This window comes from Salinimonas profundi, from assembly GCF_014750655.1.
Lineage (GTDB): Bacteria > Pseudomonadota > Gammaproteobacteria > Enterobacterales > Alteromonadaceae > Alteromonas > Alteromonas profundi_A.
In genome coordinates this window covers 1-55,467 of sequence record NZ_JABBXD010000011.1, presented here as the reverse complement: position 1 = coordinate 55,467, position 55,467 = coordinate 1, and the positions used below count along the sequence as shown (strand labels likewise).

Sequence of the window (55,467 nt, the reverse complement as noted above, 5' to 3'; positions counted from 1 at the left end):
TTCCGTAAGTTCACCTTCAATGATCCCATTGCGCCAATAAAGTGCGTGCCCTTGTTCATATTCATTTGACTGGCACTCTATGTATTGTTTATGCGTAACAGAGATATCGGCATCCGTTTCCCATTTTGCTATGTTATTTAGGTTGGAGTCAGGGTCTTCACTAAACCCCATAATTGATATTTTTGCATTTTGTAACGCTGAACGAGCGATGTATGCATATAAGAATTGCGTTCTCGGCCCCTGCAGTACAGCATCGCTGTATTGCTTTAAAATAGGCTTTGCCTTTTGAATTGGCCATTCAATGATACCTCCTTGAACATAAGCTGGAGCCGGGTGCAGCCTAAATGTTATGTGGGTGATAACGCCAAATTGAGAGCCGCCACTGCCGCGTAGTGCCCAAAAAAGATCAGAGTGTTCCAAAGTGTTTATAACTCTTTGCTGACCATCTGCTGTGATCAGATTAAACGCCAAGACATTGTCGCAACTTAACCCATGTTTGCGTGACAAAAAACCGATCCCGCCGCCTAACGTTGCTCCTACAACACCGACATCCGGGCAGGTGCCTAATGGGATCACTTTCTTATATTTCGATAAGAACAGATCCAAATTATGATTTTTCACACCCGCGCCCACTCTTACTGACTGACCAACTGCGCAAAGTTCTATACTTTGAAAGGCAGACATATCAAGGACAATGCCACCGTCAATAACGGCCGCACCCGTTACCCCATGGCCGCCGCCTTTAACTGATATTTGTAAATTAAGGCGATTGGCATAGTCAATTGTATTAATGATATCGACGTCTGACTCAGGCACGACTATCGCATATGGAAAATGTGAAATGGCTCGATTAAAAACATGACGCCGCGCTGAATAGCCTGTACTTCCAACGTCCCAGACACTGCCGCTTAACTTGTTTCGCAACGACAGTAAGTCAGATTCAGTTGGCTTCGTTGAAATAGTTTTATTGGTATCAATTGGGTTGAGCGGCGCTTCGTCAATGCTTTGCAATAAATCCCAATTTGTTCTGCTAAATGTCTTTGGGTCTATACGATTTAACAATTGCCAAAGGTATTGTGCAACAAGGCGCGGCGGTAGTAGCTTGTTCTCTTCATGTAAGCCTCTTAAAAAGGCCGACATCGGCAGTACATCGCTTGGCACTTGCCGGATTTTTTTTTGCATCGCTGTATCAACATTTCCGGGAGCTGCGGTGGCAAAAACAGCTACATCTTCATTAACTTCTTGTCTAAAACAACTACACACCATATTTAAAGCCGTTTTACTCACACAGTATGCTGATGCGCCTTTCACTGCACTAACGGGTTGCTCGCTTGTCAAATACAGTACGCGGCTATGTTTAAACTTATCCAGGCACAGTTGTGTTATCAAAAAGGGGATATCGCAGTTGATTCTTTGTGCCGTGCGCCATTCTTTGTAGCCTATTGATTGAATAGGTTTAAGCGGTGTGACAATACCTGCACAATGCACTAAGTAATCAATCTGTTCGTATTGGCTAAGCGTTTCTTGAATTTCAATCGTTGCCGCTTCGTTATTAAAATCAACGTGTTCTATGATGAGGCGGGGTTCAAATTTTTCATTGAACGCTCCTAGTTCTGAGCTATCACGACACAGTGCAACAACAAGCATATTTGGATCCCTTGATAAGAATTCATTAGTCAATGCTAATCCAATCCCTGATCCTGCACCGGTAATTACCGCAATTTTGTGTTTCGTCATTTCTTATTATCCGCTCACCCAATTAAAAATTGCATCTGGTATTCAGCATATGCCGCTGCAAAGTAGCTATGAGGAGACCTGTTGACGCAGCTTGAGCATAGATAATTTTGAACCAAGGATAAATAAATCGATGATTTGATTACGGAAATGTAATGATTCTGTAATCCGATTGTCGTGAAGGATTGATCTAAATCAATTACATTTATCGTGTGATTTATAGGATGGATTTCATCAAAAGCAAAGGATAAATCGGGTGCAAAAAATTACGATAGCACTAATCTGCAATGCCACAAATGCCTATAACAGATGAAGAGCTTGAGGTTTTGGCCGAATTTTTATCGCCCAAATAGCACCTTGACCTGAGTCTAAGACATAGAATTAAGGTGACAAGTCGTCTATTTCAAACCTAAACCGCTCATGTGAGCACAATTAAAGGAAAAATTATGAAAACATTAACGTCATTATTACTGGCCAGCGCCCTTGTCGCTGCGCCAATTGCGACTTCTTACGCGCATCAACACACTGATAAATCTGACATGCCGATGATGGACAGTCAGATGATGAAGAAAATGCAAACACATATGGAAGAAATGCAAGCAGTTTTAGATGAAGTAAAAAGTGAATCTGATCCTGAAAAGCGCGAAGCCATGTTGCATGAGCATGCCCAAAAGATGCAAGACATGATGGGCATGATGGAAGGCAAAGATTCGATGGGAATGAAAGATGGAAAAGGAATGAAAGGCGGCATGGGCATGAAGCATAAACACAGTGATATGTCGACTGATGACAAAATGAAAATGATGGAACAGCGTATGGCCATGATGGAAGACATGATGGGGCAAATGATGGGACATACGGCTGAAAAAGCGAAGCCAATACACAAGCATAAAAAGAACTAATCAATGCGTTATGAGGCAGGAAAAGCGACTGCCTCTTTTCTTTTAATAATCGCGGGAGTTTTACATGAACAAATTAATCAAGCTTTTATCAATTGCAATCTTGTCTGTTGGGCTACTAGGGGGCTGTGCAAGCCAGATATACCATGACTACATCATGAGTGGGCAGGTTGTTACCGTCGATGATAAACAAGTAGTTGTGTGTGTCTCTGACACCGATGGTCTCAAAGAACATCAAGTCTTTAATGTTTATCGCACCGATTTTGATGCGACAGCAATTTCTGAAGGGGAAGACGGCTACTCGCGCGAATTTGTGGGCAAAATTCGATTAGGTAAGACGAAGGATGAGCATTTTGCAGAGGCTACTGTACTTGATGGCGAACTTGCACGTTATGACATGGTTGAGTTTGATCGTGGGTTTTAATCGATATTTTTGAATAGGAGCATGCCGTTGTGAAGATTAGAGAGTGTCACCAAACCTACCGTTTAGCGGCTATTGTGAGTCTGGTATTATCTAGTGTCTTATTCACAACCGCGTGTTCAGCGATAACACAACAAACTAGTTCGAAAGAAAAATCTCAAGAAACACAATCTTCAGACACTGCGCCCGAGTTAGCACCGGCTGACTTTGCAAAGATCCAATCAGCTTTGCGCTCATTAGACAACTCACTGGCAGCGCGATCAAAAAGCAATATCGGCGTTAAACAAAGCGATGCCAGCCCTCAACTCAACGAATCATCTACGCCCCCTAAAGCGACGAGCAAGATGAAGATGGGCATGGGAAAAGGGAAAAAGAAGATGACAATGAACGGAAAGTCTTGCATGGGGATGATGTGTAAGATGATGATGAAAAATAGTTCGATGATGGGTATGCCTCCTGAACAAAATACACCGGAGATATCCAAACCTTCATCAACGATAAGCTTGCCAGGTGCGAGTAGTGCACCTCATATTTACCACCTTGGTGAACAAGCCTTTTTCTTAAACCACACAACAACATTAGAACTAACAGATACGCAGTATCAAACGTTGTTATCGATTCAATCTGAGTGGGAGTCTTCCCAAAAAAGCCTTGCGCAGCAGCGTAGTGCATTAGAGGCATTATTGTGGGAATTGACAGCCCAAGGATTGCCTCAATACGACAATATTAAAGACACCATTAGTGAAATAGAGGCCATAAACAGCACCCTACGCCTACAGTTTATTGCTTCGGTGGGGAAAGCCGTCTCAGTATTAACACCCCCGCAGATTGCGAAAATAAATGCGCTATGGGCGGCTGAACAAAAGGATGCGTCATGACTAGGGGGAGTAAACGCGCATCAATCATTCACCGCTATTGTGTCATTCTAAACGTCGTTCTTTTTTTCGTGATTATAAATGCGCACGCACAGCAACAGACTGAGGATAGTGAGCATGCCAGTCATCATCCTGAGGCAGCGAATGGGCCGATTGTTGCGGCAAGCACAGATTCTCCGCCTTTAGCCAACCAAGTTAAAGGTCAGCCGGGCAATGCCAACGCAATGATGGGGCCAGGTATGGCAAAAGGCATGGATAAAATGATGGAGAAAATGGGAGCGCCTAAACCTAAAGATCTCTATCCAACTTTAATGCGGATGCAATCAACCACGCCGGAACAAAGAGATAGTATCTTAGGCAAAGCGTCGGCGCGTATGCAACAAGGAAGTGAACAACTGACTACCGGGTTTGAATCGCTCGCCCGTGCCGCAGCCGTTGATGACTATACCCAAATGCAAGTAGCTGTTGAGACCGTTAAAGAAGGGATCGCGCATTTTGATAGTGGTCTTGCGGCAAAACGGGCAATACAAGATGGGCAAGATCCCAGAAGAGTGGCATTAACCTGGTTTAAATCGCAAATGAATTTGCTACCCAGTTCACCAGTGAATGATTCCTCAACACTATTTGGCATGACGCCGTTTCATACTGCAGTGATGCTTGTTCTGCTGATCTTCACTGTCGTCATGGTGTATGTTTATGGATTTAAAATGCGCAGAGCTGCCGCATTGCTAGAAGAGCTTAGGTCCACTGAGACCGCAAGCGCTTCTGCGCCCACTAAGCAAACATCACCTAACGAGATACCTACTAACGCACCTGTAGGGACTGACGCTGTTTTAATACCCGCTACAGCGCATGTATTACCTTCTACGACTATGTCACCGCGTAAAGGTGTCTATAGTGGCAGTATGCAAGTCACCGGTATTTTTCATGAGACCCATGATGTTAAAACGTTTCGACTTGCCAGCGCCGATGGTCAAGTCATCCCATTTAGTTTTGAACCTGGACAATTTGTGACTTTTACGCTCACGATTGATGGTGTTGAAAAACCGGTGAAGCGGTCTTACACCATCGCATCATCACCCACTGAGCAGTATTACTTTGAAGTCACCATCAAACGCGAGGAATTCGGTGTTGTTTCTCGTCATATGCATGACGTCGTAAATGTGGGAGATACGCTTTCAATTAAAGCGCCTGGCGGCAAGTTTTACTTCAATGGTCAAGATGCAAGTAGTGTTGTATTGATTTCAGGGGGGGTTGGGATCACGCCCATGATGAGCGCGGTACGTTATTTAACCACGACGTGCTGGGACGGTGACATTTATTTTCTGTTTTGTACGCGAACGTCTAACGATTTTATTTTTGAACAGGAATTAAAATATCTACAAGCACGTCACCCAAGGTTGAAAGTACTCGTCAGTATGACACAGGCGGATGGCACATCTTGGATGGGACCTCAGGGGCGTTTTTCATCGGCATTGATAAATGAATTCGTGCCGGACATAGCATTAAAAACAGCACACATTTGTGGGCCGCCGGCAATGATGGATGCAACCAAGGATATTTTATCTGAATTGGGTATGCCTGAAGCGAATATTAAAACAGAAGCTTTCGGTGGTGCGAGTCCGAAGAAAACGGCCACTAAAACGGAGGTCGCCCCAAACACGCCTGTAAACAATACGCGCCAAGTGCGATTTAGTTTATCAAATGCACAGGCACAAGCCGGCACAGATGAAACCGTATTGGACGTTGCTGATGGACTTGATGTTGATATTGAGAATTCGTGCCGGGCAGGCTCTTGCGGCAGTTGCAAAGTGAAATTACTGCGCGGCGATGTTGATATGGAGGTTGATGATGGGTTGGAGGCAGAAGATAGGGTCAGTGGTTATATTTTAGCCTGTCAAGCCATCCCTAAAACTGATGTGGAGGTGGAAGCATAGTGAATAGTCAAGAACGAACCATTGTAGGCAGCTTGGTGGTCTTAATGATCTTACTTTGGCTAGGGTTTGTGTGGCACCGTGACCCAGCATTCCCTGGCAGCTTTGCTGGATTTGTCGTTGGTTTGACTGCGCTGGTATTGATGTTTATTCCGTTGCTTTACATGATCATTAAACGCAACAAAGCACTTAAGAAAGTCGTGACCAAGCAAATAGCCATGCCTACGCTACTGCGCATTCATATTTATGCTGGAGTATTGGGACCTATTCTTGCACTCATCCATAGCGCCCATCGTTTTGATAGTGCTACTGGAGTCTCCATCATCATCTTTATGATGGTCGTTGTGATCAGTGGATTTGTTGGTCGGTATGTACTAGGACTTATTTCCTCAAATGTGAAAGAGAAAAAGCGTCAAGTGACCGAACTCCAAGGTGCACTTTCAAGCGCCAAACAATCTCTAAAAGACGCGGTCTGCGACGTAAGATATTCGACTTTCGCCCAAACATCAGCGAGACATATTCCATACATTGCTTTAAGTGTACCTACTTCAGCGCAAAGTAAGCTGTTTCGACAAGAGAGTAAGGTTCTATCTATTATCGATGCCATTTCTGATGTTGAATACAGCATTCTGATTCACGACACTGCGAAAACTTGGTTTGCTCGTTGGTTGAAATTTCATATCGTGATTTCGATAACGCTCTATGGCGTATTGTTCTTTCACATTTTCAGTGAAGTTTACTTTGGACTACGCTGGTTATGATCAAGTGGATAATAGTCATTCTGGGCTTAGTCGCAGCGGGCTTTGGTGTTAGCCATTTTTTTCACACACCAGAGGATCTTTCAAAAATTCCATGGGAACAAATGGTAGAGCCTGGTTCACTGAGCAAAGCGCATGCGTTTTTGGCGGATGACTGCTTGAGTTGTCACACGCCAGTAGAAGGCGTTGAGCGCGACAAGTGTGTGGCCTGTCATGCAAATGATACGCATATCGTCGCGCGTCAACCTACTGCGTTTCACGCCGACATAACAGAATGTGCTAGTTGTCATACTGAGCATCAAGGTGAAGATGCTAAGATTTCACTGATGAACCATATTGCATTGGTCGATATTGGGTTCAATATGCTCCCCAACCCAAACGTGCCGTTTGACGAAGGCGCAGCCACGATGGCTTTTTTAGAAAATGTTCTAGCGAATAAGCAAACGGCTGATCCCCTATTTGTGCATCCCGACGTCAGTGATAAAGAAGCATTATTGAATTGTTCACAGTGCCACAGCAACGATGATCGCCACTTTACGTTGTTCGGAGAGGATTGCGTGCAATGCCACAGTACAGACAAGTGGTCACTGCCGACGTTTATTCACCCCTCGAGTCAATCTCGTGATTGCAATCAATGTCATGAAGCGCCGCCCAGTCACTACATGCAACATTTTAAAATGATTTCCGCCAAAGTCGCTGGCGAGCCAAAAGCCAAAGTGGAGGCGTGTTATGCCTGTCATCAATCGACTTCCTGGAACGATATTAAGCGTGCCGGCTGGTACAAGCATCATTAAGGGGGAGAAACTGTGATCACAAATTCCATTGCGCTGGCAACCTCACTGTTGGTAGCAATAGTATTGTTTCTGCCTCGCCTACGACAATCTGTCCAATGGCGAGCGACAGTAACACCGCTGGCTTCAATTATTGGCAGTGGCTTTTTGATCATTGCACCACTGCTGCATTCGGTAATGGGTAAATGGGCGCTACTGGGCATTATTTTATTGTCGACTCTGGCATATTTGTTGGGTTCAGTCATTCGCTTCAATATACGTCATGCAGAGCCTGAGCTTGCTCGCAATTCACACGGCAGTATCGCAACGCTTGAGAAAGCCAGTCAATGGGCCCTCGGTGCTGCATACGCAATTTCTGTGGCGTTTTACATTAGCTTGTTTGCCGCGTTTGTCTTTGACCGCTTTGCTATTGACGATACAACGCTCATCAAATTGTTTACCAGTGGGCTGCTTGTCATCATTATGTTGGTCGCTTGGCTTCGTGGTGCAAGAGGATTGGAAACCATCGAGTTATTCGCAGTCACAATTAAGTTGGCGATTATTATTGGTGTACTAACAGCACTAGCAACTTACGATATACAAGTAAAAAGTGCGTGGTTTAAACATGAGGCGATACAATCCCTCAGCCATTTTGAAACCCTTAGCATGCTTGCCGGTATGCTCATGGTGACACAAGGGTTCGAAACCACGCGTTTTATGGGCAATAGCTATAATGCAGAGCAGCGTATTAAAGCGGGACGATATGCCCAGTGGATTGCCATTTTCCTTTACGTTGTTTTTATTGGTTTAACCTGTCCCATTTTTCTCGATTTTCCGATAACCGAACTGAATGAAACAACCATTAGCTATACCCTGGGTCAAGCCATTTGGGTATTGCCGATATTATTACTTGTGGCCGCGACGGCAAGCCAGTTAAGTGCCGCATTAGCCGATACCATAGGTGGCGGTGGTTTGCTAAAAGAGCTCTTCCATTTATCTATATCTCCTCAGTTTTATTATGTTCTTGTCATCGCGATTGCCGGCATATTAGTTTGGTCATCCAACGTATTTGAAATCATTAATCTCGCGTCAAAGGGATTTGCACTTTATTACCTTATACAAACACTCATCGCATTCAAGCTAGTACTACTGCGCCCCAAAGAACAACGCTTCAAATCGCTTCAATTGCTTGGTATTTCCGCGATTGTTGTTTCCTTATCCTTTGTGATTGGCTGGTCGATACCAGCACCGCACAGTTAATAGAGGACAGAGGCTAATGCAATCCGCAAAAACATGTTCGCCAGCAGTTCGCGTCGCAAATTTTCACGCATCACTCATTGAAACTGCGTGGGAGTTAACCCAGCGTTGTCGCAAAAAGTATGATTTCAAACATATTGGTTTGGCCGGAGGCGTCTTCCAAAACCGCATTTTATGCGATGGCCTAGCTGAACGTTTTGCACAATCAGACATTCCTGTTGTTATTCCAAGCAGTTTACCTTTAAACGATGCAGCAATAAGTGTCGGGCAAATTCACGAATATTGCTCAAGGAGATCATCACGAAAGGCATAGAGCGTAATAATCGAGCATCATCAGAACCGTTGGACACCGATACTATTCGGTTAGCGCAAGGCAATGGTGGAATATTGACCAAAAAACTTATTAATGATGTGTTTAAAAATACTGCCAATAAAGAACTAGATCTGTTACACGACGCGGCTTCGGTAACCTTCGCCGGTCCCTTTCTGAGTATGACAACCGATAGCTTCGTTGTCTCACCTTACACATTTCCAGGTGGCAATGTGGGGGCATTAAGTATTTACGGTACCGTGAATGATCTGGCTGTCGTTGGCGCGACCCCTCGGTATATCAGTACTGCATTCATTATTGAAGAAGGCTTTTCGATGACGGCTCTCAAGGAGGTTGTCCATAAAATGCATCAAGCTGCTGTAGAAACCAATGTGTCCATAATAACGGGAGATACTAAAGTCGTTCCAAAGGGATTCGGTGGTGGCGTTTATATCAATACAACGGGTGTGGGTGACAGCCAAGAAACACCAATTTGGGATACGAGTCTTATAAGGCCGGGCGATCATGTACTTGTCAGTGGCTCTGTTGGCGATCACGGTGCTTGCGTATTACTGGCGCGTGAGGACTATGGGTTGCATGGCCAATTAAAGTCCGACTGTGCCAGCGTTTTCCCGTTAGTCAATGCAATCAGAGACTTAGAAGGCGTTCGTTTTGTCCGAGACCCAACGCGTGGAGGACTATCAGTGTTACTCCATGACGTGGCAACTGAAACGGGTTTCAATATCGAGCTAATTGAAAATAACATTCCGGTGCGTCCAGAGGTCGCAAGCGTGTGTGACATTCTAGGCTTTGATCCTTTCGTTTTGGCTTGTGAGGGACGCGTTATTGCAATTGTCAGTCCCGATATTAGCAGCGAAGTACTCACTCATTGGCGGGGTATAAAAAACGGTGAAAATGCCCAACATATTGGTGTTATATCAAAAAATACAGACTTAAAGGGCCGCGTGTCGATTATTACGCCAATGGGAGGGCGACGCTTCATGAGTGAACTTGAAGATGAGCCACTTCCACGGATCTGTTGAAGGTTTAGGTGTTGACCTGTGAGCGGCTCACAGGTTTATCGTATGAAGGTGAGAGTAAAACATAGGATTAAAGGCGTGTTGTAGCAGCACAACTATGTTGATAAAGAAGGGGGTTTAAAATGCGGGTAAAACAAATAGCAGATGCACTAGATATTAGCGTTGATACCGTACGCTATTATACGCGCATTGGACTTTTGGTCCCAAATAGATCCCACAATGGATACAAGTATTATCGGCCAGCGGATGTGACGCGACTACGATTCATTTTAAGTGCTCGGTCACTAGGTTTTTCGGTCAATGATATTAAAGAGATCCTAGTTACATCTCCACAAACCAATGCGCCGTGTCCAACGGTAAGGCGTCTTATTGAAAAGAGGTTGAAAGAGACTGAACAGCGGTATCAGGACATGCATGAACTTAGAGAGCGCATGCGCTTAGCCACTTCAGAGTGGCAAAACAAACCCGATCAACCTCCAACGGCCGATACGATATGCCATTTAATTGAAGGTTTCACAGCGCTTAAGTCATAACAAGGTTTAAATAGGGAGTGGTTTATGAATTCTAAAACAGACAGTGCGAAAGCACATGGGTGTTGTAGTGGCGGCGATAAAACATCAACCGCGAACGAAGCGGTTGACACTAAAACGCAGACCAGACAGGTGTCTTCCGATGCAGGCGAGATACAACTTAATATTCAAGGGGCGAGTTGTGCCAGTTGCGTCACTAAAATTGAAACAGCCTTAAAACAAGTCGCAGGCGTCACCAGCGCAGAAATGAACTTTGCACAGCGTACAGTGCTTATCAATAGTAATGCCTCGCCAAGCGAACTGGTTCGTGCGGTAGAAGAAGCTGGGTATAACGCAACGCTGGCAAATGCCGATTCTGATGAGGCTGCCATTGAAGAAAAAGAGCAAGCGGATTGGGCATATTATAAAAAGCTAATGCGACATATGGTCATTGCATTGTCGCTTGGAGTACCGCTCATGATCTATGGTTTGGTAACCGGGGAAATGAGCGTCAACACGACCACGGAGCGAATTGTATGGTTGATTATTGGGCTCATGACATTAGGTGTCATGGTGTTCTCTGGTCGTCATTTTTATGTGGGTGCATGGAATTCGTTTAAAAATCATTCGGCCAATATGGATACTTTGATAGCCTTGGGTACAGGAACCGCCTGGTTGTACTCGATGACAGTTGTGTTCTTTCCGGGGTATGTCCCTGAAATGGCACGACATGTTTATTTTGAGGCAACCGCCATGATCATCGGCCTAATTAATTTGGGCCTGGCCCTTGAGATCAAAGCACGCGGTAAAACCTCAGAGGCCATTAAAAGGCTGATAGGCTTGCAAGCCAAGACTGCACGTGTCATTCGAGATGGCGATGATATTGATATTCCTATTGAAGATGTTTTGCTCAATGATCTTATCCGAGTTCGACCCGGAGAACGCATTTCTGTAGATGGTGTAGTCGTCGAGGGCCAAACCAGTATTGATGAATCAATGCTAACGGGTGAGCCTATGCCAATTGAGAAGCGAAAAGACGATGAGGTTGTGGCCGGTACCATCAACAAATCAGGCTCTATCGTCTTTCGGGCAGAACGCGTGGGAAAAGACACCGCGCTAGCTCAGATCATCAACATGGTAAAACGTGCACAAAATTCAAAACCACCTATTGGTCGATTGGCAGATGTTATTTCTGCCTATTTCGTGCCGGTTGTTATGATCATTGCCGTAATGAGCGCACTAGCGTGGCTCAATTTTGGTCCGGCTCCCGAGGTTGCCTTCGCAATCGTGTCAGCAACCACGGTACTGATTATTGCATGTCCTTGCGCATTAGGTTTAGCCACGCCGATGTCGGTCATGGTCGGGGTTGGCAAGGCGGCTGAAGCAGGCGTACTTATCCGCAACGGTGAAGCGCTGCAATCTGCTTCGAAAATTACCACAATGGTATTAGATAAGACCGGCACCATAACAGAGGGGGCGCCTAAAGTTACCGACGTTGTTATTGCGTCAGCTCACAATCAAGATGACGTGCTTTCGTTAGCTGCAAGCCTGGAGTCGGGTTCCGAACACCCACTCGCAATGGCGATCGTTGAATCAGCGAAAGAGCAAGGTGTGCCGATCCACTCGGTGACTGATTTTGAGTCCATTGCAGGGAAGGGCGTAGCGGCAACACTGAATTCTCAGCGTTTGCTATTTGGCAATGAAAAATTGATGAAAGAAAAATCAATAGAACTTCATCATTACGTTGATAAAGCGCAGAGGCTGGCCGCAGAGGCTAAAACCCCAATGTATTTCGCGATTGATTCAAAATTAGTTGCCGTCATTGCTGTTGCCGATCCCATAAAATCAGACTCAATAGATGCGATTAACCGCCTACAGCACAACGGAATACGTGTGGTGATGTTGACGGGGGACAATCGTATGACTGCAAAAGCCGTTGCTCGAAAAGCGGGGATTGTTGATTACGTTGCTGAAGTGATGCCAGAAGATAAAGCAAACAAAGTGCTCGAACTTCAACGTGAGGGTGAAATCGTCGGAATGACCGGCGATGGGATCAATGATGCGCCCGCCTTAGCCCATGCCAACGTCGGATTTGCTATCGGAACAGGCACTGATGTCGCAATAGAAAGTGCAGATATCACGTTGATGCGAGGCTCCTTACATGGGTTAGCGGATGCGATTGCAGTGAGTAAGGCAACGCTGAGAAACATAAAGCAGAATCTCTTCGGAGCATTTATCTATAACGTCGCGGGGATCCCATTTGCTGCAGGTGTTTTTTATCCATTTTTAGGCTTACTACTAAGCCCAGTAATTGCCGGTGCAGCGATGGCATTCTCGTCGTTAACGGTAGTGACCAACGCGAATCGATTACGTTTATTCAAAGCTAAAGAGCACTAGGAGAACCTAAAGATGATGTGGATTAATTTGATAGGGTTAGTCGTGATTGGGCTTATTGTATGGTGGTTTTGGCTTTACCAAACAAAGTCAACTGAAGTACGAGACGGCAGCATCGAAGTCCGCGTGAAAGATGGCGTATATCAACCTGCCAATATCACAGTGCCCGCGAATGAGTCTGTACAACTGATGTTCTACAGAGAAGATGCGACCCCCTGTGCGGAAACACTACTAATACCCGAGTTGGAGATCAGTGAAACATTAGTGCTTAACAAGCGTGTGATGGTCACTATTCCCCCCAAAAAGGCAGGTCGCTATCCGTTTCATTGTCAGATGCAAATGTACCGTGGCACTTTGGTGATCAAGTGATTTACCGTTTTCTGAAAACTTAAAAGACACAAAAGCGAGGTGTATTGTGAATAAACAAAAATTACCTTTTTGGCGCACCCCCAGTGGTTGGTCCGCCATCGGACTTATAGCGGCGGCAAGCTATTTCTTGTTTGTCGAGCATGGTGAACATGTTTTCCCTTATTTACCATACTTGATCCTGCTGCTATGCCCAGTGATGCATATCTTTATGCACGGAAGTCATGGTAAAGGGCATGAGACACATACTAACGACGAGCAAACATTTAAAGAGCAAACCGAAGACAATGATCAATACAGACAAGGTTATATCGAAGGGTTAGAGCAGGCACGCAAGGAAAGACGTAAAACGGAGAGCGACAATGCACGGTGAATCAGATTATGGGCTTTGGACGTTAGTCATCATTAACTCCGCAATATTTATCTTTTTTGCGTTTAGTTTCGTCAAGCCGAAGTCAAAAACAGACTGGCGAAGCTTAGGCGTATTTTCCGCTTTTATCGTGGCGTTATTTACTGAAATGTATGGTTTCCCGCTTACCATCTATTTTTTGTCCGGTTGGTTAGCCGAAAGTTACCCAGGCGTAGATTTTTTAAGTCACGAAAATGGTCACTTGTGGCATACACTGTTGGGGTTATCTGGCGATGCGCATTGGGATGTACTGCACATCTTGAGTAATGTTCTCATCGTTTTAGGATTCTTTGTTTTATCTGCTTCGTGGAATGTCCTGCATCACGCGCAAAAAACGAGCAGATTAGCGACCAGCGGTTGGTACGCACGTTGTCGGCATCCCCAATATGTTGCCTTCATTGTGATCATGTTTGGCTTTTTACTGCAATGGCCAACACTACCCACTTTGCTCATGTTTCCCATTCTCATTGTTGTCTATGTTCGACTGGCCAAACGCGAAGAGCAGCACGCCGAAACTGAGTTTGGTGATACCTATAGGCAATATAAGCAAGCCACGCCAGGTTGGTTCCCACGATTTCTCAATTCAAACGTTTCAAGCCCCGTGTAAGGATTTCAAAATGAAGAAAGCATTAGTTTCAATATTGTTTGTCGCAGGCGTTTTATCCGCTACCTTTACGAGTGCTCAGACATCCATGAGTGCCGATGAGATGTTACGCAGTAACGAGCGCGTCATGGATGCATTAATGCAACGCATCCAACGGATCAATGACGTTTCTGAGAGGCAAACGTTGATTGTTGAGCATATGAAGATGATGGATACCTACTTAACGAGTATTGAGAAGAGGATCCAAAGTGAATCTAATACTGAACAAAAGATACGATTAAAAGAGACATATAGAAAAGGCCTGCAAAGAAGTCTTGTTCTTATCGAAAGCGGCATATCAGCAAGCGACATTGTTGTGATGGGGAACTCGATAGATGAACATTTGTTGTTAATAGAACAAAGAATGACAGTTTTACGATCGTTAATGCAGCAAGTGGTTAATGCCAATAGCGTTTTAAGTAATTAGAGACGTGACTGACATAACTGTGTAGGAAATTAATTTATAGGAGAAAAGTATGAGCGATTTAGATCACAGAGTGGGCGTTTCTGAGGCTAATTTAGTGGTACGGCATTTGAAGTTAACCGGCATTACCGACGGTAATTTATTAGCAATTGTTGCTGAAATTGATGGGACCTTTGGTATTGATGCCGTTTCATTTGAAGAAGCCAAAAACACTTTGCATATCGGCTATGACGCGACCCACTGCAATTTAGATCGCATTGAGACAATCATTCGTGCACACGGTGCAGACATTTCTGATGATTTTTGGACAAAGATGAAAGAAGGCTACTACCAATTCGTTGACGAAAATATTAGGGAAAATGCGAAACATAAACCGTGGAGCTGCCATCCCGTTCCACCGGGGAAAAGTCATAAAAAGAAATAGTTTAACTGACCTTTCCCCCAGGGCGAGATCGTGAACAGTTATTAAGCAGTTAAATAATGGATCGATTTGACGATCAGTCCTAGTCGTGATCATATAGACCCTGTGACGTTTCCCCACTAATTTAATCCACCGATGATGTGAGTTTTCTCTAAACTGAAAGAAAGAGGAAACGACAATGCAAAAGTCAAAATACAACGAGACACAGATCGTCAAGATCCTGAAAACCAAAGAGTCGGGTATGAAAGTCGCTGATATCTGTCGTCAGTATGGGATCAGTGAGCAGACGTTTTATCGCTGGCAGTCCAAATACAGTGGTATGGAATCAGGTGATATCAAGCGACTCAAGCTGATGGAAGAGGAAAACCGTAAGCTTAAGCAGTTGCTTGGTGAAAAAGAACTGGATATTCAGGCACTGAAGGCAGCCCTCGCGGGAAACTATCACTGAGTCGCGCGCATCGTCGCCAGGCAGTGGCTCATATGCTTACCTATACTCAGATTAGCGAACGCCGGGCATGCCATTTAGCCGGATTGAACCGTATGACGTGGCGCTATCAGACTAAGCCCAGTAGCTTCAATCAGGCCATCAGCGAGCGTCTGTGTGCGCTGGCGAAGCAGCGTCTGCGCTTCGGCAGTCCACGCCTAACGGTCCTTATTCGGCGCGAATTTGGGGCAGTTAACCACAAGCGCGTCGAGCACCTTTACGCAGAACTGGGACTTCAGATCCCACGCCGTAAAAGGCGAAGTCGGGTTGGCCCTCAGCGCGAAGTCCCCTTTGAACGGGCGACGAAACCGATGCAGCGCTGGTCCATGGACTTCGTACACGATGCGTTGTTCAACGGCAACCAGTTCCTCGTGTTTAATCTGGTTGATGAGTATACTCGCGAGGCCATTGCCGTAGAAGTCGATAACAGCTTAAGCAGTGAGCGTATTATTCGCCTGTTTGAACGGATCAGAGAAGCGCGCGGGTTACCCGAACAACTGATCTGCCATGGCAGTGAGTTAACCAGCCGGGCATTTTTAGCCTGGTCACAGCAACATAATCTGGACGTTAGATATATCCGGCCGGGAAAGCCTACGGAAAATGCGTTTATAGAAAGTTATAACGGTAAACTGAGGAATGAGTGTCTGAACCAGCACTGGTTCCGCAATTTGGCGGAGGCTCGCCAACGAATTGAGCAATGGCGTGAAGACTACAATCACTGTCGACCACACCGCTCATTAAACCAGTTAACACCTATGGAGTTTTGTAAATTCCATTGGTGTTGGTTGTCCCAGTGAAAAGCGAGTCGAGCTTATGTCTGTGCTGGTCGGGTAAGTTGCTCTATGTTGAATTGAAATAAATTACAGTTGCTACATGAGCCTGAACACTTTCGATGCCGAACAGCTTATTAAGAGAAATCCTGTAGCTGATTCGACTCCTGCAAGCATTCGTAAATGTCCAGTCGGCTCAATACTTCCGAGGCCCAGTGTAGTAATCGTCGTCAACGAAAAATAAAAAATATCGACCGTCGTAGCTGGCTGCTTAAAGCCTCCTAACTCAAGACCAAGTCCAATTTCATAGGCCAGTGCAAAAATGATCGCGAGTAGAAGCTGGCTGCAGATGGCAATAAAAACCACGACCTGTGTTTTTATCCAAACTTTGTCCAGTTTCCTGATAGCGCTATCGGCAACTACCGATATATTAAAAACGTGCAAAGCCACACTCACTAAAAGAGTTAGCGCACTAATAATTATTGCTGTAATCATAACATTCCCTTCGATGGTACGGATTTTGAACTATCCTACATTCGCTCCCTTTTTGTCTTAAGGTGAGAGGATATTACACAAATTAGTTTCTTCTTAAGTAAGGATTACAGATGAAATACTCAAAATTTGCTGCGATGATCATTACATCAACGATTGCGATGTTCATTATGATGTATCTGAACACTTACGCAGTCTCCCATGTATGGTTCAGTGAAACGAGAACCTATATGGCGCTGTATATGGGGGCGGGCATGGCAATCGTCATGCTGGCGTTTATGCTTGGTATGTACAATAACAAAAAGCTTAACGTCGCGATTTTCTTGCTGGCAGCAGTACTCTTCGCCGTTTGTCTCTACCTTGTTCGTTCCCAAAGTACAGTTTCTGATACTGCTTACATGAAAGCGATGATCCCTCACCATTCCATCGCCATTCTTACCAGTGAGCGCTCGAAATTAAAGGATGTGCGTGTGCGTGAACTGGCGGACGGAATCATCAAAGCGCAACGAAAAGAAATTAAAGAAATGGAATGGCTGATTAAAGATATTTCTGAAAATGGGAAAGTAACGTCTCAGGCCGAGGCCGAGCAACGTCCGCTCCCAGAATTTCAGGGTAAACTGAGTAAAGGAGAGCAAAATGAGTAAGACAGCAATCCTGTATCGCATGGTAACTGACGAACATATATGCCCTTACGGATTAAGATCGAAAGATTTGCTGGAGCGTGAGGGCTTCTCAGTAGAAGATCACCACCTTACCTCTCGTAAAGAAACCGATAAATTTAAAGAGAAACATGGCGTCGAGACTACACCTCAAACGTTTATTAATAATGAACGTGTTGGGGGATATGACGAGCTTCGGGAGCATTTCGATAAGGGCGAGGCAGGTCAGACAGGGACAACCTACACGCCGGTTGTTGCTATTTTTTCTGTGGCTGCCCTGCTGTCTCTGGCATTTCAGTTCGCTGTTTCAGGCGATTTCATCTCGATAAGAACCCTTATGCTGTTTATTGCCTTTTCCATGACACTGCTCGCGGTACAAAAGCTTCAGGATTTGTATAGCTTTACTAACTCATTTATCACCTATGACCTATTGGCGATGAAGTGGTTGCGCTATGGCTACATCTATCCATTTATCGAGGCTTACGCAGGAATTGGAATGGTCGCGCAGTTGCCCGCTCTCGCTGTTGCACCATTCTCTTTGTTCATCGGAACGGTTGGTGCTATATCCGTTTTTAAAGCGGTTTATGTTGATAAGCGTGAACTAAAATGTGCCTGTGTAGGCGGTGACAGTAATGTCCCGCTGGGATTTGTATCGCTCTCTGAAAACCTGTTTATGATTGTTGGCGCGTTAATTATGTCGCTGTTGTAATAACGCTGGTCTTTTCGGCGCGCCTCTGAATTCATGCTCAGAGGCTGCCGAGTAACGCTTAGACCTCAAACAGCCACTCACTTATTTTGCCGTTGACCAGTGCAAGTGTGCTATTTTCCACTTTCCATTACGCTTCGTCAGAATCGCTGTTTCATACGAGCGGTATGTTTTACCCGACTCCGTGGTGTTTTTAGACACCGAGAGTGATGTGGCTGAATCGCCATACTCTGTCACCTTGTGCTCCCGAAGCTCTGAAGACAACGTGCTGACAAACTTCATATCAGACAGCATATGATGTGACGCGTATTCCTGAGCGCTGCGCTCGATACCACCACCTTCAACAATTATGACGTCATCTGATAGCAATGATTTCGCTGTGACTTCATTCTGCTCTCGCAAGGCTTTATGAAAAGCCAATACGACCTGGCCCGGCACGGTCTCGCTGCCTGATAGTTTAGACTGGTGCTCATCGGGTTTGTTGCCATGGGCGAAAAGGGATGGTGAGGCGGCTGCTAAGATGAATGCCACTAACAGATTTCGCATTATTATTTTCCTAATTAAACTGGGGCCCAACCACACTGGTTAATACCGAAGTAATTAACAGCAGTGCGGAGGCTAAAACTATTTCAATATTTATGGAGCGTTTCAGTTGCGCTTTGTCGTCGGCATCCTCCATTGCGGGCACCAGAATAAAGCGGTGACGTGCAGCAAGTAATAGCAATAAACCTACTACTAACATCTTGCCCAAAAAGATAAGACCATACTGAGATTGAATCAGATCTCCTGGTGACGTAAATAGCTTTATCGCCATGTAGACACCAATAAGGAGTAGTGTGGTCACGAGGAACCCTGCCATCCTGCCAAAGTCAGTCATGATACTTTTTGTGTCCTCTACCGAGAAGCTCTTACATGACATTCTCAGCGGTAACAAAGCGCCAAACCACCAACCCATAATAGCGACGTGCGTTGCCAAAATGAGTTTATCGATGAGTCCTTTTTCTGCAATGTGTCCGATAAGCGTAAAACTATACAGGCCGTATATTATCAGTACAGACAGCATCGCTCTAACAGCAACAAAGTTGACTCGCTTGACTAACGCCAGAAGCAATGGAGGTATCGCCAGTGCAGACATCAGCATTCTGACCAGAGTGACATCTCCCACAGGAGAGTCCCACATTACTTCAAGCATTATGGGGTCAAACGCCCCTTGCAGACCACTTTCAGAAAATGCGCCGGTTTTGGCAAAAAACCACAGCGCAGAAGCGAAAAAAGAGAGCGCCAGTAAAGGCACCACGTGATATACAACATTTTTGCAAAAAGCGCGGTTTTGGGCTGGCCTGTGCATAAAGAAAGCAAAACCGACTACACTGGCAAAACCTACGTAGAATACGGCTTTAGAAACAACAATGGCTGCATTCCAAAGAATTAATTCCATAGGTTTCGCTTAGTGAACCATGAAAGAGAATGTCGCTTTCATTTTATGGCCGTCCCCGCCCATTGCTATCCACTCAACAGTGTAAGTATCTGGTTTCAAAACAGGTAATTGCCAGGTGTAAGCAGCCTGCTTTCCTGATGCTGGTGTGAAAGCAAAGTCGACCTCACCGGCCTCATTGCCCGTAATGCTTACTTTCATTAATCGCAATGGTTTGGAATAGGTTAACGTCAGTTGCTCAGGGGCACTCATCAACATTGCATTGTCTGATGGTGAGCTGCTTTCAAGCATCACATCACCGTGAGCAATTGCCCCTGCACTGAACATGAGCATAAGGGCTAACCCAATTTTAAGAATGTTTTGCATATCTACCTCTTCTCTATTTATTGCTCTTTAGTCCACTGTCTTGTGGACTAAAATCTAGCGATAGGTGCGAGTATTTTCTCGGTATCACCACCGTTTAATCCCCACCCTGACTAGGGTACGCAAATTTTATTACTATTTCTTCCTGTTTTTAAAGATATGGCAGCCCCGTCGCTTCAACTTAGTCAACAGTGATTTTGCGTGAAAAGCATGCTGGAATTTTTCACTTGGATAAATAGAGGCTTCAAATACTAAATTACAACCTTATTACAGTTGGAATTTGAAATTCGTTATCGATTTTTTGAGATCTGTTTTGATAGTTTTGCGTATATGAACAAAAGTTCATATAAGTGTTGAAAGCAGAAAATCTGTCTCTATACTTTAAACTACATCGTTAATAAAACGCTACGAAAATCAGAGGAGTAGGCTTCCTACCCATGAGTATAAAGATTCTTTTCACATGTATTGTCATTTCCCTGGCAGCGCTAGCGTTGCCGGTAAGTGCGTGTGATGAAGAATCAGGTCAACAGACCGTCTCGGTGGAAATGTTACTACAAAACGCCAGTCATGCAGATAAGCATACCATCGGGGTAACAAATAAACCGCTGTCAGAGAAAAAAGCACATATGCACACGTCGCGTAAAGGCAGTTCAGATTGTTGCGAGGACGGTTGCCTATGTTTTATGGCAAATTGTCAGCATGGCTCAGCGTCGATTTATTCTTCACAAGACGAATTAGCGGTAAAATATTCAGAGCAATATGAGTTTATTGCTCTGTCCGTTCCTGTAAGCATTTCTACACCTCCATATCGACCACCAATAGCCTGACCTTCGGATATCTCCAACAAGATATTTTTCTCAGGTTGAAGCTTATCAGCCTGCGTATATTCACTTTTGAAGGTTAACATTATGAGTAATTCATTTAATGATGGTCGTCGCAGATTCGTGCTTGGCGCAATGACTGCGAGCGCAGCGACGGCCCTGACTAACGTCAGTCCACTCTGGGCTGCGCCAGCAGGACGTCACTTTAAAGACCAGGTACTGACCGGCGACATCAAACACCTGACAATTTCTGAGGCCAATTTAGCCATAGGCTCACAAACCGGTTTACCGATCACTATAAATGGCCAGATGCCGGGGCCGTTAATAAGGCTAAAGGAAGGTCAACGTGCTCAACTGAATGTCACTAACCAGTTGGAGCAGGACACTTCAATACACTGGCACGGCATTATTTTGCCCGCTGGAATGGATGGTGTGCCAGGCGTTTCGTTTGCCGGGATCAAGCCCGGTCAAACATTTAATTATGCATTTGATGTAGAGCAAAACGGAACGTACTGGTATCACAGTCATTCCGGTCTTCAGGAGCAGCGGGGCCACCTAGGTCCGCTGATTGTTGAGCCTGCCGATGGCGATATCGGCGCGGATCGGGAACACACTATCATCCTTAGCGACTGGACCTTCGCAGACCCTCACGATGTGATGAGAAAACTGAAAGTGGCTGAGGGTTATTACAATTATCAAAAGCGAACTATCTTCGACACATTGAAAGATGTTGAGAAAGAAGGACTTGCCGAGACATGGAGGGAGCGCGCCATGTGGGGCGCGATGCGCATGAGTCCTCGTGATATCGCGGATGTGACGGGCAGCACCTACACCTACCTTATGAATGGCCGCACCCCAGAGGATAACTGGCAGGCGCTGTTTAATGTTGGTGAGAAAGTTCGTTTGCGGATCATCAACGGCTCTGCAATGACCTATTTTGATTTTCGTATTCCAGGGCTGGAGATGACGGTAGTTGCCGCTGACGGTCAGCCGGTTAAGCCGGTCAATGTGGATGAATTCCGAATTGCAGTAGCAGAAACGTACGATGTCATTGTCCAACCACAAGAGCGAAAGGCTTATACCTTCTTCGCCGAGAGCTTTGACAGAAGTGGCTATACTCGTGGCACGCTCACACCATCCTTAGGTCTGACCGCAGCGGTGCCTCCACAACGAACCATCACCGAGCGCGGCATGGCTGCGATGGGAATGGATGGTATGGACATGCAACAGTCTGGAGACATGAAAAAGGGTATGGCTTCTTCAGAAATGGACATGAAGAAGATGGGCCAGCATGGCGAGCATACAATGCACAGTGACATGATGAAGGGCGATATGAAATCTTCACGAGTTCTGCCAGTAGAAAAGATAGACATTGTCCATAGTGAAGAGGGCCACGGGCCAGGCGCCGCCATGATCGCACAAAATCCACGACCGCGTTTAGACGAGCCGGGCATAGGTCTCGAAAACAGCTCTCATCGTGTGTTGGTTTATGCTGATTTGGTAGGTGAGCATGCATGGCCTGACGAGCGAGAGCCTGAGCGCCAAATCGAGCTTCATTTAACCGGCAACATGGAACGGTACATGTGGTCGTTCGATGGCAAGAAGTTCAGTGAAGTAGATGGGTATGTCCGTTTTAACTACGGAGAGCGGCTTCGTCTGATTCTGGTTAACGACACTATGATGGATCACCCCATTCATTTGCACGGTATGTGGATGGAACTGGAAAACGGCCAGTATCCGAGGCCCAGAAAACACACTATAAGCCTCAAGCCCGGTGAGAAAGTATCGTTGCAAATCAGCGCAGATGCTCCCGGGGAGTGGGCCTTTCATTGTCACCTGCTTTACCACATGGAAGCAGGGATGTTTCGTGTTGTTCAGGTCGCATAGGAGGTGAATATGAAACAGGTATTAGCAGCAGGGCTTATAGCCTCTACTCTTGGTTTTAGTGACACCGCTCTGGCTCAATCAAAAGACAACTGGCCATCTCCCATTCCGGATGAAAATTTTGGGCAGGTACTGTTTGATCGACTTGAGTATACCCGTAATGATGAGCAACAAAACATAGCTGTATGGGACATGCAGGCTTGGTACGGCGGCGATTATCACCGACTCGTGTTTAAAAGCGAAGGCGAAAATACACAAAACGATGGAATGCCGACGGATTTGGAACGCGCCGAAGTACTGTATGGCTATCTGGTCTCTGCATTCTGGTCTGTGCAGGTTGGTTTGGGAACGAAAGGCGAACTGGCATCAGATGCTGACATGGAAAACTATGCAGTGATCAGTTATCAGGGGTTAGCCCCCTATTGGTTTGAAATGGAAAACTCACTTCGTATTAACGAAGACGGTGACATGCAATTTATCAATGAAACCGAGTATGACTGGCAGTTAAGTCAGGTTTCCTATCTGCAACCACGCCTAGAAATTGTTGCGAACCTCACCGAATCGGAAAAATATAACCGTCAAAGTGGGCTGAGTAATATTCGTATCGGCTTACGCTACCGTCACGAGATTACACGGGAAATAGCGCCCTATGTCGGCGTTTATTACAGCGAAGCCTTAGGTAATACGGCTGATGCGTTAAATGCAGATGGCGAGCCAACCAGTGAGACTGGCGTAGTGTTAGGTGCAAGAATTTGGTTTTAAGTGGCCTACGCTAGAAGGGAAATAACCGGCATTGCATTGCCGGTTATTTCTTCATGTAACACCGTCGAACTTCTATTTTGCTGGGCAAATTTTTCCGTGACCGCAGCAAACTACTTCTGCGACTGCTTTGGTTCAGATGACACAAGGGGTAACCAACAATGAATGATCACGAGCATTCAAGCAATAAAGATTCGTTAAGTCTCTGGGGCGCGGTGTCAATGGGAACCGGTGTGATGATTGGCGCAGGTATATTTGCCTTAACCGGTCAAATTGCTGAACTGGCTGGCACATGGTTTCCTTTTGCATTTCTTGTAGCAGCAATAATCACAGGGTTTAGCTCATACAGTTACGTCAAAATGGCACAAAAATACCCCTCAGCAGGTGGTATAGCTATGTTCTTACAAAAAGCATATGGAAGAGGATTAATGACCGGTGCCTGTGCTTTGCTGATGTTTTTTTCCATGGTTATCAATGAAAGTCTGGTTGCCCGTACTTTTGGCACCTATGTCCTGCAATTGTTTGACTCCCAGGAAGTTGAGTGGCTCATTCCCGCGCTTGGCGTGAGTCTTCTTATTGTTGCATTCATTGCCAATATTCTAAGCAACCAATTCATTCAGACGCTTTCATTCATTATGGCCTTTATAAAAATCGCAGGGCTAGCGATTTTGGCAATAGGTGGGCTTTGGGCAACCGGTTTGTCGTTTGAAAGTGTATCGGCTCAACCGCAGGAAACCAGCGCAACAGGATTTCTAGGAGCAGTGGCACTGGGTATTTTGGGCTACAAAGGATTCACGACAATCACTAACAGCGGCGGAGAGCTAAAGCAACCGGAAAAAAATGTAGGAAGGGCCATAATCATTTCTATTTCGATCTGTGTGGTCCTTTATGTTTTTGTGGCGGTTGCAGTAGGTGCAAACCTATCAATTGACGAAATCATAAAGGCAAAAGACTACTCTCTTGCTGAAGCATCACGACCCGCCTTCGGTCAGTATGGCGCATGGTTCACTATAGCGTTTGCTATCATAGCCACATCTTCTGGCGTCGTTGCGAGCGTATTTGCAGTATCTCGCATGCTATCAATGCTTACATCGATGCAGCTTGTGCCTCACCGTCATTTTTCATTACCGGGAGATTTAAGAAGACATTCCCTAATTTATACGTTGGTAATCGCGATATTTCTGACCATATTCTTTGATTTAAGCCGTATAGCCTCGATCGGAGTCGTTTTTTATCTCGTAATGGATATTTTCATCCATTGGGGGGTATTTAAGCATTTACGCGATGAAGTGCACGCTAAAGCCTGGGTGTTAGTGAGCGCAATTATTCTGGATATTGTTGTACTCTTTTCATTTTTGTGGGTGAAAGCAAAGTCAGATATCTTCATTGTATGGGTTTCTGTGGCCGGACTTCTTATTGTATTCGCGGCTGAGAAATGGTTTTTAAAACTACATGTGTATGAAGAACATGACAAAAATTATAACTGATGTGAGTCATTGAGTTGGAAGGTTAGCAGGTTTCTAATAAGGATAAGTTTTCCTTTTAATAGAAAGTTGTGAATTTTTAGCGGCTAATCTTTTCCTTCAGAACATCAGAACATCAGAACATCAGAACATCAGAACATCAGGACGTCAGGGCATCACTCTTTAGCCCTGATGTCCTCTCCTCCTGAACTAGCCCCTACCGATTAAGAATGGAAAACTCACTTCGTATTAACGAAGACGGTGGCATGCAGTTTATCAATGAAACCGAGTATGAATGGCAGTTAAGTCAGGTTTCCTGTCTGCAACCACGCCTGGAAGTTGTAGCGAACCTCACTGACTCGGAAAAATACAACCGTCAAAGCGGGCTGAGTAACATTCGTATCGGCTTGTGTTACCGCCATGAGATTACACGGGAAACAGCGCTCTATATCGGCGTTTATTACAGCAAAGCCTTGGCTAAAGTGGCTAACGCGTTAAAAGCTGATGGCGAGTCAACCAGTGAAACTGGCGTGGTAATCGGAGCCAGGATCTAGTCCTGAGAGGGCTAGGCCAGAACGGAAGTAACCGGCATTTTATTGCCGGTTATTTCTTCACGTGGCACCCTTTAACCGCCTTGTTGCAGCTTCATTTTACCCATTATTTCAGTAAACTCTTGCCCTTGCTTCTGTGACTCAGATGGTTGCTTACAGACCTGTTTATCCGTACTTGGCTGATTGAGTAATTGCGTGGCTTTCTGCAGTCCGTTTTCTGTATTGCTGGTGATCATAGTGCCTCACTGTTTACTTAAAAGCATAAAAGAGCAAATACTGTTCCGGACTTAATATTTCAAAAGCGGTGCATTTATTTAGTCATGAATTCTGAAGCTGCATATTATAAATTTTGGCAATAAACCAACCCAATATACCGGCCAGAAACGCCCAAAGAACGCCTCCTATCAATACACCCAATACCGACATGTGCCACCTCATGGCTTGCCAGTCTGTGTGTAACATTTTGCCTGTCATATCAGACATCATGTTCGGTAACGCCATGACGAATAAGGAACACACAATCCAAATAATCGCAAACGCTGCCGCACAAGCTATGACAAAGGCATTTTCTTGAATTTTCATCATTTATCTCCTTTAACTGGGCTCCCCCTATGTTGATTCCGAGAGAGCATATAGCGCATTGAGTTCATTTACGCTTATTGTGGGATCCCGGCGGCACTGCATGACAACTCCACGCTTTGTGTGTTGAATTGTCTTTGATATTCTGGTCGACAAATTGATAGTAACCTTCTTTCGTGTGTGTCCACCAATCATTGTGAAGGTCGGCACCATGTCTTCGAATGACTTCTTCAATACCATCCAAATTTATATGTGTCGCATCATATGCCAAGTGAATAACACCCTCTTTGATGTTGTAACTCACATCATCGATGCCAAAGAGCTTATCAACTTCTCCAATTAGTGCATCGCAATTTGCCTCATTGACATTGCTGAGCCGTAAATTGCGAATGACTAAATTAGCTTCTCTGACACCTACTCTGTGATCTAAATCACTCATGGTCTCCCCCTAAAGTGTTAGTTTGACTTTTTTCTGACATAGGCGAATGATTGTCCTCCATTTTTGACATCATCATTTCCATCATTTTGAGATGCTTTTCTGCCATATTAACCTGGGTTTGCATGGGTTGTTTTTTCATTTTCTCATGCATCATATGCATCATTCCCATTATGGATTGCATATGGCTTTTCATCATCTCACGCTGCTTAACGGGGTCCTTTTCTTCTTTGATAGCATGAACTTCTTCCTTCATCGCTTTCATTTTCGCATGCATCATATGCATATCTTTGCCAGACATATTCATTCCCATTTGCATGTCTTGCTTGTCTGAGCCCTGGTGCTCATGCCCTTTCATGCTTTGCGCTGGTGCAGTTGCCGCCATTAGTAATGACGTTGAAAAAATGATTGATTTAGTGAGTTTTTTCATGGTTTTCACCTTTTAATTTAACGTTCAGGTTTGGGATCCAGCGTGGTGTCGTGTTGATATAATTCACATACTCCTCGCCAAATTCAGAAATAGCTAAAGCTTCTTCATGCTTAGCCAGCTGTACATACACAACAACTAAAATAGGGAACATGACCAATGTGGGAATGGTTGGCCATTGCAACAAAAAGCCAAACATGATCAGAATGAAGGCTACATATTGAGGATGGCGACAACGCGCATACCATCCAGCTTTAGCTAACTGATGGTTCTTCTGAGCGTGGTGCAGTACATTCCACGCTGAAGACAACATAAAGAAGCCTGCAACAATAAACACCATACTGGTGATATGAAACGGGTCCCAATGGGCATCACCGTCAAAACCAAAGAAGGTGTGTAACAGGTGTCCGTTTTCGTGCGCGAAGAAGTTCACCTTCGGGTAGGTATCAGTAAGCCACCCTGACAAGAAATAGATAGTTAATGGAAATCCGTACATTTCGGTAAAGAGGGCCACAACAAAAGCAGAAAAAATGCCCAGACTTCGCCAATCGGTGGACGTTTTGGGCTTCACAAAACTAAATGCAAAAAAGATAAAAATAGCTGAGTTCAGTATCACCATTGACCATAAGCCATAATCGTATGTGTCATTCATCACCATCGTCCTTTTTATGCATTTCCTTGCGGCCTTCTTCTACCCCTTCAATGTATCCATCACGATAAGCCGCGTTCTTATCACTCAATTCCTGAAAACTCTGCCGCCTGTTTTCACTGTCCGGAGAATGTTCGTGGTCGTGACCATGTTTACCATGGCTACGGTGCATGAAGATGTGCATGAACGGGCACAGCAGTAATATCAGATAAGGAAGAAACTGAAGGACATGATGACCATGTTCGAAGATTAAAAAATAAGTAGCGGCAGCGATAATCGCTAGTGCCGTCCAACCCGTGGGGGTTGACCAAAATCGGGGGTGACTGTTTTTCATGACTCCTCCTTTACCACCGTTAGAACACCACGATACATCTGCATCTGGCAGTGAAAGACGTGTTCGCCCTGTGGAATGCTTGAGAGGTGTATTTGTGTTACACCATTAAGCTTTAATTGCTCACTAATATCTAACGTAGGGATCAGTAAAATCTCAGAGCAGGGAGATTCGTCCTTCCGCAAAAACTTCAATGTAACCGACTGGTTGGCGTTTACCTGAATTGCAGCAGGTGAGTACACACCATTTTTTACTTCTATGAGTACTTCATTGCTGTCAGTTATTGTTTGCTCAGGCTTGTATAGCCAAAACCACCAAATAATCAGTGCGATCACCGCAAGTCCGACAATATTAATCATCATCATAAGAAATCTCCTTAGTGGTCTTTTGCCTTGAATAGGCGAAGCCGATTCGCATTCGACACCACCGTCAACGAAGAAAATGCCATAGCCGCACCAGCAATAACCGGGCTTAACAACACACCGAAAAATGGATAGAGCGCGCCAGCCGCGAAAGGTATGCCTGCTACGTTATAAACAAAGGCACCAAACAGGTTTTGCTTAATGTTGCGCAACGTAGCCTTACTAACAGCTATTGCATCTGCCAGGCCATGAAGCGAACCGCGCATTAAGGTGATATCTGCACTTTCAATCGCTACGTCTGTTCCTGTACCGATGGCAAAGCCAACATCAGCTAGCGCAAGTGCAGGGGCATCATTAATTCCATCGCCAGTCATGCCCACTTCTTCTCCTTGCTCCTGTAGTTCCTGCACTTTGTTGGCTTTTTCTTCGGGCAATACATCAGCAAAAAATTCGCTTATCCCCGCTTTATTTGCAACGGCAGCGGCAGTTTCCTTATTATCCCCCGTTAACATGATGACCCGGGTCCCATTGGCTTGCAGGCGTTTGATGGCAGAGACAGAGTCTGATTTTATCGGGTCGGCAACCGCTATGATGGCAGTCAGTTGTCCATCTACAGCAAAATACATCGGAGTCTTGGCTTCTTTGGCCAGTGTTTGTGCTTTCTCGGCGTATTCACCAATGCCCACCTCGTTTTTAGCCATGAGCTTACTATTACCAAACAGTAAAGCCTTCCCTTCACAACTGGCTTCAACACCCATCCCGGTAATTGCGTTAAATCCCTCAATTTTAAGCAGCTCAACGTCCTGGTCGAGGGCACTTTCTACTATCGCCATTGCCAAGGGGTGCTCCGAACCACTTTCCAGGCTGGCTGCCAATTGCAACACGGGCTTTTCATCACTGGCATTGGCTAAAATTATGTCGGTGACTTTTGGTGTACCTTCCGTAATGGTCCCGGTTTTATCCAGTACCATAGCGGTGATCTTTGAAGCCGTTTGCAACGCTTCACCGTTGCGAATAAGTACACCTGCTTCCGCGGCCTTGCCAACCCCTACCATTACTGACATAGGTGTGGCCAACCCTAACGCACATGGGCAGGCAATTATTAATACCGTGGTGGCTGAAACGATAGCAAATGCCAGAGCTGGCTCAGGTCCAAAATTCAACCATGCCAGGGCACTGAGTACCGAAATAATCATGACAACAGGAACAAAATAAGAGGAGATCACGTCGGCCAGGCGCCCGATGGGGGGCTTGGAATTTTGGGCCCGTTTAACCATGGATATGATTTGCGCCAGCGCGGTGTCTTTGCCTACTCGCGTTGCTTTGAACAAAATCATGCCTGACTTATTGAGGGTTCCGGCGACGACTTCATCATCTTGTGCTTTTCCTACCGGCATGGGTTCCCCCGTAAGCATGGATTCGTCGATTGACGTGTGGCCTTCGATGACGACACCATCTACCGGCACTTTGTCTCCGGGCCTGACTTTGATGACATCATTAAGAAGCACCTGGTCGATAGCAATATGGACCTCTTTATTGTCCCGAATGACCGTGGCTGTTTTCGCTTGTAACCCAATCAAACGCTTAATCGCTTCCGAGGTTTTGCCACGTGCTTTCAGTTCCAACGCAAGCCCCAAATCAATCAGACCAATGATCATAGCGGTGGCTTCAAAATAGACATGCCTTGCCATCAATGGAAAAACGTCAGGAATAAAGACCACGAGCATGGAATACACCCAGGCCGTGCCAGTACCCAGCGCAATCAGCGTGTCCATATTGGCAGAATGGTTCTTCAGGCTGTTCCATGCACCCACGAAAAAGTGTCTGCCAGAAAAGTACATTACTCCGAGCGTCAGCAGTCCAACCAGAAGCCAGACGATGCGTTGCGTAGTCGTTTCGACGGTCATTTCGCCTATCAGAACGCTGTAAATCATTAAAGGTATGCCAAGCGACAGAGCAATAACTGTGTCTCTAATCAGTTTTTTATAATACGCCCAGTCGGCGGCATCCTTCTCGTCCAATCCGTCACTTCCATGTGAATCATTCAGTGCTTTCGCGTTATAACCAGCAGACTCAACTGCGGTAATGAGCGCTTCTGTCTCTGCAGTGCCTGAGACCAGCACGGTTCGGTCTGCAAAGTTCATTTCTGCACGGTCAACGCCGTGAGTATTTTTGAGCGTGGTCTCAATTTTTCCAACGCAACTTGCGCACCCTGCACCTTCGATAATCAATTGTTGTTCGGAAGCCGTCTTACCCATTTTGCGCCTCCTCGGCACCTTCACTGTTGATGTTTTCAATAAGGTGACACACCATGTGGGACGTTGGCGCTTTATCTGCCATCGAGTCCCACTGCTTCAGAGCACCTTCCATTTTTTCTCTCAACTGCAACATTTGCTAAACTGTTTTTCAGTTTCATCCAATCGCTTCTTGATGAGTTTGCGAACCAGTGGACAGGCGCTCTTACCATGATCAGCCTCTTCCAGAATTTGTTGAATATCTTTCACGGTAAAACCCAGTTGTCTGGCACTGAGAATAAATCTGAGTCTTGATTGGTCCTTACTCGAATAAAATTTATAGCCGTTGTTTGATTTGTCTGGTTTTATCAGCCCTAAGCGCGTGTAGTAGCGCACGGTACCTGCGGTTGTTGTCAGTGATTTTGCGATATCATTAACTATCATATTTGCTCCACAGCTATTCTAATTCGATAATCTTGATTTACAGCGTAGACCTATGTCTTACACACAGGTCAAGTCTTACCTGACTACCTGGCGCGTAAAAATGAAATGGTGCTATTTTCTTTACCGATAGCCTATTTTGAGGCGTTTCAGGCGCAACTATTCTGTGGCTAACAAGTAATTGGAGGGTGAAATGGTGGGACAGAAAAACCAGAAGCAAGTGACTGAGCGTCAGTCGCTATCGGTGAAAGGTAAAAGTCGTCCTTGAAACAAATGTCATTATGAATTGGAGTCAGTACTAAGATATGACAGCCTGCATACAAACCTTCACAGCACAAACATTTGTCAGGCTCACACATTTCACAATGATCGCTGTCGGCTTTCAGATGCTGCTGACGGGGAGACATTGGATTCGTTTCGGAAGGAGCGTGAGACAGACTATCTTGAGTTGTGAGGGAATCATCACCTGGACACTCACACGTATAAGCACCAGCCTGCCCATGCGGCACTAGCAGCATAAAAATAACAACGAATTCTAGCCAATTACGCTTGGTGAACATGCGCCCTCCCTGATCATCAATAATAGTCTGAAGGAAAGAAACATGTTCTGATTTAGATCAATAATCAGATTACTTTTTTAATTTTAATACCTGTATTTAGGCAGGCAGTAATCGATATGAATTTGCATGTCCGAATAATTGCTTATTTATCAAGTGTACTGCCAAAGGTCAAGAGAGGGCTTAAACCATATTAACGTTCGGGGGAAAGGTCAGAGGAGCTGCAAATTCTCCAAATGATCAAATTACCATCAACAATTTGACTTTGAATATCCAGATCAAAACGCTTTCATACAATAATAGCTCTATCAGATTAACCCCAAGTAGATACAAAATTGTTGAATGTATGTTCCTCAATAGACAAAAGATAGTTACATCAGAAAAGCTGAGTGAATTTATTTCTGGAAGTTATGATCACGCGAATTCAACTGCGAAGTGCACCACTCGCTAAATTAAGCCGCTCTTCGTAATTCGTTGAACACGACTGATGGCTGTTTAAACCCAAGGCATTTCCTTGGTCTCGCATTCAGCGCACGCTCAACGGCAGCAATCTGCTTGTCTGTCACCGTCCGCAAGTCTGTACCTTTACGGATATATTGCCGCAGCAACCCGTTGAAGTTTTCGTTCAGTCCGCATTCCCATGATGAGTATGGGTTAGCGAAATAGATGTCCGTTTTTAGTTTATCCGCTACCAGCTCATGGGCGGCTAACTCAGCACCATTGTCGGCGGTAATCGTGCGAACATGGCCGCGGTAGCGCCATAAAATACTAACCATAGCGCGACTCACGTCAGCCGCGGTTTTCGCTGGCACTTTGCGTATCAGGTACAGCTTACTTTTTCGTTCAACCAGGCTCACGATGGCACCTGTACCGTTCTTGCCTAGTACAGTATCGGCTTCCCAGTCACCGAATCGTTTCTTCTTATTAACAATGGCAGGGCGGCACTCAATGCCAATCCGGTTCGGAATTATAACGCGCTTCGCGCGGCTGCCTTTGCGGTATTTCCGATGACCATGTCGCAACTGCTTGAAGAGCTTTCCACCGCGCAATTTATCGCGCTGTATATAGCCATAAATCCATTCATGACTGACGCTATGCCCTATGATTTTACCTACGCCAGCGATTTGCTCAGGACTCCATTTCTGGCTCAACCCGAACTCGACGAAAGTGATAGTCAGCGCTGGTACACTGTATTTCGCAGCCTGACCTCGTCGTTTTACTGTCTTAGCGTGAGCGACTTCGGGCAGATAGTGATTGTCCCTTATTCTGTTGCGCCGGACTTCTCGACTAATGGTGCTGTGACTAACTTGCAACCGCTTCCCAATCTCCCGATAGCTGAAACCCTCGCGTAAGTAGGCTTCGATCTGGTATCGTTGCCCTTCGATCAACTGCTTGTATCTCATGGTAACTACTCATGTTTTTTGGCGATTACAGAGTACCACCAACAGGCAGTTGATCTCTTCTCACCGTTTAACCATGAGTGGTGCACTTATTATCTGAATTCGGGACCTACGCTAATTGAAAAATGAAGATTGCTGCAAAACAGGCTAAGACCAGTCCGATGAAGCCTCTCATGTCACCGTAAAAAAGACTCGATAAACTCATGGTCCCGGAACCAGCGATGACAAATTTGAGCATTAACTGCGTAGTTTCTTGAGCAGACATATCACCGTCATCCATTAAAAAATGCATGCCACCAAATAAGAGGCATAAAAATGTTATCAGTGCGAATATGAAGCTCCACAAATACCGAGGTTTACGGGTAATGAGGTACAAGCCCATTGAAGAATCAGGTGAAACATATTTTGGAATTTTTCTTTGCTCAGTTTCATGCATCGTTTTTGACTCTTAAAAATAGGTTTAAGCTTGATAGATATTGATTAAAGTTCTTAGCTGAACTGGTTGTGGGCAGATGGCCGGCCGCATCTGGGTGGATTTCTTTTGCCACTCTAAGGGACCCCTTTATATTCATTTCATACACGAATCGAGAGGTACTTTCTGACTCTTCTAAGCTGCCATCGGGAGGCTGACTTGACTCTTTTTCGTAAGCCTTTTGATATGCCTTATCTTTTGGTAGTAACAGAAGTAGCTTTTTGGTTGGTCTTGTTATGGCCACATAAAATAAGCGCCGTTCAGCTTGGATGTCTGTGGTTTTTCCAGAGACTGTTGCAGGGCTAATTGTTTCACAGCATGCGGGAATCACTGCCATGCCCACAGTAATTCCTTTAGCCATATGTTGAGACATAATACGAACCGCATTATTTGATTTGTTGCTTTCGGCCTTTAAAGATTCAAGTGACGTAAGCAAATTATCAAAAGTCGGGGCCTGCCGCGCTAAATCAAAAAATCCATGAGCTAATGCCATGGTATGGGAAGTCGACCGAGACTGTTTCTGAGACAAAGACTTTTCAAGCTCTTCAATCAAGTAATCATTGATGTAGGCATGAAAGGCCTCAGATGGAGTAGCTTTTTCGATAGACTCTTTTATTGCGTTAATTTTATTGGCAACGCGTTTGTGAATGAAAGGTTTTGTGTTTGGAATAACAGCTTTGACATCATCCGGAGTGGCGGTTTGCACATTGCGGAATAAATCAAAGAAAGCCGTGGCCACATTAGTTTTGACCCCAGGGTTTGGTGTCATCAATACTTTAGAGAATAAACCCGCGGCGTCGATTTCGCTCCCACCTTTGCATAAGTTAGCCAGTGCTTCGAATGCTGAAAATGCAGGCAGTGTAGAAATCGATTTACCCGACGAAAGTTGGTAGGGGATCCCGGCTCTAAAGAGTGCCAATTCAATAAAAGGGCTTACTTGATACAGCCTCGGTAGAATCGCGATATCAGAGTAGGCGTTTCCCTCGCTGATAAACATCCTAATTGAATCTACTAATGCAACCTGCTTTGTATCGGTATAAGGCTCGGCACCAAAAGAAGGGGGAGCATAATAACCGATGTTGATTTCAGTCTTCGGGGTAGATGGTGCTGACAAACACATTTTCATCGCCCGTTTAGAGTTATTAAAAATACAGTTATTTGCAGCCATTGCTAGTGAGTGGCCATAGCGGAAAGTGGTTTTTAACGTAAACTTTTGTGAGTCAGGATATTTGTGGTCCCAATGTTCACTCATCACGAGAGGATTGCTCCCCCGCCACTCAAAGATTGTTTGATCATCATCCCCAATGCCGGTGGTTTTTGCTCGTTCGCCAGCCATGATAGTAAACAAGTCCTGAACAATAGGGTTGATGTCCTGATACTCATCGATAATGATTTGGTCTAGCCTGTTAGCAATCAGGTTACTGCAACGGGAGTCCTGTTTGATGAGCCTTACAACATCGTAAAGTAAGTCGTTAAAAGAGCGCATCTGGTTATGTGCTCTGGTCTGTTCGAAAATATCAAAACCCAACTTAAATGGCGCTAAATGTGATGACAGCCCAAGGCGCTCAAACATCACTGAGCTGGGTTGAGTGTCACTTTTGCAGTAGTCCAGGAAGCTTGTGAAGGAATCGATAACAGAGCTATCGTAAATATCTATGTCAGTGGAACCAAATTCGGCAATTGCTTTTCGTAAAGCATCCACCGCTAATTTTTGCCATATGAATTCACGAACTTCTAACTTCCATGTTGGCAGAACGCCTTTCTTCATAAAGCCTTCACAAAGCTTATAACCCAAAGAATGATAGTGCCGGATGGTAGGGGTGCCTTCTACATTAAGCTTATTATAATCATGGCGAAATTCTTTTGCCGCAGGCTTATTAAACATAGTGACCAGTATGCTCTCTGCAGGAACGCCACTCATAATCATGTAGGCAACACGTGCACGGGTGGTCATTGACTTTCCTGAGCCAGGGGGAGCTATAACAAGCGTACTTTTATCAAAAGGAGCACCGATAAATTCGAGTTGTTCGTCTGAAAAGTCCATAGGAGGTAGATTTTGTCTTGAATGGACAGAGAGTGCAGCAGTAGCGGTCTGCTATAAATATGAAACCCGATTTATCAACATTATTAGGTTCAAAGCATCATTATTTTTCATAATAATTTGGCGAAAACTTAACATCGGGTCAAAAGATGTCAGAAGCCTATGATATTTACCATTTGAAATATGAAGTGTTACTTCGTCTGTCTAAAGATACAAAAACCCAGGTGCCTGAACATCTTGTAGATAAATATCAACAGATATCTAGTTCCTTTAGGCGTCTTATAAACAAGCGAGATATACGTAGGGCCGCCAGAGAAAACGATCCTCGTTTATTGAAAGAGTCATGGAAAGAGATTGGCAACGCGGCGAAAGACCTACTTTGTAATAACTGGTATACCCACGTAGCAATAATCACATGTGATTCTGCAGTCGAAGCAGTTCGACTGTCTACTTCCATCAATATGCAATGGTTCTTGAATGGGGCACGAAACATAGATGTCAATGAACCTTCAGAGCGCTCTACAGCCCATTTAGATATTATTCGAGTAAGAGAGCGCCACTATCTATATGTACTTGGTGGTTTCTATTCCATCGAAGACTCAAAATTTGTGGGGGTGAAGGAGTGAATTTATGTGATGTTATCCCACGCATTCATTCACGAAATGCTGAAGTTGAGGTAATTGGTGACGCAAACGGTGATTTATTAGTTATCGTGATACAGGGACAGTTTCGACACTTTGTTACAAACAAAGGTAATGGTCAAATAAAACGTTTTAGAGAACCACGCACATTAACAAAATATTTATGTAACTTGGGGATAAGGCAATATTCATTGAATTTAAATAATTGGGATTTGAAAATGATTTTTGACCGTCATAAGGCAGCTTCAGATTTAAGGTCTAAACAAAATTAAAATTCTTTGATTTTTAAATATATATTTTTTCATGGCCAGGAAAATATAAAAAATAATTAAAATTTTTGTTGCAATTATTTAAAATGTATAAGTTTCACTTTAAAAGGCATTAATTGAATGAATTAATATAATTGGGTTTTAGTGTAAAGTTAAGAGTTTATCTTAGCAAATGCTCAAATATCTATATTATAAATTTCGATAAAAACTAAAATTAAAGTAAATTTATAGCAAATTAAAATTATAGGAGTATTAGCTATGAGAAATAACAATGAAAAAAATGAGAAAAACCTTGGTGTAATATGGCCTGCCTTAGTAGGCGGTATCACTATAATTGGAGCGGGGTTAGCATATTATTTAAATTTCGCTGACTTCAAGCCTTCAGCTTTACCTGCTGATTGGGGAGCTTTCGGTAGCTACTATGGTGGGGTTGTCGGACCAATCGTGGCTTTTCTGTCATTGCTGGCTGTAATCGCCACATTACGTGTTCAGTATATTTCGTTGCAAGCAGCAAGAGCAGAGATGGAAGCAAATAAAGCCGAGGTGGAAGCAAATAATAGATCCAATGCTAGAGCTGACTTTCTTCGTCGGTTTGAATTAGAAGAGAAGAACTTGCAAAGTTTAGCCTTAGATACTGTTAAAGCTCTTCTTGTTGATATCCGTTCACAGGAAAACGAAGAAGAGGATGGAGAAAGAAAATATTTTAAATTGCTTGATGAGTATTCTCGTGGCGCTTGCAATGTATTCATAAATTACTTAAAAAGATATCTCGTTATTTCAAAAGATCTGGAAGAATTGGACAAGCTCTTTAACCATGCGGACGGTCCGGGCGGTCTGATGATTCGACAATATATGGTTAGATTTGAAAGAATCCTTGAAGAATCGCAAAAGCATGGTGAGGATATCGAAAATATAGCTAATTGGACTGCCACAGCAAAACTATGTAAGGTGATGAAACATGCAGATCGAGAATTGAAAAGACAAAACTGAAAAACGAATAGTGAAGTATAGAAAGGGAGCTCTTTTTTGCCCCTTTCTTTTTATTATATTTTAACATCATCTATCCTCGCTATTTAACTAATCGTAGCTTCTCAAGTGAACCTTTTCTACCACTACCCTCAATATCTGTAATCTCACTACGAATAATGTAATAACCACCTTTTATCCAATTATTAATCTGCTTCTGTAGCTTTGTAACATGTGCTTCGTCGCTAAAATCGAGGTAAATATCATAATCCCGGTAAGTACTATATTTTTTTGGTTTAGGCCAGTTGTGATAGGCCGGCTTTAGTTGATACTCAACCGAACCTTCTTTTTCAGGGGCCTCGTCATTCCTATACCGACCAATAAGTCCCTGGGTTCTACTTTTAATCTCTTTTGAATGCTCTGCTGCTCGCACTATCTCTTGCTGGGCCCGTGCGACCCTGTCCTGTGCTTGTTTTACTTCACTAGAAAAGCTTCCTGCACTGGCAGATTGCAAAGCAATTACTGTTAATAGTGACGAACTGAACATAATAATCACAATTAATCGGATTTCTGGATGAAGACACTATGCCTGCAGGGTATAACACAGGGCAATTAATTAACTGCGAGAAATCGGAAAATGCCAAAAAGTCATTTGCTTTTAACCCTCACAACCTGTGGCCTGCTCGCGCTATCTGGCTGTGCAAGTACTAACGAGATTGAGTTTGGAAACAAAAAATACACACCCGACGCCGACGGAACTGTTGTGATGACACAAGAAGAAATATCTGCCATTACAAAATCAGAAGAAGCTAAATTTGTTCGGGGTCTGTTTCCCAATGTAAAGCTCACTGAAGCTGAATACGAAATGGTCAAAACCAATGATGAAGCGTTGTTTAGCTTAGTAGGAGAAGCGAACACTGATGAAGCGGTATCAACATTTATAAGACGTGGCTCATTGGAAGATAACCTCAGCAGGATTGTTAAAGAAAATCGTTGGGAAGCTTTATATTTCGATGGGCCTGACTACTTTGTCAAGGATATGAAGGTTCTTGAGGAGGAAAATGTCACTGGTGCGATCATGAGCCTGGCGTCTGATTATCCGGTTTACACCTGCTTTGATGAAAAAGAAAAGGTCGTGACAGTTATAAAGGAACGATAAAGGGAGATGTGAGATGAAGATTGTTGAGAAGTACCTTGATGGCGATGAAATACGCGAATTTCGAAGGCTGAATGACCAAGAGGTAAAGACTCTGCTTGGCAGTGATCATGCTTCTCAGCAATTACTAGCTTCGGTATATGGTAGATGGATTTATTGTGACTGTTGCACCCCCACGACTATTAAGCGATTTACTGAGACCAATACTTACTTTCTTGCCACTATGTCAGGGCGTGCAAGCCATAAGACTTCATGCCCGCTATACCGTCTGGAACAGGGTGGGGCGGGTGAAGGACAGCTACCTGAAAAGGTAGGCACGCGCTTTTCGTTCAGTGCTTATGCAGCAGAAGAGGGGAATGCTAAGCAATCGGTCGTTGAAAACCCAACAGGGCAGGTTATAGGCCGCGCAGATAAGCTCTATTCGCTCATGGCGTCACTGTTGACCGATGCTGGCACCAACACTATTTCTTACGGTGAAGCCCCTACGTTTGAGACCCAGTCCAGGAAAATTCGCGCGGCTGCAAAGAAATACAGTATCGGGGGCAAGTCTTTGCTCGAATACATGTATTTTGGGTTCGGCAGTATAAAAAAAGCCATCGAAAAAATGCAGTCAAACGAGCGTTTGTGGGTCGGTAAGAACAAACCGCAGTCGCTGGTCATCGCTCAGGTCGAGTCAGTTAAAATCGAAAATGGTGAAACGACGGTCAAGGTCAAAGATGATTGGGAAGTGACCTTACCCATAGATGCCAAAGTGACTCGCCTAAATGGTGCATTTTCTTTGGCCAAAGGACCGTTGATGGTGGCAATGATTATCGCCGACCGGTCAACTAATGATGCCATGATATATGGTGTAACCCGGTGCTTTATCTCTCCTATCGTCAATACCCATAATTTCATGCTGGTGGATAGCGATCTTGAACGCACCTTCGCCAGAGTAGCCACCCGGGTGATTATTGAAATGGAAGGGGGAGGGCGTATCTTAAAGCCGCTTATACCGGTTCAGGTCGATGGCAAACCTGTTCTCGTCGACTTTGTAATTCAAAAAGATAAACAACACATCGCGGTTGAAGTGATGGGGAAATGGGAAGATCCACTCTATCGTGCCAGAAAAGAAACGGTGCTTCCGCTTATGGAGAAGGTCTATGACCAGGTGGTGAGTGTGGGCATGGATACCTCCACCATAAGAAATGACTTTTTTGAAGAGTCATACCAGTTAGTAAAGACACTATTAAATGATTAAGTCCATTTTGTCTAAGGCCAGTAGTATGAGTCGCATCAAACGCATTACTCCCTTTTTTATTATATTCGTTTCACTATCGAGCGCCTTAGTGCTGATGGGCAAGCAAAGTGAAAAGTATGCCAGTAATACAATGATATCTACGGGCAAAGCATTAACTCAAAAATTTGCCCGACTACATCAATCTTTTGGGTCTGTACCGCATTTTTATAAAGCTTTAGAGCAAGCTGTGGTTAAAGATGGCTATACAGTCACAGACTTGTTGATATTGGATGAAACGGCAGTTAGAAAAGAAATGGCCCAGGAATATGCTTCAAGCACCCCCTCGTTAAAAAATCTGGAACCGATGATGCATGTTCACAAACATGACGCCGGCATGAGCTATGTTGTTGGTGGTTATCCTCTTTTAGGCATAGAAGCAATAGAAGGCAGCGAGGATATAGCGATATTCTTTGGTCCCGTTCGAAAGAGCGTGGTGAAGAGACTTGAGCAAGAGCTTGACGGCGATGCAGTCGATAACAAAGACAGTACGGGCCAACTTCGTTATAACCGCCATGACACAATGAACGGTCAATATATCGTTGGCATGTATTTATAAACAATTATTGGTGCAAAAGTGAAAAGAACCCAGGCCCCTATCGCTGAAATATTTGAAGTGATTGATAATGCGTACTTAAGTGGTTTGGTTAATGGCTCGTCACAGCCTACTGCAGATGTCAGGAAGTGGCTGGCCGCTAACCGTAAGTCAATGTCTCAGGAATGCGCCACTTTCTTTAATGAGCTGGGGGTGAAGAATAAGGGCTTTGCTTTAGCGCTTAAACAGTGGTTAGTGCAATATCAGGCGCGTCAGTCATTCATACAAACACATGAAAGTAAGTCTGACAAAGAATGGTTAGCATCTTTTGGGAAAAAGTGGATAGCGCAAGGCGGTGTCTTTTACTTTCAAAGTGATGGCGAAAAAACATTTGAGGGCGATGAGGTGCGCCGGGCGCATAAAGTGGGAGTGGTTTCTGTTGCTCCAGAGAAAGACAATCCGCAAAACCAACATAGTTTGGAAGTGCTGGTGGCGAATAAGACTCAGCTAAACGCTGTGCTCAAGCTCTTAGATAGGTGTGCACTACCTGTTGTATCAGTGAATGCCGCTGGAGAAAGGTCTGTCATCAATATCGCCCTCAGCTCACCCACTCATTCAACGTTCAATAAGATTATCAAACAGACACCAATCCCAGTATTCGGCAATGTGCTACTGACATAAATCGGAAAAGCGAAACATTAGTCTTTTCTGTAGGAGAGTAATAAAGATTTATACAAAGTATCTAACTGTCACACTGAGCAATATAGATTCGCACTGCGCCAGAACGTTTCCTATTCATCGCTGCCGACCTTACTATATCCAAGACATTCCCAGTGCGCTGATTGCTATTTGATAAATAGGTCGGCACAATAAACGCAATAATACCTATAAAAATGCGTGGAAATGGAAGGCAGACCGATAATAAACTCTGAACTGTGGGAACAGCTAATCCCTCGAAACTGCGGCAGGCAGAGTGAGCTAAGACACAGAAACAAGTTGCTCATTCTCTTGGCTACCCTGGCAGGTTTAAGAGAGATTGAGTTAACGTTGATCACTAACCGGCTCTTCATGACACCAGAAGGGCTGTTAAATGAAGTTGTAGTGCTCCCTACGTCGATTACCCGCGATGGTTACGAACGTCCAATTGTCTTGAGTCATCCAGAGCTTAAAAGAGCGTTTGAATCCTATTTTGAATGGCTTATCACGCGCAAAATAAATAGCTATCCGCATAAGCATTACAGAGGATTAGATCCCAATTCGGCATTACTTATTGCTGATAATCTGGAGCCTTTCACCACGCAAAGCAGGGGGAAAGCAATAAGCCCCTATGCCATGAATAAAAAACTCGATTCACTGATTCGGAATGCAGGGCTTTGGGATAACGGCGTTAGACGAATTTCACTGGTACGAACGTGCGTTATTGAGCTGTACCGCAATGGGGCATGCACAACTGATATAATGATCATTACTGGCTTCAGTGAAGAGTCAATAAAACAAATCTTAACAATGGATTATATGCAGCTAAGTCCAATATATGATTGGTTTGAGCAACGTGCAGGCCGAAAGCAAAAGCGACTTGAGAGCTTCAAAAAAAGAAGAAGATTTATGTTATGACGAAGAAGTTTAAATTCATCAATAACCAGTCAAAGAAAGAATTTCTTGCGTTGCCGGATGTCATTCAAAAACGCTTTGCGAACGACCTAAACGCTATTTGTCAGGATAGAGAGCCGTTCAGTAAATTCAAGCATTTGAAAGACAGCGTAGGGATTGGGGCTGTAGAACTAGTTGAAAATGGCAGGCCAGCTTACCGAACTGTCTATGTCGCTAAATTCGCTGATACAGTGTTCATACTTCACTCATTCACCAAAACTACCAACGGCGTTGACCGGAAGGCTATGGATACTGCCAAGAAACGCTACAAGCTGATGATGAAAGAAATTAAAAAGTGATATATCAATACTTGTATAAATATCAGTGTTGATATATGCTGCTCATTAGTTAATCAAAGAGGTCTAATCATGGCATTAGAATACAGCAATATTTTTGACGCCATCACGGAAGATGCAGCAGAAGCGTCAGAGCTACAAACTCGCTCTGACCTCATGATAGCCATTCGAGACATAGTGAATGCTAAAGGGTGGGATCAGAAGCAAGCGGCGGCGGCAATGGGTATTACTCAGCCAAGAGTAAGTGACCTTGTAAATGGCCGGATAGAGAAATTTTCTATCGATAAGCTGATGACCTGCCTATATAAAATAGGTTTCCGCTTCAAGCCCCATTACGAAAACGAGCAACTTACTATGGATGTTCAGATCGTTACTGATAATCAGCGCCCGAGTGCGATGGCCTAATTTAGTCATAAAGGTAATAGGGATGAAACCAAATATCGAGTATACAGCGCAGATATTAGACAAGTTCGAAAGTTGTGAGCAACCCCAACTCAGCTTTGTTGAACTGTGGAACAGTTTTGTGCTTCAAGAGGACAGCAACGAGTTTGTCTTTCACTTTAGGCTGTTAGTCGAAAATGGACTGATAAGCAGACACGACATGATTTCAAGACCTATTAGCAGTCTTGGTCTGCATTATTCATCACCTTCTGACATAACTATTTTTGATGCTCAACTAAGACTTACACAGCAAGGTCATGATTTCGCAAAAGCATTAAACAATCGAGAAGTCTTAGCGAAATTGAAAGATGGATTTAAAGAGGCTCCTTTTAAAGTCATATTTGATGGTTCTCAGCAGTTGCTGACACATTTCTTCAAAAAGAAGATCGACTCATTAACGGCAGAATAAGAGCAGTGATGAAATATGGAGAGAAAGAGATATGGACTTCATGACACAGATTGTACCCGCTGTAATAGTTATGCTCGCAAATTTGGCTGGCGGGAGTCATGATTCCCCCAAATACGAAATCTGGACCGCAGTATTTGGCTGGACATTTTGCATTTCAATCATATTGAGGTCCGGCCGGTAAAAGCATTGAATTTAGCCACTTCTAACGTAACCGATTGAATATTATGAATTAATCAACCAGCAGTTCAAAAGTCATGGGCTTAACCTGCTTGGTTAGATCCAGCTCAAAACTTCCTAGCCGCCCCAAATGCTCGGTATGATACGGTGAGAATTCGGCCATAATGTCGCGGGTAATATTGTACCCTTCCGACTTCAATTGATTGAACACTTCGGTCATCGCGTTTACGTTGTATAAGATCGCGAAGTTGGCCAGCAAATGATTGTATTTAACGATTTTGCTTTGTTCGTGTCTCAAGTTTGCAGGAATTTTCCCGCCATTAGCAAAAAACAACCACCGGGCAAACTCATTGAACTCTTCGCTCTTACAGGTCGCTGCCTGGATTGTTTTGCGCAGATCAACGTCGGTAATGTATTCCAGCAAAAACATGGTTCTGACCACGCGCCCGAGTTCACGGAACGCAAAGTACAGCTTGTTTTTCCGGTTCTTGGTGCCGAACCGGCGCAGGATTGTCGAAGCGGTGATTTTCCCTGCTTTAACTGACATGGCCGTTCGCATCATATCCGCATAGTGCTTTTCAATGAGATCCCACTTGATCGGCTCCTTGAACAAAGACTGAATATGCTTGAGTACCATGGAGCGATCAGGCTTATAAAAGCTGAGATCTTTGATATTTCGGATACGGGGCATGAGCTTTATGCCCAGCAAGTACGCCAGGCCAAAGACGGGTGTGGATTGCGCCTGTGTATCGCCGTGAACGGTGTCCGGATTAAAATCAGATTCATCGTTGAGTAGGCCGTCCAAGATATAAATCGCCTCGTAGACACCGCAGGGAATAAACCGGCTGAACAATGCAATATAGGTGTCCGAGACGTGGTAATAGGCAATGCCGCCATAGCTGCCATACCGAATATGGTATTCAGATAGCAAATTATCTTCGTAGAGATCCCAAAGCTTTCCATCAGCGGACACACTGCTGCCTGTTCCCCAACACTCAATGAGCCGGTATTTCTTATACTCGCTATTGATCTTCGCAATAGCTTTATCGAGACGCGCTTCCGTCGTGCGTTTTAAGTTAAGCCAGGCGACTTGCTTGCGAGAAACGCCCTGCACAGATCGCACGGTTTCGGTGGGACCAATGTTGGTACCGTAACAAAACACGGTCAGGACAAAACGTAACTCCGGGTCGCTGATACGTGATTCGAAGCCCGACAACGGGCCAAAATGTTTATTCAGGTTCAGCCACTTTTCGACATTGATAATCACATCAAGCAGGTTGATTTTGTCCAACCGATCGCGCAAAAGCGCTCCAATTTCTTCGACTTCAGGTAAGGGTTGATCAGGTTTTGGTTTACCGATAATCAGATTCCCGTTTTCAATACGAACCAGTTCGTCCTCCGGGAATTGGCTGTCAGCTTTCCGGCAGCTCGTTTCCATGGACTTCTTCAGCGTTGTTGTAAATTCAGTATCACCGGCGACGAGCCCTACCTCCTCGCAATAGGTAGGCAACTGCGCTTCGTATTCTTCCCAGGTGATCATCTGCTCCCGGTAATCATCGAAGGTTTCACTGTAGGGAATGAACAAGTCACCGGTACTTAGTTCTTCAGCGATCCGTTCAAACACACACAGCTCAAAACAGGTTTTATTAACCTCCGACACCTGTGCTGATTTGGTTGATTTTCCCGTGACTAATTTCCACCAGCTTTCGCGAATCCAGCGAATATTAATGACATTTCTGGAAGAGGGATCGTTCGGATCGCTTTGAATTGACAGGAACTCCGTGCGACGCTTTTTGTGCGTCAAAATAAACTGGAACGCATTGAGCAAGTCCTTGTCTTCCGTGGCCGATGCCAGGTTGAGTATTTCAATCGTACGAAACAAGGTGGATCGTTGCTTTTTATAGAGTCGAACCATAAACGGCAAATAGTTGTTGCCTGCGAATGCCATATATTGTTCGCACATTTGCATTAGCTGATCACTGTTCTTTCCCAGTATCGGATCAAAAGCTGCCACCGAATCGGGTTTATCAAGATACACCTTGACCGTCCCAGACAACACAGAAATCAAATGATCGGTTTGCTTTTGATGGTCTGCAAGGTACTTCTCCAACAGCTTCTGCGCCGAGCGATCCATTTTTAACAACATCTTGATAAAAATATCGGCGGCGTTATCCAGTGTTTGTGCGTATTGGTGCCGGATTAAAACGATGACGAGTGCGAGTCGCTTGTTCAGCTTTAGTTTCATCAATTCGGCGTAATCCAGGACCTTGGCCTCGTTGATAAACTGCTGGTGTTTAACTGGCGGCAACCCCAAATCCGTGGGCAAAAGTGTTTGCAGGGATGTAAGCCATTCCAGGTATTGGATGTACGCATGGATATTGCGAGGGGTCGGGCGTTTGGGTTCATTTTTCAGCGTGCTCCAACCAAAACCATTCAGTCCTGTGCTAGATCGAAGAATATCGTTGATGCATTGGCGACTTTCAGACTCTAAAAAGCCACACAATTGATCGTAATACCGAGTGTTGACTTCGGCCCTGGCCGCCTGACATATCCGCTCAAGTACACTGAACGCCGGTAACTCGTATCGCTCTTTGACCAAATATTCCAACGTGACATTGATGATATCCGGTAATGCTTCTTTGGTAGTCGCTGCCTCAAGTGCCCAAATCTGTGCCAATTCAGAGGTCTTGGCCGCATCGTAGGCTTTTATATTAAGATGGCGCCGAATCAGCTTTACGTGACGATCCTTCGCGCCCGATGTGTAATAGGTTTGGGGATCCTTCAGTGTCACCCGCGAACGGCACTGATTTTTAATGTGCGTGATGATCACCTTTGGTATTTCACCCAGGTTTACGAACCGGCCCAATCGCTGCGTGATTTTTAGCTGAATCAGGAGCCCCAAAAAGAATGCGCTGGTTCGTTTACAGTGACGCAGTGCAAACTTCTGATCTTCCGGCGTAGGTGTATAGACATCCCCTAACTCATCTTCGGTGATATCAGATTTAATTCGTGGATAAGCTGTCTGATAGATAGCGGCCATCGACTTAAATTTTCTCTGATAGATGCATTATTGTGTAAAAGCATCGCGTTATAGTTATCAGGTTTCTAGTCGTCATTTGGATATGCCTAGATTACTCGCAAGTGGCTTTCATTGCTTTATTCCTTGTGATGGCCTGCCATTACGTCGCCTGAATTGAGATGCCAAGCATTTTGAACAATCGCAAACAACAGTAATACCAACGCCAACAGCAACAGTTCGGTTTGATACACATTGACCGCATACTGAATTTTGAGACCCATACCAGAAACAGCGGAAGGAAACAAAATGGCGATAAAACTTAAGATGGTCGGCAGCAGCGGGGTACAACACAACAGGGGGCTTACAATCCCGATAACTATGCCGCCCGCCGCTGGTGCCGTTCTGCAATGGGTCTTCTTGCGTATCAGTTGAACCCATAAATTGATGAGAACGCTCTCCAGCGTTGCGAACAAAAACGCAAATAGCGCGATTCTCAGATTAAGATGTGCAAAAGAACGCAAGCCAATATCGGAACCCAGTTCATGCGCTGGCAGGACAACCAAGTGGACGACCAGCACCAGACTAAAGAGGATCGCGGTACGCCGTTTTGAGTGAGAATCCTGAACCGGCGATTGAAATGCATACACTACAAGTGACCAGAGGCGTTTTATAGAGTTTGTAGCGCGCTTCACTATCGCATTCATTCTTCTTTGCCGTTTGTCGCAACTTTGTAAGTTCCCCAGAACATCTCCGGTAACACGCAAACCAGTGGTGTACCGATCAGTAAAAAGAGTCCTAATCCGTTAAAGGTGAGCCATTGTATCCACTGCATCCCAATGCCTAATGCCAACATGGCAGAACCCAGAAAAAATGGCCCGCTGAAAAAACAATGCATTCGCCCACATTGACGCGCATTTCTTAAACAGGCATATCCCATCCAACTTAAAGCGATCGCCCAGATACTGCCGGTCATCCACGGTGCAAGTTGCATCATGCCGGTAATCACTATGAGTATCGCTGGCAATACCCAGGTGAGAATAAATCGGCCTTTATTGGCTACCCAGTCGTGGGGGCCGGTTTCACATTTTTCTGACATCGTATACTCCTTTGTTATGGCGATCAGGCCAGTTGGCGCAGCTCCGACAGCTGTGAATCCAATGCCTGCAAGTAAGCCTGGCGTTCATCAATTTTGGTTTGCAGTTCGCGCATGGCGGCTTCACAGGCTTGCTGGTCGCCTTCGTTGATGGCGTAGAGCAAGGGTTTTATATCCAGGATCAGCAGGCCCGCCGCACGCGCTGCGCGAATGAAGCGCAGCCGGTTTAAAGCGCATTGATTGTATAAACCGAAACCACCCGCGGAATGCTCTGGGCAAAGTACCAAATTTTCCAAGACGTAATTCCTGACGGTATGCACTGTGGTTTGCGCGGCTTTCGCCAGTTGCGAGATCGTCAGGGGAAATTCGAGTGCCTGCCCATCGGCATCCATGAATGCCGCAAAGTCGGGGATCACCTCAAAGTATCGTGACACATCTTTTGACACGGCGGCTTTTGACATGGGTTTGTCTCCGTTCGTTTCAAACACTGCGGCCTGGCCACAACGCTTCAGTCGTTTCGGCATCGGCTGGCCGCGCCAGCCGATAGCCCTGTAATACATCACAGCCAAGCTTCTCTAAAAGTTGTTGTTGAGTGGCCGTCTCAACCCCTTCCGCGACGATGGATAAATTCAGGTTATGGCCAAGGGTGATGACGCTTTCGGTAATGGCGCGATCCTTTGGCTCGGTTGTCATATGCGTGACAAAGGTTTTGTCGATTTTTAGGCGGGTCACTGGGCAGCATTGCAAGCGTGCCAGCGACGAACTCCCGGTACCAAAATCGTCGATGGACAGGCGAATGCCCAGCGCCTGGCAGCGATGCAGGTTTTCGATCAGGATTGGCGTATCCTCCAGGGCCAGTGTTTCGGTTAATTCCAGTTCCAATGCCGGAGCAGGCAGTCCCGTATCACGCAATATCCTGGCAAGGTCTTCGACAAAGTCAGGTTGGTGGATTTGTAAGGCAGAGACGTTGACCGCGATGATACCCTCGGGTAAACCGCGTTGACGCCAATGCATCATCTGTTGACAGGCCGCCCGTAAGACAAACGCGCCCAGTTCCAGAATTAATCCGCTTTGTTCGGCAACGGGAATAAAGGTGTCTGACTGGATCAATCCTTCAGTTGGATGTTGCCAGCGAATGAGCGTTTCAGCGCCTTCCCAGCATTGGTGTTGAACATCCCATAGAGGCTGGTAAAAAGGAACGAATTCACCCTTGTTCAATCCATCCGCCAACGCATTGACCGTTGGGGCTGTCAGTGAATGCGTGGCGGGTGCCGTTCCCATACTGCCCTCTCTTATCCTGCACAACAGGACAGTTCTTTGACATCCTTGTTAAAGGTTTGCGCGCAGAGCTTCAAACCTTCCACCATGGTGAGGTAAGGGAAAAGCTGGTCGGCTAATTCCGTCACCGTCATACGGTTGCGGATGGCTAAAGCCGCACTCTGGATCAGTTCGCCGCCTTCGTGAGCCAGGATCTGCGCGCCTAGCAACAACCCCGTTTCCTTCTCTGTGACCAGTTTGATAAAACCGTCGGTTTCAAAGTTGGCTAACGCACGTGGGACATTTTCCATACCCAGTACGCGGCTGTCGGTCTCAATATCCTGAGCCCTGGCTTGCTCCTCGGTCAGTCCGACGGTAGCCACCTGTGGATCGGTAAAGATCACGGCGGGCATGGTGGACAGATCCAGTTTGGCGTCGCCGCCCGTCATATTGATACCAGCACGGCTACCGGCGGCCGCGGCGACATAGACAAATTGCGGCATGTTAGAGCAGTCACCGGCAGCGTAAATACCAGCAACATTGGTTTCCATGCGTTCGTTAACAACGATTTCGCCCTTTTTGTTGGTGGTGACACCCACCGCGTCCAGATTGAGTTGGCTGGTATTGGCGTGTCGCCCGGTGCTTACCAGCAAACGATCACAACTGAGCTCGCCTGCATTAGTGTTCAGGGTGAATTGATTTCCATCGTGGGTCACTTGGGTGGCTTGCGTGTTGTTTAAAACTCGAATGCCTTCTTTTTCAAAACAGCCTGCCAGTTTTTCACCGATTATGGGGTCTTCACTGTAAAGTAGTGAGTGTCTTGCCAACACGGTGACTTCACTGCCCAATCGTCGGTAAGCCTGGGCAATTTCTAGCGCCACGACCGATGAACCAATCACCACCAGGTGCTGCGGCAATTCCTCGGCAAACAGCGCTTCGGTAGAGGTCCAGTAAGGCGTTTCGGCCAGCCCCTCGATGGGAGGAATGGTTGGCGTGGAGCCAGTGGCGATCAGGATTTTATCAGCAAAGATTTCCTGCTCAGTGCCATCATTTTTTCTGACTATCAGGGTGTTTGCATTTTTAAATTGCGCCCAACCTTTAAGTAAACTAAGCGCAGGATTTGTCTCTAGAATATTCTGATACTTTGCAGCGCGCAGCTCTTCGACTCGAGCGGTCTGCTGCTGAGCCAACAAGGCTCGACTCAATTGGGGCGCATGATTTTCCAGTCCGGCAAAGGGATTATTGCGTTGCTGCTGTGCCAATTGAGCGGCGCGGATCAAAATTTTTGAGGGTACGCAGCCGACATTCACGCAACAGCCGCCAATCACATCGGCTCCCTCAATAAGAGTGACCTTGGCACCACCTTCAGCGGCTTTGATAGCACAGGCAAAAGCGCCGGAACCCGTACCGATAATCGCCACATGTTGAGTTCGGTTGCTTTCTGTGTTGCTGGTATTTTCGTTGTCACAGTAGGCGTTCGGTGCTGTGTTTTCCGCTAAGGGGTTTTCTTTTGCGGTATAACCCAGGGCTTCAATCGCTCCAATGAGATCGGTTACGCTGACCCCACCGTTTGTGGTGATCGTTGCGCTGGCGTTTTCATAAGATATTTCAACCTTATTCACGCCTTCGATCGCATCGAGCGCTTCTTTAACGTGAGCGACGCAACTTGGACAGGTCATCCCTTCTATCGATAGTAAGATCATTCGTTTTCCTCAAATAGTAGTCAGGCATTGCGTCGTGTTAAACAGCACAGCTGTCATCATCACAGCGTTTATTCGCGGGTGAAAAAATATCCCAAAGCGATACGGCAACCATCAGGCCTAACGCTGAATAGGTGACATAGCTGCTCCAGCCGTATTGGAAAAACGGATAGAGCGATAACAGCAATAAAATGGGGCCGACCACACCCAGCGCACTACGGTGCCATTGCCGGTGGCTGAACCAGCCAAGTCCGTTGAGTACCAGGGCAATCCAGGCAAACAACGGTAACAGGGTATTAACAAACAAACCTTCCCATTGGCTGAGAAAACCCAACCCGACCGCAGCGCCCAGGCTGGCGATGGCCGGGAAACACATGGCGCATCCCATAGCAGAAACCAGCGCGCCCAATGAGCTAATCTTATCGCCGAAACGGGTCAGTAACTGTATTAGCATTTCCATGCTTTACTCCTTGAGCGTTGATGGATAACCCGCATTAGTGGTGGCTTCGGTCAGTGCTTTTACTGTGGTTTTTTCGTCGTCGAATGTGACAACTGCCAATTTGGTTTCAAAGGTGACTTCAGCTTTACTCACACCCTCAACATTTTTTAAGGCATTTTTGACCGTAAAGGGGCAGGTCACACAGTTCATGGTTGGAACTTCCAAAGTAACTGTTTTCGGCGCAGCAAAAGCGGTCAGGCTGGTCAAGGCTAGCAAAGACAACAAGGCAATTTTCTTCATCATTTTCTCCAGTAACGTATTAAGTCATTAATAAAAGTGAGCGGTAAGAAAGTATTCAGGCAAACCAGACAATCCAATAATTGCTGGTGACTAGCACCAACGCAGTCAGTGCCGTTAACCAAAAGATCACCTGCCGGCGTTTTCGCACTTGAGGAACTGCACAGGCGGTGCCTGGCTCACAGTCCTCAACGGGGCGATAGACCTTCCAGCCTGCGAAGCCAAATAAGGCTAAAACCAGCAGGATAAAAATGGGACGATAAGGTTCTAACAAGGTTAAATTACCAATCCAGGAGCCACTCACGCCTAGCAGCAACAACACGAAAGGACCAGCGCAGCACAGGCCAGCGCCAACAGCCGCGATAACGCCGCCAATAATAGGTAGATTGGATTCTTTCTGTGACACGACTTACTCCTCTGATTTCAGTGTATGGAGCAAGTGTAATCTCCGTACCGATGTACGGAGTCAAACGTTTTTGTGATGCCCGTGTAAAACTAATTAAGGTTGCAGGGAGTCGATAATGGGACAATGTGAGTCATCGTTATTACTCTGACATTGCGTCAATAATGCCTTGAGTGCGCTTTCGAGCCGCTTCAGATCGGCAATTTTTTCCATGACGGCGCTGAGTTTATACTCGGCCAGCTCCTGCACCTGAGCACATGGGCGGTCATTCAAGCTTAGCAGGTTGGCGATCTCTTCCAGGGTAAACCCCAATTCTTGCGCCCGCTTAATGAACCGGATGCGATTAACCGTTTCATCGGGATAATGGCGGTAGCCCAACTCGGGTTTTGGCGGTTGCTCTATTAATCCACGACGCTCATAGAAGCGAACGGTTTCTATATTGATAGCCAGTTCTTTGGCAACTTTACTGATAGTTCTTGTCATGTTCATATCTCTTTTACCCGAACGGTATCTATAAGAACCGCCATTTTCTCCATCAATATATGGGTAGCGTTATTGGAGAGCTGCTGTCCTTCTTCAATGTACTCCCAGACGGTGGCATCGCTCTTCCATCCGCCTTGCTTTTTAATCAACTCAAAATCAACTCGTTCTCGGGCTGCCGATGTAGAGAGGCCGCGCCGGAAGCTATGGCTGCTCAATTCCGGTACAAAATCGAACTGGCAGGCGTTACCCAAAGTCTTGAGTAATTCATTAATGGCACTGGGATTCAACGCTTTAGGCTGAATCTTATCCCACCGGTTAATGGGGCGAAAAACCGGACCTTCATTAATGCCACCCAGTTCTATCCAGTTTTTCATGGCCGTAGCAGGACAGCAGTCTGGTGCACCGAAAGGTAATGCTCGCACTAAGCCGGAGGCTTGTTGATCGGTCTTGGAACTAGACAGCCGGATGAGAAGTCCTTCAGGTTCCCACACCAGATCACCGTAGCGAATGGCCACCAATTCGCTACGGCGAAAGGCACCGAAAAAGCCGGTCAACACCAGCGCGATATCCCTCAGTTTCTTTTTGGTGGTTGGTAGTTGCCGCAAATGATTCACCATTTGGGCGACGTGCTCCAAGCGCAATGCCTTGGCTTTGCGCTTGGGTTGGCCATGGGTACGACGAACGCCTTCCATGGTTTTGCGGACCAACGGATCACTTACTGGATCGATGAGCCCTTGATAATGGTGCCATTGGCTAATAGCGGTCAGGTGCAGATCCAGGGTTCGGGGATTAAGCGATTCGGCTCTGGCCAGCAGGTAACGCACGACAGTATCCCGATCCGAGGGCAGGCGACCACCCCATTTTTCAAATTGTCGAATGGCCGAACGGTAGGCTTTACGTGTGTTGTCGGATGTCGCTGCCTGGAGGTATTGCCGTAGTGGTTCGGGCCCCTGGCGTTCAACCAGGGTCGCATCCTTATTACGTAACAACAAGTTGCTAGCCTGTATTGGCGGTTTGTTGTTCATGAATAGGATTTCCTTCGATGTCGCTCAAAAGGCGGCTATGTACCGGCGTTACAAGTCGAAAATTTACGTCAAGATCAACTAGCCCACGATAAGGATGATTATCAGTGGTTAGTATCATGAATTCAAGCAATCTTGAAACGAACCAATATAATGTTATATTACGTGTTATGTAATATGTTACTAAATAATCCGAGAGGAATCACCATGGCCCGTGCCGGAGTCACTTATCACGATATCGCTAAAGCCGCTGAAGCCATTAAAACGCAAGGCCAGGAACCCACGGTGGATCGGGTGCGCGAACACCTGGGCACCGGCAGCAAAAGCACCATCGCGCCATTGCTCAAGCGTTGGCGGTCAGACAATGGGGAGGCGGCCGATGTCAGTGGGCTGCCGAACGACCTCGTCGAGGTGGTAAAGTCCCTGCATGAGCGGGTACAGCAGATGGCCGACCACCGTATCGAACAAGCTCGCCAGGAATTCGAGACTTTAAAGGAAGAACTCCGCAAAGAGTTGACCCATGCCGACAACACCATGGCGCAACTAACTGCCCGACAACGGGACCTGGAGAACCAGACCGAACGGCTGAGCAAAGAAAAAAGCGAGCAAAGTCGGTCCCTGGAAGACGCGCGTGTCAGCCTGGCCAAGGCCGAGTCCCAGCGGGACGAAGCTGCTGCACGGATTGTTGAATTGAAGGAGAGCGTTGCGGAACTCAAACAAGAAAATAAGGATATCCGCGATCATTTCGAACATTACCAGCAGCGTACTGCCGAAGACCGCCAGCAGGAGCGCGAACAATTCCGTTCAGTTAACCAGGGGCTGAACGATCAGATCCAGAATCTGCAACACCGGCTCGCCCAGGCTGAGTCGAGAGCGTCAGAGCTGTTTGACGCCAATGTGCAGTTACAACGACATGCCGATGAATTAAAACGGGCCAATGGGGCGCTAAATAGCGACGTGAAGGGAAAGATAGAAGATGTCCAGAACCTGAAACACGAGCTTGAAGAAGCCGTGGCAAAGTGCCGGGAATACCAGCATCAAAATGATCATTTGGCGCAAAACATGGCCGTGCTCACCACTCAGAAAGCTGATGTTGATAAGCAAGTGGCCGTCTTATCCCAAACACTGGAGACCACAAAAACCGAATTGAAAACCACCCAGGATAAAGCGGCGCTTCTGATCGACGAGAATAAAGTCATTCTTCAGGAAAAAGCCGTGATCCAAGGTCAATTTAAACAGCTCCAAAGTTCGCTGTAGCCGGATGGATGTATTTTGAGCGCCCGGCAGCTTAATGGTGGAATCGTCGTAGCTCATCAAATTTGTCGGTTCTTCCACTTGAAGCTTCTGTGCTTCTTCACATCAAGGATCTTTTGCCAATGAATCTGCTGTCAATTTTCACAATATTTGTAATTACTGCGGTTGCCGAAATTGTAGGTTGTTATCTGCCGTGGCTGGTACTGAAACAGAACAAGTCGGTATGGTTGTTAATTCCTGCTGCGCTTTCGCTGGCGTTATTTGCGTGGCTGTTGACGCTTCACCCAACGGCGGCAGGTCGCACTTATGCTGCCTATGCGGGCATATATCTGGGCGTTGCTCTCCTCTGGTTGCGTATTGTTGACGGAGTGGCGCTCACCCGTTGGGACATCGCGGGGGCTTTGGTCGCATTGGTAGGGGTTACCATCATCGTTATACAGCCAACGGCCGGTTAGGCAAGGCGCCATAATGTTGAATAATATCAGCCGCTTATGCTCAAAGTGGCTAAATCCAACGCTTTTACCGGCCGGACCTCAATGATCGGTGGCTTATGGTTGATGTATCTAGAAGGGTTTAATTTCTCAGTAGCTGTTGGTGTGGGCTTTATCGCTCTAGCTGGTGTTGCGGTTGAGATTGGCGGGATAATGCTGGTTTATCTTAATCAAGCACTTGCTGAGCTTAAGGAAAAAGCGCTGGAGCGAGCAGAACTCATCTCAGATGATGCATATCAAGATGCATTATTGCACGGTGCTGGCTTACGAGTTCGTCCAGTAATGATGACGGTAGCTACAATCATTATAGGTTTAATGCCTATTTTATATGGTACTGGTACAGGTTCTGAGGTCATGAGCCGCATTGCTGCTCCTATGGTAGGCGGAATGACAAGTGCTGTGCTGCTCACGCTTATTGTACTCCCTGCAATTTACTCAATCATTAAAAAGCCTGAAGTAAATGCCTTTAACAAAGAGCTTTCTAACGTGGAGCCTGAGAATAATGCTTAGCACGGCTAGAAAATATCACAAATGGCTAATGGCATTTGTCGGAATACAATTCCTCTTCTGGTCTATTACAGGCGTGTATATGGTGACTATGGATATTCACTATATACACGGCGAAACCTTGTCTAAGGAAACTGCGAATAAGTCCCGCAGTTTAACGCTTAGTTAAGCCGCAGCATCACCTGCCTAATTTTTAAACTCTAATT

The 55,467-nt window shown here is 45.5% G+C and carries 65 protein-coding genes and 4 pseudogenes (1 of these 69 only partly in view); 40 read left to right on the top strand and 29 right to left on the bottom strand.

Annotated elements, in window-relative coordinates:
* Positions 1 to 1,737, bottom strand: the 5' portion of a protein-coding gene (locus tag HHX48_RS15735) for an SDR family NAD(P)-dependent oxidoreductase (RefSeq protein ID WP_117316843.1). Its footprint begins 384 nt before the window's first position; only the first 1,737 of its 2,121 coding nucleotides appear in the window; it begins with the start codon at positions 1,735 to 1,737; its stop codon lies off the left edge, out of view.
* Positions 1,738 to 2,180: 443 nt separating this feature from the next.
* Here HHX48_RS15735 and HHX48_RS15730 point away from each other — a divergent pair, with 443 nt between their 5' ends.
* From HHX48_RS15730 to HHX48_RS15645, 18 genes are all read left to right on the top strand, one after another.
* Entirely contained in the window at positions 2,181 to 2,636 is a 456-nt protein-coding gene (locus HHX48_RS15730) for a hypothetical protein (protein ID WP_139758059.1), read from the top strand.
* A gap of 64 nt (positions 2,637 to 2,700) precedes the next feature.
* Positions 2,701 to 3,057: a hypothetical protein gene (locus HHX48_RS15725; protein WP_139758060.1), complete on the top strand. Its 357-nt coding sequence runs from the start codon at positions 2,701 to 2,703 to the stop codon at positions 3,055 to 3,057.
* A gap of 29 nt (positions 3,058 to 3,086) precedes the next feature.
* The gene (locus HHX48_RS15720; protein WP_117316838.1) at positions 3,087 to 3,932 is read left to right on the top strand and encodes a hypothetical protein; all 846 of its coding nucleotides are present in this window, start codon (positions 3,087 to 3,089) and stop codon (positions 3,930 to 3,932) included.
* Positions 3,929 to 5,866 carry a 2Fe-2S iron-sulfur cluster-binding protein gene (locus HHX48_RS15715; protein WP_139758061.1) on the top strand — a complete coding sequence of 646 codons (1,938 nt, stop codon included), beginning with the start codon at positions 3,929 to 3,931 and terminating at the stop codon, positions 5,864 to 5,866. The genes HHX48_RS15720 and HHX48_RS15715 overlap by 4 nt, the downstream gene beginning before the upstream one ends.
* Positions 5,866 to 6,624 carry a hypothetical protein gene (locus tag HHX48_RS15710; RefSeq protein ID WP_013755285.1) on the top strand — a complete coding sequence of 253 codons (759 nt, stop codon included), beginning with the start codon at positions 5,866 to 5,868 and terminating at the stop codon, positions 6,622 to 6,624. Before HHX48_RS15715 ends, HHX48_RS15710 begins: the two co-directional genes overlap by 1 nt.
* Positions 6,621 to 7,415: a multiheme c-type cytochrome gene (locus tag HHX48_RS15705; protein WP_013755284.1), complete on the top strand. Its 795-nt coding sequence runs from the start codon at positions 6,621 to 6,623 to the stop codon at positions 7,413 to 7,415. Before HHX48_RS15710 ends, HHX48_RS15705 begins: the two co-directional genes overlap by 4 nt.
* Before the next feature lie 12 nt (positions 7,416 to 7,427).
* Positions 7,428 to 8,651, top strand: coding sequence for a hypothetical protein (locus HHX48_RS15700; RefSeq protein WP_117316836.1), 1,224 nt, complete (start codon positions 7,428 to 7,430; stop codon positions 8,649 to 8,651).
* A gap of 16 nt (positions 8,652 to 8,667) precedes the next feature.
* Positions 8,668 to 8,961: a Kae1-like domain-containing protein gene (locus HHX48_RS15695; protein ID WP_223858474.1), complete on the top strand. Its 294-nt coding sequence runs from the start codon at positions 8,668 to 8,670 to the stop codon at positions 8,959 to 8,961.
* Positions 8,931 to 10,001, top strand: a complete 1,071-nt coding sequence (gene hypE, locus HHX48_RS15690; RefSeq protein ID WP_223858465.1) for a hydrogenase expression/formation protein HypE — start codon at positions 8,931 to 8,933, stop codon at positions 9,999 to 10,001. Before HHX48_RS15695 ends, hypE begins: the two co-directional genes overlap by 31 nt.
* 119 nt (positions 10,002 to 10,120) lie before the next feature.
* Positions 10,121 to 10,531: a MerR family transcriptional regulator gene (locus tag HHX48_RS15685; RefSeq protein ID WP_117316834.1), complete on the top strand. Its 411-nt coding sequence runs from the start codon at positions 10,121 to 10,123 to the stop codon at positions 10,529 to 10,531.
* 24 nt (positions 10,532 to 10,555) lie between these two features.
* Positions 10,556 to 12,904, top strand: a complete 2,349-nt coding sequence (locus HHX48_RS15680; RefSeq protein WP_176582454.1) for a heavy metal translocating P-type ATPase — start codon at positions 10,556 to 10,558, stop codon at positions 12,902 to 12,904.
* Positions 12,905 to 12,916: 12 nt separating this feature from the next.
* Positions 12,917 to 13,270: a cupredoxin domain-containing protein gene (locus HHX48_RS15675; RefSeq protein ID WP_044447459.1), complete on the top strand. Its 354-nt coding sequence runs from the start codon at positions 12,917 to 12,919 to the stop codon at positions 13,268 to 13,270.
* Positions 13,271 to 13,316: 46 nt separating this feature from the next.
* A complete protein-coding gene (locus HHX48_RS15670; RefSeq protein ID WP_013755268.1) occupies positions 13,317 to 13,640 on the top strand; it encodes a DUF2933 domain-containing protein in 324 nt (107 codons plus the stop codon).
* Positions 13,630 to 14,283, top strand: a complete 654-nt coding sequence (locus tag HHX48_RS15665; protein WP_139758062.1) for a methyltransferase family protein — start codon at positions 13,630 to 13,632, stop codon at positions 14,281 to 14,283. Before HHX48_RS15670 ends, HHX48_RS15665 begins: the two co-directional genes overlap by 11 nt.
* A gap of 10 nt (positions 14,284 to 14,293) precedes the next feature.
* Positions 14,294 to 14,746, top strand: coding sequence for a hypothetical protein (locus tag HHX48_RS15660; protein WP_044447461.1), 453 nt, complete (start codon positions 14,294 to 14,296; stop codon positions 14,744 to 14,746).
* 49 nt (positions 14,747 to 14,795) lie between these two features.
* Positions 14,796 to 15,167 carry a cation transporter gene (locus HHX48_RS15655; RefSeq protein ID WP_139758063.1) on the top strand — a complete coding sequence of 124 codons (372 nt, stop codon included), beginning with the start codon at positions 14,796 to 14,798 and terminating at the stop codon, positions 15,165 to 15,167.
* A gap of 175 nt (positions 15,168 to 15,342) precedes the next feature.
* Positions 15,343 to 15,612 (top strand): transposase, encoded by a 270-nt coding sequence (locus HHX48_RS15650; RefSeq protein ID WP_117316825.1) that lies wholly within the window; start codon positions 15,343 to 15,345, stop codon positions 15,610 to 15,612.
* Positions 15,613 to 15,635: 23 nt separating this feature from the next.
* Positions 15,636 to 16,445, top strand: a complete 810-nt coding sequence (locus tag HHX48_RS15645; protein WP_269750732.1) for an IS3 family transposase — start codon at positions 15,636 to 15,638, stop codon at positions 16,443 to 16,445.
* Between the two features lie 72 nt (positions 16,446 to 16,517).
* On the opposite strand, the gene HHX48_RS15640 is transcribed toward HHX48_RS15645, so the two are convergent.
* Positions 16,518 to 16,913: an ion channel gene (locus HHX48_RS15640; protein WP_117316821.1), complete on the bottom strand. Its 396-nt coding sequence runs from the start codon at positions 16,911 to 16,913 to the stop codon at positions 16,518 to 16,520.
* A 110-nt stretch (positions 16,914 to 17,023) separates the two neighbouring features.
* Here HHX48_RS15640 and HHX48_RS15635 point away from each other — a divergent pair, with 110 nt between their 5' ends.
* Together HHX48_RS15635 and HHX48_RS15630 are read left to right on the top strand one after the other, a co-directional pair.
* Entirely contained in the window at positions 17,024 to 17,554 is a 531-nt protein-coding gene (locus HHX48_RS15635) for a DUF305 domain-containing protein (RefSeq protein ID WP_117316818.1), read from the top strand.
* Positions 17,547 to 18,278, top strand: a complete 732-nt coding sequence (locus HHX48_RS15630; protein WP_139758065.1) for a MauE/DoxX family redox-associated membrane protein — start codon at positions 17,547 to 17,549, stop codon at positions 18,276 to 18,278. Before HHX48_RS15635 ends, HHX48_RS15630 begins: the two co-directional genes overlap by 8 nt.
* An 81-nt stretch (positions 18,279 to 18,359) precedes the next feature.
* Here the strand turns inward: HHX48_RS15630 and HHX48_RS15625 are convergent, their stop codons facing one another.
* From HHX48_RS15625 to HHX48_RS15615, 3 genes are read right to left on the bottom strand one after another with little or no spacing between them, the layout of a single operon-like run.
* A complete protein-coding gene (locus HHX48_RS15625) occupies positions 18,360 to 18,821 on the bottom strand; it encodes a YybH family protein (protein WP_139758066.1) in 462 nt (153 codons plus the stop codon).
* A gap of 10 nt (positions 18,822 to 18,831) precedes the next feature.
* A complete protein-coding gene (locus tag HHX48_RS15620) occupies positions 18,832 to 19,713 on the bottom strand; it encodes a copper resistance D family protein (RefSeq protein ID WP_139758067.1) in 882 nt (293 codons plus the stop codon).
* Between the two features lie 9 nt (positions 19,714 to 19,722).
* Complete coding sequence (locus tag HHX48_RS15615) at positions 19,723 to 20,076, bottom strand: copper resistance CopC family protein (RefSeq protein ID WP_117316811.1); 354 nt, start codon at positions 20,074 to 20,076, stop codon at positions 19,723 to 19,725.
* 434 nt (positions 20,077 to 20,510) lie between these two features.
* On the opposite strand from HHX48_RS15615, the gene HHX48_RS15610 reads away from it, so the two are divergent.
* From HHX48_RS15610 to HHX48_RS15590, 5 genes and pseudogenes are all read left to right on the top strand, one after another.
* Entirely contained in the window at positions 20,511 to 20,900 is a 390-nt protein-coding gene (locus tag HHX48_RS15610; protein WP_139758068.1) for a hypothetical protein, read from the top strand.
* 81 nt (positions 20,901 to 20,981) lie between these two features.
* Entirely contained in the window at positions 20,982 to 22,781 is a 1,800-nt protein-coding gene (locus HHX48_RS15605) for a copper resistance system multicopper oxidase (RefSeq protein ID WP_139758069.1), read from the top strand.
* Positions 22,782 to 22,790: 9 nt separating this feature from the next.
* Entirely contained in the window at positions 22,791 to 23,540 is a 750-nt protein-coding gene (locus HHX48_RS15600; protein ID WP_139758070.1) for a copper resistance protein B, read from the top strand.
* A gap of 158 nt (positions 23,541 to 23,698) precedes the next feature.
* A complete protein-coding gene (locus HHX48_RS15595) occupies positions 23,699 to 25,024 on the top strand; it encodes an APC family permease (RefSeq protein ID WP_139758071.1) in 1,326 nt (441 codons plus the stop codon).
* 200 nt (positions 25,025 to 25,224) lie between these two features.
* A pseudogene (locus HHX48_RS15590) lies at positions 25,225 to 25,554 on the top strand (copper resistance protein B); the annotation flags it as partial.
* A 71-nt stretch (positions 25,555 to 25,625) separates the two neighbouring features.
* On the opposite strand, the gene HHX48_RS15585 reads toward HHX48_RS15590, so the two are convergent.
* The 12 genes and pseudogenes from HHX48_RS15585 to HHX48_RS15530 form a co-directional block, all read right to left on the bottom strand.
* The gene (locus tag HHX48_RS15585; RefSeq protein WP_168190725.1) at positions 25,626 to 25,787 is read right to left on the bottom strand and encodes a hypothetical protein; all 162 of its coding nucleotides are present in this window, start codon (positions 25,785 to 25,787) and stop codon (positions 25,626 to 25,628) included.
* Between the two features lie 82 nt (positions 25,788 to 25,869).
* Positions 25,870 to 26,136 (bottom strand): DUF5676 family membrane protein, encoded by a 267-nt coding sequence (locus HHX48_RS15580; RefSeq protein ID WP_223858461.1) that lies wholly within the window; start codon positions 26,134 to 26,136, stop codon positions 25,870 to 25,872.
* 61 nt (positions 26,137 to 26,197) lie between these two features.
* Positions 26,198 to 26,569, bottom strand: coding sequence for a cation transporter (locus HHX48_RS15575; RefSeq protein WP_139758072.1), 372 nt, complete (start codon positions 26,567 to 26,569; stop codon positions 26,198 to 26,200).
* Positions 26,562 to 26,996: a hypothetical protein gene (locus HHX48_RS15570; protein WP_117316795.1), complete on the bottom strand. Its 435-nt coding sequence runs from the start codon at positions 26,994 to 26,996 to the stop codon at positions 26,562 to 26,564. Before HHX48_RS15570 ends, HHX48_RS15575 begins: the two co-directional genes overlap by 8 nt.
* Complete coding sequence (locus tag HHX48_RS15565) at positions 26,980 to 27,645, bottom strand: methyltransferase family protein (protein ID WP_139758073.1); 666 nt, start codon at positions 27,643 to 27,645, stop codon at positions 26,980 to 26,982. The genes HHX48_RS15570 and HHX48_RS15565 overlap by 17 nt, the downstream gene beginning before the upstream one ends.
* On the bottom strand, positions 27,638 to 27,976 hold the full coding sequence (locus tag HHX48_RS15560; protein WP_117316793.1) for a DUF2933 domain-containing protein: 339 nt from the start codon (positions 27,974 to 27,976) through the stop codon (positions 27,638 to 27,640). Before HHX48_RS15560 ends, HHX48_RS15565 begins: the two co-directional genes overlap by 8 nt.
* Positions 27,973 to 28,338, bottom strand: coding sequence for a cupredoxin domain-containing protein (locus HHX48_RS15555; RefSeq protein ID WP_139758074.1), 366 nt, complete (start codon positions 28,336 to 28,338; stop codon positions 27,973 to 27,975). The genes HHX48_RS15560 and HHX48_RS15555 overlap by 4 nt, the downstream gene beginning before the upstream one ends.
* Positions 28,339 to 28,349: 11 nt before the next feature.
* On the bottom strand, positions 28,350 to 30,593 hold the full coding sequence (locus HHX48_RS15550) for a heavy metal translocating P-type ATPase (protein ID WP_191026324.1): 2,244 nt from the start codon (positions 30,591 to 30,593) through the stop codon (positions 28,350 to 28,352).
* Positions 30,586 to 31,013 (bottom strand): annotated as a pseudogene (locus tag HHX48_RS15545) (MerR family transcriptional regulator). Before HHX48_RS15545 ends, HHX48_RS15550 begins: the two are co-directional and overlap by 8 nt.
* A gap of 1,006 nt (positions 31,014 to 32,019) precedes the next feature.
* Positions 32,020 to 32,970: an IS30 family transposase gene (locus HHX48_RS15540; RefSeq protein WP_191026323.1), complete on the bottom strand. Its 951-nt coding sequence runs from the start codon at positions 32,968 to 32,970 to the stop codon at positions 32,020 to 32,022.
* A 106-nt stretch (positions 32,971 to 33,076) separates the two neighbouring features.
* Entirely contained in the window at positions 33,077 to 33,403 is a 327-nt protein-coding gene (locus tag HHX48_RS15535) for a hypothetical protein (protein ID WP_139758077.1), read from the bottom strand.
* The gene (locus HHX48_RS15530) at positions 33,396 to 35,483 is read right to left on the bottom strand and encodes a UvrD-helicase domain-containing protein (RefSeq protein ID WP_139758078.1); all 2,088 of its coding nucleotides are present in this window, start codon (positions 35,481 to 35,483) and stop codon (positions 33,396 to 33,398) included. Before HHX48_RS15530 ends, HHX48_RS15535 begins: the two co-directional genes overlap by 8 nt.
* Positions 35,484 to 35,629: 146 nt before the next feature.
* Here HHX48_RS15530 and HHX48_RS15525 point away from each other — a divergent pair, with 146 nt between their 5' ends.
* The 3 genes from HHX48_RS15525 (at position 35,630) to HHX48_RS15515 (ending at position 37,380) form a co-directional block, all read left to right on the top strand.
* A complete protein-coding gene (locus tag HHX48_RS15525; protein WP_139758079.1) occupies positions 35,630 to 36,106 on the top strand; it encodes a hypothetical protein in 477 nt (158 codons plus the stop codon).
* Positions 36,103 to 36,393 carry a hypothetical protein gene (locus HHX48_RS15520; RefSeq protein WP_139758080.1) on the top strand — a complete coding sequence of 97 codons (291 nt, stop codon included), beginning with the start codon at positions 36,103 to 36,105 and terminating at the stop codon, positions 36,391 to 36,393. Before HHX48_RS15525 ends, HHX48_RS15520 begins: the two co-directional genes overlap by 4 nt.
* A 255-nt stretch (positions 36,394 to 36,648) precedes the next feature.
* Positions 36,649 to 37,380: a hypothetical protein gene (locus tag HHX48_RS15515; RefSeq protein WP_139758081.1), complete on the top strand. Its 732-nt coding sequence runs from the start codon at positions 36,649 to 36,651 to the stop codon at positions 37,378 to 37,380.
* A 79-nt stretch (positions 37,381 to 37,459) separates the two neighbouring features.
* Here HHX48_RS15515 and HHX48_RS15510 read toward each other — a convergent pair whose 3' ends face one another.
* Positions 37,460 to 37,903 carry a hypothetical protein gene (locus tag HHX48_RS15510; RefSeq protein WP_223858460.1) on the bottom strand — a complete coding sequence of 148 codons (444 nt, stop codon included), beginning with the start codon at positions 37,901 to 37,903 and terminating at the stop codon, positions 37,460 to 37,462.
* 90 nt (positions 37,904 to 37,993) lie between these two features.
* Here HHX48_RS15510 and HHX48_RS15505 point away from each other — a divergent pair, with 90 nt between their 5' ends.
* The 8 genes from HHX48_RS15505 (at position 37,994) to HHX48_RS15470 (ending at position 43,119) form a co-directional block, all read left to right on the top strand.
* Complete coding sequence (locus HHX48_RS15505; protein WP_139758083.1) at positions 37,994 to 38,515, top strand: hypothetical protein; 522 nt, start codon at positions 37,994 to 37,996, stop codon at positions 38,513 to 38,515.
* A 13-nt stretch (positions 38,516 to 38,528) separates the two neighbouring features.
* On the top strand, positions 38,529 to 39,752 hold the full coding sequence (locus tag HHX48_RS15500; RefSeq protein ID WP_139758084.1) for a DUF1173 family protein: 1,224 nt from the start codon (positions 38,529 to 38,531) through the stop codon (positions 39,750 to 39,752).
* A 25-nt stretch (positions 39,753 to 39,777) separates the two neighbouring features.
* Positions 39,778 to 40,347 carry a hypothetical protein gene (locus tag HHX48_RS15495; protein WP_139758085.1) on the top strand — a complete coding sequence of 190 codons (570 nt, stop codon included), beginning with the start codon at positions 39,778 to 39,780 and terminating at the stop codon, positions 40,345 to 40,347.
* An 18-nt stretch (positions 40,348 to 40,365) separates the two neighbouring features.
* Positions 40,366 to 41,004: a hypothetical protein gene (locus HHX48_RS15490; protein WP_139758086.1), complete on the top strand. Its 639-nt coding sequence runs from the start codon at positions 40,366 to 40,368 to the stop codon at positions 41,002 to 41,004.
* A gap of 222 nt (positions 41,005 to 41,226) precedes the next feature.
* Positions 41,227 to 41,937 carry an integrase gene (locus tag HHX48_RS15485; protein ID WP_139758087.1) on the top strand — a complete coding sequence of 237 codons (711 nt, stop codon included), beginning with the start codon at positions 41,227 to 41,229 and terminating at the stop codon, positions 41,935 to 41,937.
* On the top strand, positions 41,934 to 42,272 hold the full coding sequence (locus tag HHX48_RS15480; RefSeq protein ID WP_139758088.1) for a type II toxin-antitoxin system RelE/ParE family toxin: 339 nt from the start codon (positions 41,934 to 41,936) through the stop codon (positions 42,270 to 42,272). The genes HHX48_RS15485 and HHX48_RS15480 overlap by 4 nt, the downstream gene beginning before the upstream one ends.
* Before the next feature lie 69 nt (positions 42,273 to 42,341).
* Positions 42,342 to 42,674: a helix-turn-helix domain-containing protein gene (locus HHX48_RS15475; protein WP_139758089.1), complete on the top strand. Its 333-nt coding sequence runs from the start codon at positions 42,342 to 42,344 to the stop codon at positions 42,672 to 42,674.
* Between the two features lie 22 nt (positions 42,675 to 42,696).
* On the top strand, positions 42,697 to 43,119 hold the full coding sequence (locus HHX48_RS15470; protein ID WP_139758090.1) for a DUF2513 domain-containing protein: 423 nt from the start codon (positions 42,697 to 42,699) through the stop codon (positions 43,117 to 43,119).
* Positions 43,120 to 43,348: 229 nt separating this feature from the next.
* Here HHX48_RS15470 and HHX48_RS15465 read toward each other — a convergent pair whose 3' ends face one another.
* The 11 genes from HHX48_RS15465 to HHX48_RS15415 form a co-directional block, all read right to left on the bottom strand.
* Complete coding sequence (locus tag HHX48_RS15465) at positions 43,349 to 46,336, bottom strand: Tn3 family transposase (RefSeq protein ID WP_191026322.1); 2,988 nt, start codon at positions 46,334 to 46,336, stop codon at positions 43,349 to 43,351.
* Between the two features lie 116 nt (positions 46,337 to 46,452).
* Positions 46,453 to 47,019: a hypothetical protein gene (locus tag HHX48_RS15460; RefSeq protein WP_040133153.1), complete on the bottom strand. Its 567-nt coding sequence runs from the start codon at positions 47,017 to 47,019 to the stop codon at positions 46,453 to 46,455.
* Entirely contained in the window at positions 47,016 to 47,411 is a 396-nt protein-coding gene (locus HHX48_RS15455; protein WP_040133152.1) for a hypothetical protein, read from the bottom strand. The genes HHX48_RS15460 and HHX48_RS15455 overlap by 4 nt, the downstream gene beginning before the upstream one ends.
* Positions 47,412 to 47,434: 23 nt before the next feature.
* Positions 47,435 to 47,869 carry a MerR family transcriptional regulator gene (locus tag HHX48_RS15450; RefSeq protein ID WP_011711644.1) on the bottom strand — a complete coding sequence of 145 codons (435 nt, stop codon included), beginning with the start codon at positions 47,867 to 47,869 and terminating at the stop codon, positions 47,435 to 47,437.
* A gap of 19 nt (positions 47,870 to 47,888) precedes the next feature.
* On the bottom strand, positions 47,889 to 48,689 hold the full coding sequence (locus HHX48_RS15445; RefSeq protein WP_020833625.1) for a putative bifunctional diguanylate cyclase/phosphodiesterase: 801 nt from the start codon (positions 48,687 to 48,689) through the stop codon (positions 47,889 to 47,891).
* Positions 48,690 to 48,700: 11 nt separating this feature from the next.
* Complete coding sequence (gene merA, locus HHX48_RS15440; protein WP_020833624.1) at positions 48,701 to 50,368, bottom strand: mercury(II) reductase; 1,668 nt, start codon at positions 50,366 to 50,368, stop codon at positions 48,701 to 48,703.
* A gap of 37 nt (positions 50,369 to 50,405) precedes the next feature.
* A complete protein-coding gene (gene merC / locus HHX48_RS15435) occupies positions 50,406 to 50,825 on the bottom strand; it encodes an organomercurial transporter MerC (protein ID WP_007642843.1) in 420 nt (139 codons plus the stop codon).
* 3 nt (positions 50,826 to 50,828) lie between these two features.
* Positions 50,829 to 51,104: a mercury resistance system periplasmic binding protein MerP gene (gene merP / locus HHX48_RS15430; protein ID WP_011711647.1), complete on the bottom strand. Its 276-nt coding sequence runs from the start codon at positions 51,102 to 51,104 to the stop codon at positions 50,829 to 50,831.
* A 55-nt stretch (positions 51,105 to 51,159) separates the two neighbouring features.
* Complete coding sequence (locus tag HHX48_RS15425) at positions 51,160 to 51,507, bottom strand: mercuric transporter MerT family protein (protein WP_007642845.1); 348 nt, start codon at positions 51,505 to 51,507, stop codon at positions 51,160 to 51,162.
* Positions 51,508 to 51,600: 93 nt separating this feature from the next.
* A complete protein-coding gene (merR, locus tag HHX48_RS15420; RefSeq protein ID WP_040133151.1) occupies positions 51,601 to 51,987 on the bottom strand; it encodes an Hg(II)-responsive transcriptional regulator in 387 nt (128 codons plus the stop codon).
* A gap of 2 nt (positions 51,988 to 51,989) precedes the next feature.
* Positions 51,990 to 53,012: a tyrosine-type recombinase/integrase gene (locus HHX48_RS15415; protein WP_191026321.1), complete on the bottom strand. Its 1,023-nt coding sequence runs from the start codon at positions 53,010 to 53,012 to the stop codon at positions 51,990 to 51,992.
* Between the two features lie 204 nt (positions 53,013 to 53,216).
* On the opposite strand from HHX48_RS15415, the gene HHX48_RS15410 reads away from it, so the two are divergent.
* From HHX48_RS15410 to HHX48_RS18810, 4 genes and pseudogenes are all read left to right on the top strand, one after another.
* Entirely contained in the window at positions 53,217 to 54,266 is a 1,050-nt protein-coding gene (locus HHX48_RS15410) for a DNA-binding protein (protein ID WP_139758095.1), read from the top strand.
* 119 nt (positions 54,267 to 54,385) lie between these two features.
* Complete coding sequence (locus HHX48_RS15405; protein WP_040133149.1) at positions 54,386 to 54,718, top strand: YnfA family protein; 333 nt, start codon at positions 54,386 to 54,388, stop codon at positions 54,716 to 54,718.
* 78 nt (positions 54,719 to 54,796) lie between these two features.
* Positions 54,797 to 55,264 (top strand): annotated as a pseudogene (locus HHX48_RS15400) (efflux RND transporter permease subunit); the annotation flags it as partial.
* Positions 55,257 to 55,406: pseudogene (locus HHX48_RS18810) on the top strand (PepSY domain-containing protein); the annotation flags it as partial. The pseudogenes HHX48_RS15400 and HHX48_RS18810, both read left to right, overlap by 8 nt.
* Positions 55,407 to 55,467: the final 61 nt, after the last annotated feature.

What these genes read in the sequence shown, in the direction of transcription:
- HHX48_RS15600 (WP_139758070.1), top strand. Translation starts at nt 22,791, where the DNA reads ATGAAACAGGTATTAGCAGCAGGGCTTATAGCCTCTACTCTTGGTTTT.
- HHX48_RS15660 (WP_044447461.1), top strand. Translation starts at nt 14,294, where the DNA reads ATGAAGAAAGCATTAGTTTCAATATTGTTTGTCGCAGGCGTTTTATCC.
- merP (WP_011711647.1), bottom strand. Translation starts at nt 51,104, where the DNA reads ATGAAGAAAATTGCCTTGTTGTCTTTGCTAGCCTTGACCAGCCTGACC.
- HHX48_RS15415 (WP_191026321.1), bottom strand. Translation starts at nt 53,012, where the DNA reads ATGAACAACAAACCGCCAATACAGGCTAGCAACTTGTTGTTACGTAAT.
- HHX48_RS15615 (WP_117316811.1), bottom strand. Translation starts at nt 20,076, where the DNA reads ATGCAAAACATTCTTAAAATTGGGTTAGCCCTTATGCTCATGTTCAGT.
- HHX48_RS15565 (WP_139758073.1), bottom strand. Translation starts at nt 27,645, where the DNA reads ATGAATGACACATACGATTATGGCTTATGGTCAATGGTGATACTGAAC.
- HHX48_RS15595 (WP_139758071.1), top strand. Translation starts at nt 23,699, where the DNA reads ATGAATGATCACGAGCATTCAAGCAATAAAGATTCGTTAAGTCTCTGG.
- HHX48_RS15480 (WP_139758088.1), top strand. Translation starts at nt 41,934, where the DNA reads ATGACGAAGAAGTTTAAATTCATCAATAACCAGTCAAAGAAAGAATTT.
- HHX48_RS15450 (WP_011711644.1), bottom strand. Translation starts at nt 47,869, where the DNA reads ATGTCAAAAGCCGCCGTGTCAAAAGATGTGTCACGATACTTTGAGGTG.
- HHX48_RS15475 (WP_139758089.1), top strand. Translation starts at nt 42,342, where the DNA reads ATGGCATTAGAATACAGCAATATTTTTGACGCCATCACGGAAGATGCA.
- HHX48_RS15635 (WP_117316818.1), top strand. Translation starts at nt 17,024, where the DNA reads ATGAAATACTCAAAATTTGCTGCGATGATCATTACATCAACGATTGCG.
- merA (WP_020833624.1), bottom strand. Translation starts at nt 50,368, where the DNA reads ATGATCTTACTATCGATAGAAGGGATGACCTGTCCAAGTTGCGTCGCT.
- HHX48_RS15715 (WP_139758061.1), top strand. Translation starts at nt 3,929, where the DNA reads ATGACTAGGGGGAGTAAACGCGCATCAATCATTCACCGCTATTGTGTC.
- HHX48_RS15410 (WP_139758095.1), top strand. Translation starts at nt 53,217, where the DNA reads ATGGCCCGTGCCGGAGTCACTTATCACGATATCGCTAAAGCCGCTGAA.
- HHX48_RS15485 (WP_139758087.1), top strand. Translation starts at nt 41,227, where the DNA reads ATGGAAGGCAGACCGATAATAAACTCTGAACTGTGGGAACAGCTAATC.
- HHX48_RS15460 (WP_040133153.1), bottom strand. Translation starts at nt 47,019, where the DNA reads ATGAATGCGATAGTGAAGCGCGCTACAAACTCTATAAAACGCCTCTGG.
- HHX48_RS15560 (WP_117316793.1), bottom strand. Translation starts at nt 27,976, where the DNA reads ATGAAAAACAGTCACCCCCGATTTTGGTCAACCCCCACGGGTTGGACG.
- HHX48_RS15725 (WP_139758060.1), top strand. Translation starts at nt 2,701, where the DNA reads ATGAACAAATTAATCAAGCTTTTATCAATTGCAATCTTGTCTGTTGGG.
- HHX48_RS15510 (WP_223858460.1), bottom strand. Translation starts at nt 37,903, where the DNA reads ATGTTCAGTTCGTCACTATTAACAGTAATTGCTTTGCAATCTGCCAGT.
- HHX48_RS15680 (WP_176582454.1), top strand. Translation starts at nt 10,556, where the DNA reads ATGAATTCTAAAACAGACAGTGCGAAAGCACATGGGTGTTGTAGTGGC.
- HHX48_RS15705 (WP_013755284.1), top strand. Translation starts at nt 6,621, where the DNA reads ATGATCAAGTGGATAATAGTCATTCTGGGCTTAGTCGCAGCGGGCTTT.
- HHX48_RS15455 (WP_040133152.1), bottom strand. Translation starts at nt 47,411, where the DNA reads ATGTCAGAAAAATGTGAAACCGGCCCCCACGACTGGGTAGCCAATAAA.
- HHX48_RS15695 (WP_223858474.1), top strand. Translation starts at nt 8,668, where the DNA reads ATGCAATCCGCAAAAACATGTTCGCCAGCAGTTCGCGTCGCAAATTTT.
- HHX48_RS15525 (WP_139758079.1), top strand. Translation starts at nt 35,630, where the DNA reads ATGTCAGAAGCCTATGATATTTACCATTTGAAATATGAAGTGTTACTT.
- merC (WP_007642843.1), bottom strand. Translation starts at nt 50,825, where the DNA reads ATGGAAATGCTAATACAGTTACTGACCCGTTTCGGCGATAAGATTAGC.
- HHX48_RS15605 (WP_139758069.1), top strand. Translation starts at nt 20,982, where the DNA reads ATGAGTAATTCATTTAATGATGGTCGTCGCAGATTCGTGCTTGGCGCA.
- HHX48_RS15630 (WP_139758065.1), top strand. Translation starts at nt 17,547, where the DNA reads ATGAGTAAGACAGCAATCCTGTATCGCATGGTAACTGACGAACATATA.
- HHX48_RS15515 (WP_139758081.1), top strand. Translation starts at nt 36,649, where the DNA reads ATGAGAAATAACAATGAAAAAAATGAGAAAAACCTTGGTGTAATATGG.
- HHX48_RS15470 (WP_139758090.1), top strand. Translation starts at nt 42,697, where the DNA reads ATGAAACCAAATATCGAGTATACAGCGCAGATATTAGACAAGTTCGAA.
- HHX48_RS15625 (WP_139758066.1), bottom strand. Translation starts at nt 18,821, where the DNA reads ATGCGAAATCTGTTAGTGGCATTCATCTTAGCAGCCGCCTCACCATCC.
- HHX48_RS15535 (WP_139758077.1), bottom strand. Translation starts at nt 33,403, where the DNA reads ATGCATGAAACTGAGCAAAGAAAAATTCCAAAATATGTTTCACCTGAT.
- HHX48_RS15530 (WP_139758078.1), bottom strand. Translation starts at nt 35,483, where the DNA reads ATGGACTTTTCAGACGAACAACTCGAATTTATCGGTGCTCCTTTTGAT.
- HHX48_RS15405 (WP_040133149.1), top strand. Translation starts at nt 54,386, where the DNA reads ATGAATCTGCTGTCAATTTTCACAATATTTGTAATTACTGCGGTTGCC.
- HHX48_RS15685 (WP_117316834.1), top strand. Translation starts at nt 10,121, where the DNA reads ATGCGGGTAAAACAAATAGCAGATGCACTAGATATTAGCGTTGATACC.
- HHX48_RS15610 (WP_139758068.1), top strand. Translation starts at nt 20,511, where the DNA reads ATGAGTATAAAGATTCTTTTCACATGTATTGTCATTTCCCTGGCAGCG.
- HHX48_RS15620 (WP_139758067.1), bottom strand. Translation starts at nt 19,713, where the DNA reads ATGGAATTAATTCTTTGGAATGCAGCCATTGTTGTTTCTAAAGCCGTA.
- HHX48_RS15640 (WP_117316821.1), bottom strand. Translation starts at nt 16,913, where the DNA reads ATGATTACAGCAATAATTATTAGTGCGCTAACTCTTTTAGTGAGTGTG.
- HHX48_RS15500 (WP_139758084.1), top strand. Translation starts at nt 38,529, where the DNA reads ATGAAGATTGTTGAGAAGTACCTTGATGGCGATGAAATACGCGAATTT.
- HHX48_RS15580 (WP_223858461.1), bottom strand. Translation starts at nt 26,136, where the DNA reads ATGATGAAAATTCAAGAAAATGCCTTTGTCATAGCTTGTGCGGCAGCG.
- HHX48_RS15650 (WP_117316825.1), top strand. Translation starts at nt 15,343, where the DNA reads ATGCAAAAGTCAAAATACAACGAGACACAGATCGTCAAGATCCTGAAA.
- HHX48_RS15570 (WP_117316795.1), bottom strand. Translation starts at nt 26,996, where the DNA reads ATGAAAAAACTCACTAAATCAATCATTTTTTCAACGTCATTACTAATG.
- HHX48_RS15665 (WP_139758062.1), top strand. Translation starts at nt 13,630, where the DNA reads ATGCACGGTGAATCAGATTATGGGCTTTGGACGTTAGTCATCATTAAC.
- HHX48_RS15730 (WP_139758059.1), top strand. Translation starts at nt 2,181, where the DNA reads ATGAAAACATTAACGTCATTATTACTGGCCAGCGCCCTTGTCGCTGCG.
- HHX48_RS15495 (WP_139758085.1), top strand. Translation starts at nt 39,778, where the DNA reads ATGAGTCGCATCAAACGCATTACTCCCTTTTTTATTATATTCGTTTCA.
- HHX48_RS15575 (WP_139758072.1), bottom strand. Translation starts at nt 26,569, where the DNA reads ATGAGTGATTTAGATCACAGAGTAGGTGTCAGAGAAGCTAATTTAGTC.
- HHX48_RS15540 (WP_191026323.1), bottom strand. Translation starts at nt 32,970, where the DNA reads ATGAGATACAAGCAGTTGATCGAAGGGCAACGATACCAGATCGAAGCC.
- HHX48_RS15675 (WP_044447459.1), top strand. Translation starts at nt 12,917, where the DNA reads ATGATGTGGATTAATTTGATAGGGTTAGTCGTGATTGGGCTTATTGTA.
- HHX48_RS15655 (WP_139758063.1), top strand. Translation starts at nt 14,796, where the DNA reads ATGAGCGATTTAGATCACAGAGTGGGCGTTTCTGAGGCTAATTTAGTG.
- HHX48_RS15585 (WP_168190725.1), bottom strand. Translation starts at nt 25,787, where the DNA reads ATGATCACCAGCAATACAGAAAACGGACTGCAGAAAGCCACGCAATTA.
- HHX48_RS15555 (WP_139758074.1), bottom strand. Translation starts at nt 28,338, where the DNA reads ATGATGATGATTAATATTGTCGGACTTGCGGTGATCGCACTGATTATT.
- HHX48_RS15505 (WP_139758083.1), top strand. Translation starts at nt 37,994, where the DNA reads ATGCCAAAAAGTCATTTGCTTTTAACCCTCACAACCTGTGGCCTGCTC.
- HHX48_RS15445 (WP_020833625.1), bottom strand. Translation starts at nt 48,689, where the DNA reads ATGGGAACGGCACCCGCCACGCATTCACTGACAGCCCCAACGGTCAAT.
- merR (WP_040133151.1), bottom strand. Translation starts at nt 51,987, where the DNA reads ATGACAAGAACTATCAGTAAAGTTGCCAAAGAACTGGCTATCAATATA.
- HHX48_RS15465 (WP_191026322.1), bottom strand. Translation starts at nt 46,336, where the DNA reads ATGGCCGCTATCTATCAGACAGCTTATCCACGAATTAAATCTGATATC.
- HHX48_RS15550 (WP_191026324.1), bottom strand. Translation starts at nt 30,593, where the DNA reads ATGGGTAAGACGGCTTCCGAACAACAATTGATTATCGAAGGTGCAGGG.